We start from the raw sequence: 57,671 nt of genomic DNA, 5'->3' as shown, positions 1-57,671 counted from the left end.
GGGATCAGCCCGGAGAGGGCGTTCAGCAGGGTCGTCTTCCCCGATCCCGTGCCGCCGCTGACGATGACGTTGAAGCGGGCCCTGACGAAGGCCGCCAGCAGCATGAGCATCTGCTCGTCGAGCGAGCCGAGGCCGATCAGCTCCGGGAGGGTGTACGCGCGCGGGAAGCGGCGGATCGTGAGCGTCGGGCCGGTCAGGGCGAGCGGCGGGATGATGACGTTGACGCGCTCGCCGGTGGGGAGGCGGGCGTCGACCATCGGGTTCGACTCGTCGACGCGGCGGTTGACCGTCGAGACGATGCGTTCGATGGTCTGCATGAGCTGCTCGCTCGAAGCGAAACGGAGCGGGAGCTGCTCCACTCGGCCCGCCCGCTCCACGAAGATCGAGTCCGGGCCGTTGACCATGATCTCGGTGATCGACGCGTCGGCGAGGAGCGGTTCGAGGACGCCGAGGCCGAGGGCCTCGTCGACGACCCTGCGGATCAGCTGGGAGCGTTCCGCGGAGGAGAGGACCGGGCCCTCGCGGCTGATGATGTGGCCCAGCACGCGTTCCAGGCGTACGCGGCGTTCGGCCGCCGCGAGGCTGGACATCTCGGCGAGGTCGATCTCTTCGAGAAGCTTCGCGCGGTAGACGGCGACGAGATGGCCGTCCTCACGCGCGGGGCCCGACTCGTCGGGGGTGGCTATGCGGGAACGCAGGCTCATGTGTCTTCGGCTCCTCTCGGTCAGTCGTCGGTGGGCATGGTGGCGTGGCGGGTCACGTCATAGCCGCCGAAGAGGGGGATGACGCCGGGGACATGGACATGAACCGTTGCTGTGGTGAGATCGGCCCCTTTGTCGGACGTGACGTCCGGCTTCAGCCAGCCGCTCACGGCGGCCTGGCCCGCCGCCGTGCCGTCGCCGTCCTGCGAGGCGACTCGCGCCGCCGCGCGCGCCCCGGACCCCGCCTGGTTGATGCCGTACCCGATGAGTCCGAGCTGAATGGCCGCCATCCCGATCACCAGCAGGATGGGGAGAAACCCGGCGAACTCCAGCATGGAGACGCCTCGGTCATCGCGCAGTCCACGTTTCGGGGAGGGCCTCATCCGTCGTCCCCCAGTCCACGTTTCGGGGAGAGCCTCATCCGTCGTCCCCCTCCAGCGCGGCGCCCGCGCTCCCGCTCACATGCCACCCCGCGTCGAACCCCGGGAAGAACAGCGGCACGTCGACCTCGACGGTGGCCTTCATCACCGAGCCCGCCGGCGTGCAGTTGATCTCCGCTCCGCTCCACGCCCCCGGCAGATGCTTGCTCCCCGCCGACGCGCACGCGCCCGCGACATCGCCGTTCACCGCGTACGCCGCTGTCGCCGCTCGTGCCGCCTCGTCCGCCGCGTTCCCGGCCAGCGAGTACGAGTAGCCGTACAGCACGCACTGCCACAGGATGGTCATGACGACCAGGAGCAGCGGGAACATGCCGGCGAATTCGAGCGTCACCGCTCCCCGGTCGCCGCCCCGTCGCCGTAGCGCCAGCGCTCCCCGGTCCGATGCCGCCTTACGACGGCGCCCACCGCCGCCGCCTTCCTGGGCGACCACAAGTCCCAGCTCGCCCGCCAGCCCCCACAGCGCCTGCTTCACCGTCGAGCGGGTGTCCAGGTCCTGGAGCCGGCCGGCGTCGACCACGGACTGGAGTTCCTTGAAGGCGGCGGGGACGGCGGAGCGGGCGACCTTGGTGCCGGTGACGCGTTCGACGAGGGAGAGCTGGATCTCCGTACCCCTCGAGAAACGGTTCACGACCGTCGTCGTCTCCTCCGCCTTGCGGATCTGAAGGCGGTCCCACATGCGGACCATGCGTTTGGCGGCGCGGACGGCGACGACGTCCGGGGTGACGAGGAGCAGCGCCTGGTCGGCCATCTCGACGGCGGCGGCGGTCGCGGCGTTCATCTGGGAGCCGCAGTCGACGACCACCACGTCGTGGCGGGAGCGCAGGGCGGCCAGGACCTGGCGGGCCACCCGATCGGTGACCTCCTCGCCGCGTTCGCCCTCGGCGGGGGCCAGCAGCAGGCCGATGCCGCTGTCGTGGGTGTAGATCGCGTCCTGGAGTACACGTGGGTTGATGTCGCTGATGCCGGCGAGGTCGGCGACCGACCGTCGGAACTGCACGTCCAGGTACGACGCCACGTCCCCGGACTGGAGGTCGAGGTCCACCAGCGCCACGGTGCGGCCCGAGGCCGCTGCCGCCAGGGCGAGTTGGACGGCCGTCAGGGTCGCGCCGACGCCGCCCTTCGCGCCGGTCACCGTGACGACCGTGCCGCCGGGCCCCGCGTACAGCTCGGGCGTCCCGCTGCCGAGGTGGCGGCGCATGCCGGCGGACCACGCGGCGGCCGCCTGGACGCGCTCGGCGAGGGCGTCGTAGCCGAGCGGCAGGCCGATGATGCCGCGGGCGCCGGAGTCCATGGCGGCGGTGAGGACGCCGGTGCTGGCGTCGGCGGTGATGAGGACGACGCCGACCGCCGGGAAGCGCATCACCAGGTCGCGGATGAGGTCCAACGCCGGGACGGGGCCGATCCGTTCGTGGACCAGGACCACTTCCGGCAATTCGTCGAGGGACTCGGCGGCCAGCCTCGCCAGTGTGTCCAGCAGCGCCGTCGAGTCGGGGACGGGCGGGGCCGGTTCGGCGTCGGCGAGCTGACTCAGCAGGGTGGTCAGCGCGCGGGCCGAGTCGATGTCGCCGACGGCGGGCAGAATGCGGATGGTCATCGACGGCACCTTCGACGGCTCTGGCGACGTTCACGCCTCTTGCGACGGGCCCCGGCGGGAGCGGTCGTCATGCGCGGCCTCCTACTTGTCCTCGTCGAGGGTGTACGTACGGTCGCCGGGCGCGACGGCCGCGTCGGAGCCGCCCGCGACCAGAGCCAGCCGGACGTGTTCGGCGAACGATTCGGCGTACGCCACGCGTTGGGCGTCGGCGGTGTCGAGCGCGAAGGTGATGGGGACGGCCTGGGTGGCGCTGTTGCGGCGGTCGGAGCTGGACTGGCCCGGGTCGAGCGCGGTGAGCTTGCCGACGTCGATGACGCGGGCGTTCTCGACGATGACCTTGGACTGGTCGGTTCCCTTGTCGTTCTCGGCCTTGAAGGTGGCGTAGATGTTGACCCGGGAACCGGGGTTGATCTTGCCCGCGACGCCGGTCGCCGCGTCGATCATGATCGCGATCTCCTGCTGCCCTGCGGCCAGTTCGGGCCGGTCCACGACCATGTCGGTCTGCAGCAGGGAGCCCTTCTCCAGCTGGGTGACCGCGATCTTGCCGCGGATCTGGGAGAGGCTGGTGACGGCGGTGGACGACAGCCAGCGCTTGGGCATCGAGATCTTCTGGAACTGGTCGGCCGACAGCTCCTTGTAGGGCGCGATGTCGCCCTTCAGGCGGTACGCCGCCACCTCCGGGCCGACCTTGGAGTTCACGTCACGGATCACCGAGAGCACTCCGGCGAAGGCGCCCAGGGCGCACAGGGCCGAGAGGACCAGCAGGATGACGCCGCGGCGCTGGCGTGAGTTCATGACGCGGACAACCTCGATCTGCGGGGGACGGCGGGGTCGAGCGGTCGTGCCTGTTGTTGTTCAGCTGTACGTAGGTGGCTTACGTGGCGCCCCGGGGCAGGGCGCGTACCGAAGAGGCTGCCCGGACAGCGGTGGCCGGAAGCCCCTGCGAAGGTGAAGGCGTCGGCGGCAGGGGCGCGGCGCAGAACCCGCAACGGTCGCCGATGAGTTCGAGGCCGCACCAGTGGCACTCCTCCCGCCGCACGGACGAGACGAGTTGGTAGAGCACGGAGACGTCGTACAGGCCGGCGGCGAACTCGACGAGCCGCGACGTGCCCCACCAGCGGACCGACTCCTCCGGCAGCGGCACGGTCGCGACGCCCTGCACCCGCCAGGCGGGCGCGAGCTCGGCGGCGACCCAGTCGGAGGGCGGCTGCCCCTCGGCGACGAGCAGCCGGGTGCCGAACTCGGGCCCGGGCAGCTCCTCCTGGCCGACTCTGACGAGCTGCGGTCGCGGATTGGCCAGCACGGCGAACTGGGCGCCCGGCACCCAGGACTTGGCGTGCGACTTCAGGGACACCGGGACCCGGTCGAGCTTGGCGACCGAGCCGAGCAGGGCACCGGCGTAGATGTAGTGGGCGAGCAGCCGGGCGGAGGAGGCGAGCACACCGGGGCTGAAGTCGCAGACCGACAGCTGGCGCAACTGCTGGGCCAGCAGGGCGAGTCCGAGCGGCGGCAGGTCGAGGCCGAGCAGCGCGATGCGGTCGCTCTCCAGGACGGAGCGGACGGTGTGCAGTCGCCGCGTCACGTCACCGGCGACGGAGGACGGGTAGAGCGAGATGACGTACCCGTGCTGCTCGATGAGCGCGTGCATCCCGGTGAGGGAGCTTTCGAGGGTGCCGAGCGGTTGGACGACTGCGGGCGGGGTCTGCCGGTCGTGCGGTGGGAGCACCAGGTCGGGACTGGTGACGGCTATCGCGGTCGGCACGCTGCACACACCCCGTTCGCTGTGGCGGGGTGGTCAACCACCGCCTCAGATCGCCCCTGTTTCGCCATGGACGGTCACAGATGGCCACAGATCGTCACTGTGACGTCCTCTTGTATCAGCACCATATCCACGGCATGCCCCGCTCAACACCGACTTCCCGAGATCAACTCACCGAAGGTGTGGGCATGATCAACGGAGAGTGAGCCGCATATGCCACAACTCGACGCCGAGGCAAGGGCGTTGAGGGCGCCACAGGCCTTGACAACCGAATTGGTCTGGACCAACTTGTACATCCAACGGTGGCCACCGTTCCGTACTTCCCCCCTCCCCTCCCCCTCACCGGAGGTCCCAGTGGACCGCGTATCAGGCATGCCCGGACGCAGACGCACCTGGGCGGGACTCCTCGCCGCCGCACTCGCCGCCTCAGCCCTCACCCTCACCGGCCTCGCCACCGACGCCTCGGCCGCGGACGTCAACAACGCCAAGAACGGCGGCTACGAGTCGGGCCTGAGCAACTGGACCTGTTCCGCGAGCAGCGGTACGACCGTCTCCTCCCCCGTGCACGGCGGCTCGGCCGCGCTGAAGGGCACCCCCGCCGGGCAGGACAACGCCAAGTGCACCCAGACCGTCGCGGTCAAGCCCAACTCGACGTACACGCTGAGCGCCTGGGTGCAGGGCGGCTACACCTACCTCGGCGCGACCGGCACCGGGACGACGGACGTGTCGACGTGGACGCCCGACTCCTCCTCCTGGAAGCAGCTGACGACCACCTTCACGACGGGCGCGTCGACGACCTCGGTGACGGTGTACACGCACGGCTGGTACGGGCAGGCCGCGTACTACGCGGACGACCTGTCGGTGTTCGGGCCCGACGGCGGCGGTGGCGGCGACCCGGCCCCCACGGTCCCCGCGACGCCGGCCGGCCTGGCCGTCTCGTCCACGACCTCCTCCTCCGTGTCCCTGTCCTGGAACACGGTCTCGGGCGCGACCGGCTACAACGTCTACCAGGGCGGCACGAAGGTCCAGTCGGTGACGGGGACGTCGGCGACCGTCTCCGGGCTCGCCGCCTCGACGTCGTACTCCTTCCAGGTCTCTGCGACGAACTCGGCCGGTGAATCGGCGAAGTCGTCGGCGGTCACCGGCACGACGACCGCGTCCTCCGGCGGCGGTGGCGGCACCCTGCCCAAGCACGCCGTCACGGGCTACTGGCAGAACTTCAACAACGGCGCGACGGTCCAGAAGATCTCCGCCGTGCAGTCGCAGTACGACATCATCGCCGTCGCCTTCGCCGACGCCACCGGCACACCCGGCGCGGTGAGCTTCACCCTCGACTCGGCCGGACTCGGCGGCTACACCGTCGACCAGTTCAAGGCCGACATCAAGGCCAAGCAGGCCGCGGGCAAGAAGGTCATCATCTCCATCGGCGGCCAGAACGGCACGGTGTCGGTGAGCGACTCGGCCTCCGCGACGAACTTCGCCAACTCCGTCTACTCCCTCATGCAGACGTACGGCTTCGACGGGGTCGACATCGACCTGGAGAACGGTCTCAACGCGACGTACATGTCGCAGGCCCTGCGGTCCCTGTCGTCGAAGGCCGGATCGTCTCTCGTCATCACGATGGCCCCGCAGACCATCGACATGCAGTCGACGTCGAACGCGTACTTCCAGACGGCCCTGAACATCAAGGACATCCTGACCGTCGTCAACATGCAGTACTACAACAGCGGTTCGATGCTCGGCTGCGACGGCAAGGTGTACTCGCAGGGCTCGGTCGACTTCCTGACCGCGCTCGCCTGCATCCAGCTGGAGGGCGGCCTCGCCCCGTCCCAGGTGGGCCTCGGCCTCCCTGCCTCCACCAGCGGCGCGGGCAGCGGCTATGTCTCGCCCACGATCGTGAACAACGCCCTCGACTGCCTGACCAAGGCCACCAACTGCGGCTCCTTCAAGCCGTCCAGGACCTACCCGGACCTGCGCGGCGCGATGACCTGGTCGACGAACTGGGACGCTTCGGCGGGCAACGCGTGGTCGAACGCGGTGGGACCGCACGTGCACGCACTCGGCTGACCCCTCCCCGTCAGCAGGACGAAGGTCCGGCCCCGGCTGCGAGACAGCCGGGGCCGGACCGCGTCCGGGGACGACGGGCCGGCCGAGCCGCGGCGGCCTCACGAGCGGCGATGCCCCGCCTCACGAGAACCGCTGGGGCAGCTCGCCGGAGTCCCACAGCCTGTCCAGGTTCCGGAAGAAGCCGCCGAAGTCCTTCGCCAAGGCGGCACGTTCCTCCGTCGACAGCTTCTCCAGCGGGTCGGTGAAGTCGAAGGTCCCGAGGTCGGGCCCGGTCCACCCCCTGAAGCGGCGGCAGTGCGCGCACCACATGTAGCTGATCAGCGAGGGGCGCACGCGGATGTGGCTGTGTCACCGCACGACGAGCCCGTCTCCGGCACGCCGGGGACGGGCAGCCTCAGCACCCGGGCGGGCGCGCCCCGCTGTCGCTCCGTGGCTGTGGCCGAGGACCGGGCCGGGCCGGGCCAAGGTCAGAAGAACTCCGACCACGGCTGGTCCCAGATCTGCTTCACGCACAGGATCAGGAACAGGAGTCCGGCGAGAGCCAGCATCGAGTTGCTCAGTGCGCCGTTGCGCCATTCCCCGGGTGTGCGGGAGGAGTTGAGGAGCCAGATCAGGGTGAGGGCGAGGAAGGGGAGGAAGGCCGCGCCCAGGACGCCGTACAGAATGATCAGGCGGAAGGGCTGGCCCTGGAACAGCAGCACGATGGGCGGGAAGGTCAGCCACAGCAGATACGCGCGGAACGGCCACGACCTCTCCCGCCGGCCGGAGGCGACGTCCTCCCCCGTCGTCGCCGTGCGCGTGCGGTAGCGCGCCACGAAGTCCGCGAACATCAGGCTCACGCCGTGCCAGACGCCGATCAGCGAGGTGAAGGAGGTCGCGAAGAAACCGATCAGGAAGAACTTGGCGGTCGCCGTGCCGTACTCCGCCTCCAGGATGTCGGCGAGCTGGATCAGCCCCTTGTCGCCGTTCGCGATGGCCACGTTCGCGGAGTGCAGGAGTTCCGCGCCGACGAAGAGCATCGCGACGACGAAGATGCCGGTGGTGGCGTACGCGACCCGGTTGTCGAGCCGCATCACCTTCATCCAGCCGGTGTTCGTCCAGCCCTTGGCGTTGACCCAATAGCCGTACGCCGCCAGGGTGATGGTGCCGCCGACCCCGCCGATCAGACCGAGCGTGTTGAGGATCGAGTCCTTCTCGTCGGGCAGGACGGGGAGCAGCCCCGCGAAGGCGTCGCCGAGGTTGGGGGTGACGCGGATCGCCAGGTAGACGGTGACCACGAACATCACGCCCACCAGTACGGTCATGACCTTCTCGAAGACCTCGTACTTGTTGAACCAGACGAAGACGAGGCCGATGAGCCCGCAGATGACCGCCCACGGCTTGATCGACCAGTCGGCCGGGAAGACGTCGGGGAACAGCGCCTGCAACGGCAGCGCGCTCGACGACATCGCCGCCGCGCCGTAGACGAAGCCCCAGACGACCGCGTAGACGACGAAGAAGTAGGTCGTCCACCGGCCCAGGCTCGCCCAGCCGTCGAAGAGGGTGCGCCCGGTGGACAGATGCCAGCGTCCGGCCGCCTCGGCCAGCGAGATCTTGACCACGCAGCCGATCACGGCGGCCCAGAGCAGGGTGTAGCCGAAGTTGCTGCCCGCGATGAGTGTCGCGACGAGGTCCCCGGCACCGACGCCGGTCGCGGCGACGACGATGCCGGGGCCGATGTATTTCCAACTGGACTTACGGGGGCCGGAGCCGGCCTCCCCTGACGCCGACGTCCCGGACTTCTCGGGCTTCCCAGTGGTCTCCGTCATGCGATTCAAGAAAGCGTAAAGGGGGCGGCGAGACAAGGGAGCGCGCGGCGATCACCACGCGACGCACACATGGTCAGGCCGATTTTCGGCCGAATCCCGCCATCGACACTTTGTCGCATCTTGACCTGCTCATGCCATGGCCTCACGATGAGCGCCACACCCGCATCAGGCACGTCGCCATGAGCCACCCCCCGCTCCACTCCCCACATTCCGGAGATCCCGGAATTCCTGGAGAAACAAGGAGACTTCATGCGACTTCGCATACGCGGCAGCGGCAGTCCCGACGGCAACGGCAGAAGCGGGCGGCGCACCGCCGCCCTCGCCGTGCTCGCGGCCCTCGCCCTCGCGGCGCCCCTCACCGCCACCGCCACCGACGCCACGGCGAGCGCGACGAAGGCCCCGGCGCCCTCGTCCGACGACATCCGCCAGTACGAGATCCACCAGAGCACCACCCCCGTGACCCGTACGGCGATCCAGCAGGCCGGCGTCAGCGTGGACGAGGCCGACGAGGAGACCGTCGTCGTCTCGGGCCGCGCGGACCAGATCAGGAAACTGCGCGAACTCGGCTACGAGGTCTCGCTGTTGGGCTCGGCGCCGAACCGTTCGAGCGGCGCCGACGACGTACGGATCCTCGACTTCCCTTCGGCGGACTCGAAGTACCACAACTACGCCGAGATGAACACGGAGATCGACCAGCGGCTGGCGGCGTACCCGAGCATCATGAGCAAGAAGGTGATCGGCAAGTCGTACCAGGGCCGGGACATCGTCGCCATCAAGGTCAGCGACAACGTGGCGACCGACGAGAACGAGCCCGAGGTCCTCTTCACCTTCCACCAGCACGCGCGTGAGCACCTGACGGTGGAGATGGCGCTGTACCTGCTGCGCGAGCTCGGCGCTGGATACGGCAGCGACTCCCGTGTCACCAACATGGTGAACAACCGAGAGATCTGGATCGTCCCGGACCTCAACCCAGACGGCGGCGAGTACGACATCGCCACCGGCTCGTACCGCTCGTGGCGCAAGAACCGCCAGCCCAACTCCGGTTCGTCGTACGTCGGCACGGACCTGAACCGCAACTGGAACTACAAGTGGGGCTGCTGCGGCGGCTCTTCGGGGTCGAAGTCCTCCGAGACCTACCGGGGCGCGTCCGCCGAGTCAGCGCCCGAGGTGAAGGTCGTCGCCGACTTCGTACGCGGCCGGATCGTCGGCGGCAAGCAGCAGATCACCGCCGGGATCGACTTCCACACGTACAGCGAGCTGGTGCTGTGGCCGTTCGGCTACACCTACTCGGACACCGCCACCGGCATGACGGCGGACGACTACAACGCCTTCAGGACCGTCGGCCAGAAGATGGCCGCCAGCAACGGCTACACGCCCGAGCAGTCCAGCGACCTGTACATCACGGACGGCTCGATCGACGACTATCTCTGGGGCGCCCAGAAGATCTTCAGCTACACCTTCGAGATGTACCCGTCGTCCGGCGGCGGGGGCTTCTACCCGCCCGACGAGGTCATCGAGCGGGAAACGTCGCGCAACCGGGACGCGGTGCTGCAACTGCTGGAGAACGCGGACTGCATGTACCGGTCCATCGGCAAGGAGGCGCAGTACTGCTCGTGACGAGCGGAGGCCCGTAACGAGCGGAGGCCCGTAACGAGCGGAGGCCCGGGAGGAGCGGAGGCCCGGGACGAGCGAATGGCTCGTGACGAGCGAATGAGGCAGTCGGGGAACTGCGGGCCGGTCGTCGCCGGTCGCGCAGTTCCCCGCGCCTCTTGCAGGGCGCTTTACGGGGCGCTTTCCTCGGCCGGCGCTTCTGCGTCCGGCGCTTCTGCGTCCGGCGCTTCTGCCTCCGCGCCCTCTTCGAAGTACGCGTCCAGCACCTCGTCCAGTGCGGCCTCCCACTCCTTGTGCTGGGACTTCGCTTTCGCCTCGATCTCGACCGGGTACCAGCGGCGGTCCGGAGTGTGCACCGTGACGGTGAACCGCTTGCCGAAGCGCGGCGCCTCCGTCTCGACGGCGCCGATCTCGTCCCAGCGGAACTCGCACTCCTGGTCGTCCAGGCGGAGTCGTATGCCCTTGTGGTCGGCCGTGATCGAGGCGCGCCGGTCGGACGCCTCGAAGACGGGACCGTCGGGGTCGGCTTCCTCGGCTTCGGCTTCCTCGGCTTCGGCTTCCTCGGCTTCGGCTTCCTCGGCTTCGGCTTCCTCGGCTTCGGCTTCCTCCGTCTCCTCCGCTTCCTCTCCGGATGCGGAGTCCGAGGAGTCATCGGCGGAGACCGCCGCGTCGGAGACGGTCTCCTCGGCGGCGGCCTCCTCGGTCTCCTCGACCGCATCGTTCGGCTCCGCCGGCACGGGTGACGTAAGCCCGGGGATGTGTGCCGGGTTCACCGCGGCGGCGTCCAGGGGCTGGCTCTTCGAACCTATGCGCTGCTCCACAGCGGGCAGTATGGTCGAAGATCCTGTGTCGGACACAGCCAGCCCCTACTTAGCTACGCGGCTGTTATACGAAGACGCTCAACACCAACGCGACCGCGAAGCCCGCCACCGACAGCACCGACTCCAGGACGGTCCAGGACTTGAGGGTGTCGCGCTCGGAGATGCCGAAGTACTTGGCGACCATCCAGAAGCCGCCGTCGTTGACGTGGGAGGCGAAGATGGAGCCCGCCGAGATCGCCATAATGACGAGGGCGACGAAGGCCTGGGAGTGGTGGCCCTCGGCGAGCAGCGGCGCCACGATGCCGGCCGTGGTGACGATCGCGACCGTCGCCGAGCCCTGGGCGACTCGCAGGACCACGGAGATCAGGTAGGAGAGGACGATCACCGGGAGGCCGACGTCGTTGAAGGTGTCGGAGAGGGCCTGCGCGACGCCGCTCGCCTTCAGCACGGCGCCGAAGATGCCGCCCGCGCCGACCACGAGCAGGATGTTGCCGACCGGCTTGAGCGATGAAGTCGACACGGTCTCAAGGGACTTGCGTGACCAGCCACGGCGGATGCCCAGCAGGTAGTACGCGAGCAGCAGGGCGATCGTCAGAGCCACGAAGGGGCTGCCGAAGAACTCGATGACCGAGCGGCCGGTGGAGGGATCGAGGGCGATCGAGGAGAAGGTGGCCGCGAGGATCAGCACCAGCGGCGTACCGATGATGCCGAGGACCGTGCCGAGCGGCACCGGCTTCTCGCGCGGCTCGACGCCGGCCGCACGCTGTTCCTCGATGACGGCCAGCTTGGCCTCGGCCGCCGCCTCGACCATGTCCTGCGGTACGGCGACGAAGATCCGCTTGCCGATCCAGGCGGAGTAGACCCAGGCGGCGAGCACAGCGGGGATGCCGCAGACGATGCCCATGAGGATGACCCAGCCGAGCTGGACGTGGAGGAGACCGGCCGCCGCCACCGGACCGGGGTGCGGGGGCAGGAACGCGTGGGTCATCGACAGGCCGGCCAGCAGCGGCATGCAGTAGAGCAGGATCGACTTGCCGGAGCGCTTGGCGGCGGCGTACACGATCGGCGCGAGGACGAAGATGCCGACGTCGAAGAAGACCGGGATACCGAAGATCAGGCCGGTGAGGCCCATCGCCAGCGGCGCCCGCTTCTCGCCGAAGAGGTTGAGCAGCCGGGACGCCAACACCTCGGCGCCGCCGCTGACTTCGAGGATCGCGCCGAGCATGGTGCCGAGACCGATGATGATCGCGACATGGCCGAGAATGCCGCCCATGCCGGACTCGATGACGGAGACGGCCGTGGACCGCTGGACCGTGCCGAAGAGCTCCGTGACCGAGAGTCCGGCCGCGAGGCCGACGGCTATGGAGACGGCGAGCAGGGCGACGAACGGCTGGAGTCTGGCCTTGATGATGAGGATCAGGAGGAGAGCGATGCCGAGGGCGGCGACCGTGAGCAGACCGGCCGTTCCGTCGACGAGGAGGAGCAGGCCGCCGGTGTGGGGTGGGGCCTCGGGGGTGGCTGGGACTGTCGCTGCGAGCGGATACGACAACAACGGGGACGACATGGAGGGCCTCTGTTCCGTAAGTGCATGGGGCTTTCAGGGCAGGGGGGATCGCGGCGCGGCGCCCCGGGATGACGGGCGCCGCACCGTGACGACGTACGGAGTGCGGGAGTTGCGGGAGGAGCGCAGGCTCAGGTGTGAGGACGTTCAGCTCAGGAGTAACGAGCGTCGGCTCACGAGTGACGTCAGCCGAGTACGGCCAGGACGTCGATCTCGATGAGGAGTCCGGCCGGCAGGCCGACGTAGACCGTCGTGCGGGCGGCGGGGGGCGCGGTGAGGCCCTGCTCCTCGAAGTAGGCGTTGTAGATCTGGTTCATCTCGGCGAAGTGGTCGACGTCCGTGAGGTAGACGCGGATCATCATCGCGTCGTCCCAGCTCGCGCCGCCCTCTTCGAGGATCGCCCGGACGTTGGCGAGGGTCTGGAGGGTCTGTTCGCGCAGGGTCGGGCCGGCGGGCGTCGGGGGCTTGCCCTCCTCGGCCGGCAGGAAGCCGACCTGTCCGGCGACCTGGAGGATGTTCCCCTTCTTCACGCCGTGCGAGAACTTGGCGGGTGGGGTGGTGTGGGTCTTGGGGGTGAGGGCGATCTTGTCTGTCATGCGGGGTCCTTAGCTGGGGTCTTCGGGGTCCTTAGCTGGGGTCTTTCGGGGGCTTTCCGGAGTAGTCACGGCTGATGGCGTCAGCGGTACGGCGCACCAGCGGGAGCAGCGTGAGGAGTTCGTCGGCGGTGACGACGACGTTGGGCGCGGAGACGGACATCGCGGCGGCGACGCGTCCGTCGGCGCCGCGGATGGGGGCGGCGACGCAGTTGATGGACTCCTCGTGGCCACCGAGGTCGGTGGCCCAGCCCTGTTCGCGTACGGTCGCCAGCTCCTTGAGGAAGGCGGGGGCGTTGGGGATCGAACGGGCCGTGTACATGGGGTAGTCGAGCTTCTCCGCGAGGACGCGGCGCTCGGCCTCGGGAAGGTCGGCGAGCAGCAGCTTCGCGACGGCGGCGACGGTGATGGCGACGGGCTTGCCGATCCGCGAGTACATGCGCACGGGGTAGCGGCTCTCCACCTTGTCGATGTAGAGGACCTCGTTCTCCTCGTACACCGCGAGGTGGACGGTGTGCCCGCACTGCTCGTTGAGACGTACGAGGTGGGGGTGGGCGATCTCCCGGACGTCCAGGTTCTCGACGGCCTCCTGGGCGAGGGCGAAGAGGCGGGCGCCCAGGCGGTAGCGCTGGTCGGACTGGCGGTAGACCAGACCGTGCTCATGGAGCGTGCGCAGGAGGCGGAGCGCCGTGGACTTGTGGACGCCGAGGCGGTCGGCGACCTGCCCGAGGTCGGCGGGCCCCTCGGCGAGCAGCGGCAGGATGCTCAGCGCTCGGTCGACGGTCTGGCTCATGGGGTACGTACCTCCTCCTCGGCCCGATCGACGGCTTGGTCGACGGCTTCGGTCCAGCCGGGGCCGAGTCGAAGTGTCTCCCACGCACCGTCGTCCAGGGCGGCCAGCCGGTCGGCGTGCTCCCGGCCGGGAGGCGCGGCGAGGTCGCCGGGCACGGTGAGCGCGGCGGCGGCCATGAGGTGGCCGTGCCGCAGCCGGTCCTTGGCCGGGAGTCCTCGCAGCGTGGCGGAGAGGAACCCGGCGGCGAAGGCGTCCCCGGCGCCGACGGGGGCGACGACGTCGACATGGAGGGAGGGGACGAAGGTGACGGTGTCACGGGCGGTGGTCACGCCGCCGGAAGCACGGTCGCGGACGAGCCCCGCATCGGCACGCGCGCGCTCTTCGGCAGCGGACACGTCGTCAGGCGCGCGCTCGGGGACCGGCGCCCCGGCTGCGGCTGCCGTCGCCCACTCGCCGCCCGGAGCGCCGGCCTCGGCCTCGCCCTCACGCTCGAAGAGGGTCGCCCCGCGTACCCCCTGCTTCACGACCAGCACCCGGGGTTGCGGCAGCGCCGCGCGGATCGCGGACGCGCCGCCCGTGACGCCCCACGCGGCCTCGGCCTCGTCCTCGCCCACGAAGACCAGGTCGCTGCCGCGGGCCAGTTCCAGGAGGACGGCGCCCGGGTCCTGGCCGTTCCAGAGGTTCACGCGGTGATTGACGTCGAACGACACGAGGGGGCGGACGGGCCGGGGTGCGGTCAGCTCCCTCACCAGGGCCAGGCAGTCGCCGGACAGGGCGGCGGTGATGCCGGACAGGTGCAGCACGCGGCCCGCGCGGACGGCGTCCAGGTCCACGGTGTCGACGGCCATCGCGGAGGCGGCGGACCCTGCCCGGTAGTACGCCACCTCGTGGGCGTCGGTCGCCCGGTCGCCCGCCGTACGGAAGTAGATGCCGGTCGGGCGCGCGGGGTCCCTCCGTACGGCGGAGGTGTCGACGCCGTACGCGGCGATCTCCTCCACCAGATGGTCGCCGAACCCGTCGGCGCCGACCCGGCCGACCCAGCGCACCGAGTGCCCGGCCGAGGCGAGCACGCACGCCACGTTCGACTCCGCGCCCCCGATCCCCCGCTCGAACGACGGCACGTCGGCGAGGCGTCCCGGTCGAGAGGGCAGGAACGTGACCATGGACTCGCCGAGCGCGACAACATCGACAGGGCCGCCGACGGCATCGGCGTCGGTGTCGGCGTCGGCGTCGTGGGCCGCGGCACCTGCGGGTCCGTTGGGGGGCACGATGACTGGGGCTCCTCGCTCTCGCGGCCAAAGGCGCTCCGTGCGCCGTTGACCCTGCGTTGGCTGGGATGTTAGACAGCAGTAAGCGTCATGCGCAATGACCGTTGCACATAGCGCAATACACCAGCGAGACCCACGCACCGCATCCGCGGCGCACCGCATCTCACCTCGTCAAAGGAGGCCCCATGGGCGCCGACACCGCCGCAGCACAGCTGGCCGCACTCACGGCGGACCGCGTCGACCACCGCTTCAAGGGCCTCCCCCCGGACGCCGCGGGCCTGACCGTCGGGGAGCTGGCCGCCCAGCGCCGCAACCTCTTCACGGACGGCTTCACCACCCCCGTCCTCGCCCTCTCCGCCGAGCGCCTGACGCACAACCTCGAACTCATGGAGACGTACGCGGCCCGCCACGGCCTCGCTTTCGCCCCGCACGGCAAGACCTCGATGGCCCCGCAGCTGTTCTGGAAGCAGATCGAGCACGGCGCCTGGGGCATCACGCTCGCGATGCCGCACCAGGTGCGCGTGGCGAGGGAGTTCGGGATCGACCGGATCTTCCTCGCGAACGAGCTCGTCGACGCGGCGGCGCTGCGCTGGATCGCCGCCGAGCTGGCCGAGGACCCGGACTTCCGCTTCATCTGTTACGTCGACTCCGTACGCGGCGTCGAGCTGATGGACGCGGCGCTGCGCGGGACCCCCCGCCCCCTCGACGTCGTCGTGGAGCTCGCCGCCGGCGAGGGTGCGCGCACCGGCATCCGTACGGAGGCGGAGTGCGCGGAGGTCGCCGACGCGGTGGCCGCGACGGGGACACTCCGCCTGGTCGGCGTGGCGGGCTACGAGGGCGAGGTCCCGCAGGCGGATCCCGAGCGCGTGCACGCCTGGCTGCACCGGCTGACCGCGCTGGCGGCGGACTTCGACAAGGCGGGCCGGTTCGCGGGGCTCGACGAGATCGTCGTCAGCGCGGGCGGCAGTGCCTGGTTCGACGCGGTGGCCGACGTCTTCGCGCGGATCCCCGAACTCTCCCTCCCCATACTGAAGTTGCTGCGCTCCGGCGCCTACGTCTCGCACGACGACGGCCATTACCGCAAGATCACCCCCTTCACCCGCATCCCGCAGGAGGGCGCCCTGCACCCCGCCTTCCGCCTCTGGTCCCAGGTCGTGTCCCGCCCCTCCCCCGAGCAGGCCTTCACCAACGCGGGCAAGCGGGACGCGGCGTACGACCTGGACCTGCCCATCGCCCAGGTCGTACGCCGGGACGGCGCCGAGCGCCCGGCCACCGGCATCGCGGTCACCGGCCTCTCCGACCAGCACAGCTGGCTCCGTACGACCGCGGAGGCGGATCTCCAGGTCGGCGACTGGCTCGGCATGGGCCTCTCCCACCCCTGCACGTCCTTCGACAAGTGGCAGCTGATTCCGCTGGTGGAGGCGGACGGCACGGTCGTCGACTACGTCCGCACGTTCTTCTAGGAGGCCCCTGTGATGGATCTCGTCATCCGCGACGCGGAGGTCGTCGACGGCACCGGTGGCCCCTCGTACCGCGCCGACGTGGGCATCGAGGGCGGCGTGATCACCACCGTGGTCAAGGAGGCCGCGGCGGCGGGCTGTCTGCGCCCGGTCGCCCGCCGCGTCCTGGATGCCGAAGGCCTGGCGCTCGCGCCCGGTTTCATCGACATGCACGCGCACAGCGACCTCGCGCTGCTCCGGGACCCGGACCACAGCGCGAAGGCGGCGCAGGGCGTGACCCTGGAGGTCATCGGCCAGGACGGCCTGTCGTACGCGCCGGTGGACGACCGCACGCTCGCCGAGGTCCGCAGCGCGATCACCGGCTGGAACGGGTACGGCGACGACATCGACTTCGACTGGCGGTCGGTCGGCGAGTATCTGGACCGACTGGATCGGGGGATCGCCGTGAACGCGGCGTACCTCATCCCGCAGGGCACGGTCCGTATGCTCGCCGTCGGCTGGGAGGACCGGGCGGCCACACCCCAGGAGCTGGACCGGATGCGGCAGTTGGTCGCCGAGGGGATGGCACAGGGCGCGGTCGGCATGTCCTCGGGGCTGACGTACACGCCCGGGATGTACGCCGAGGACGCCGAGCTCACCGAGCTGTGCAGGGTGGTCGCCGAGTACGGCGGCTACTACTGCCCGCACCACCGCTCGTACGGGGCGGGCGCCCTGGAGGCGTACGAGGAGATGGTGGCCCTCACCCGTGAAGCCGGCTGTCCGCTCCACCTGGCCCACGCCACCATGAACTTCGGCGTGAACAAGGGGAGGGCACCGGACCTGCTCGCCCTCCTGGACAAGGCGCTGGCACAGGGCGCGGACATCAGCCTGGACACGTACCCCTACACCCCGGGCTGTACGACCCTCGTCGCCATGCTGCCGAGTTGGGCGAGCGAGGGCGGCCCGGAGGCGATCCTCGAGCGTCTGGCCGACGAGGACACCGCCGAACGGATCCGGCACCACATGGAGGTCGTCGGCGCCGACGGCTGCCACGGCGTGCCCATCGAGTGGGACACGATCGAGATCTCGGGAGTGAACGACCCCTCGCTCGCGCCCTACGTCGGCAGGACGGTCCGGCAGTCCGCGGACCAGCGGGGCGAGGCCCCCTGGGTGACCGCCCGCCGTCTGCTCCTCGACGACCGGCTCGGTTCGACGATCCTCCAGCACGTCGGCCACGAGGAGAACGTCCAGTCGATCATGCGCCACCCCGTGCATACGGGCGGCTCCGACGGCATCCTGCGGGGCGACAAGCCGCACCCGCGCGCTTACGGCGCCTTCCCGCAGTATCTCGGGCGGTACGTACGGGAGTTGGGCGTCCTCTCGCTGGAGGAGTGCGTCGCCCATCTCACCGGCCGCCCCGCCGCCCGCCTGCGCCTGCCCGACCGCGGGCTGGTCCGCGAGGGGTACCGCGCCGACCTGGTCCTGTTCGACCCGGCCACGGTCGCGGCGGGCTCGACCTTCGAGGAGCCCCGCACGCTGCCGACGGGCATCCCGCACGTCCTCATCGACGGCCGTTTCGTGATCGAGGACGGGCGCAGGACGGACGTACTGGCGGGGCGGGCGGTCCGCCGTACTCCCCGGTGACCGCCCGCCCCCACCCTCTTGGGGCCTTACGGCCCTACGGCTTGGGCAGCGTGCACCCGGTGCGGCTCAGGTCGAGCTTGTTGTCGAGGCCGAAGCAGGGGACGATCTGATAGGTCTCCTCGGCGTAGTTGATGCCCTCGCGGACGGTGACGTTGCCGTTGGCGTCGACCTCGCAGGGGTTGTTCTCCGTGCAGCGTTCGCCGTTCTCGTTGCCGGTGTTGTTGACGGCGACGACCTTGCCGGTGGCGTTGTCGATGACCGGCGAGCCCGAAGTACCGCCGATGGTCTGGCAGGCGGAGGTGTAGCGGACCGAGTCCTTCCAGGTCCAGTCGCCTTCCTTGAGGCGGTAGACGAAACCGTCGATGTTGCAGGCGTACGTCCGCTTCCAATAGCCGGAGACGACCGTGATCGCGGTACCGGCGACCGGGTGCGTGTCCTGAAGCGTGAGCGCGTTGATGCCGTACGAGCTCTTGATCTGCGCGTAGGTGCGGGTGAGCTGGTAGATCGTGATGTCCGTGTCGGTCATCGTGGAGTACGCGACCTTGCTCGCGCGCAGCGTCGCCACCCTGGTGCCGGCGGAGTTGAGCAGGCCGAACGAGCGGCTGGAGGCCTGGTCGACGATGACCTCACCCGGCGCCGGGAAGCCGGTCTCCAGGCAGTGGCCGTTGGAGAGCACGAGCGCGGGGTCGTCGTCCTCGGAGTTCGGGAAGCGGATGACGGATCCGGAGCAGTTGCTGAGCGAGACGGTGCCGGCGAAGTTGACGGCCTGGATCGCGGGTGCGGCCGTGCTCTTCGTGGTCGCGCCGTCCGTGGTCACGGGCGCCGCGACCGCGGGTGCCACGCCTGCCCCGGCGATCACCAGGGCGAAGAGCGCGGCAACGAGAGGCTTTCTCATGTGGGGGTCCCCTCTTGCGACGTGGGTGACCGAAGGTTTTCCGGTCACCTGTTGATTTGTCATGCGCATTGTGAGGGGAGAGGGGGTGAGGGACAAGGAGTTGTTTTTGGCCTAGGCCGGTGGGGGTGTTTCGCGCCGGGAGGCGAGAGTGGCGTCGATGAACTCGAACAGCTCGGCGCCGGACATGGTGATCGGCGCGCCGAGTTCATGGCAACGGGCCATGCGGTTCGGCGTGATACAGCCCGCGAAGAGCACCACGGGCCCGTCGGCAACCGGCACCTGACGGTTCGTCCGAAAGATCTTCTCCATGAAGGCCGCCCCGGCGGGAGAAGGATCCCGCGGCAGCCCACTCGACCCGGCGCCGACCGGTAGCGCCCTGCCCCCCTCACGGCAGGTCAATCAACCGGCATCGACGGCTACTTGGGCCGCTTCGTGGCTCCTTGGCCGTGGCCGTTGGAGTTGCCCCGGCCGTCCTCGGTCGTGGAGGTGGCCGTGGCGGTCGCGGGAGCCGTGGACGCGGGGGCCGTCGAGGCGCTCGCGGACGGGGAGGCGGAGGCGGCGCCCGCACTCCCGGACACCCCGGGCGACGCGGTGGGCGACGGGCCCACCGAAGAGGTTCCCGCGGTCGTGGCGGAGCCCTGCGTGGGCGCGGCGGCCCCCGTGGGGAGGTGCGGGGGCGAGGCCGGTTTCCCGCCCGTACCGCGCGACCCCTCGGACGCCCCGGAGTCGAACACCCCAGAGATCACGACGGCGAGGAGGACGACGCACGCCACCCCGCCGGCCACGGCCAGCCGGCGCAGCAGCCGGGCCCGGCGTCGGCGCAGCAGACGCTCGCGGCGGCCGGACGGGTCACCCGACGGATCACCGGGCACGGCGTCCTGGACGAGGGTGTCCTCCCCGTCCCCGTCCGCCCCCCGCGCGACGGGGGCACCGTCACCGCCCTCTTCGTACCCCTTCTGCCAGCCGTGCGCCTCGGCCGGGTCCGTGTACGCCTCATAGGCCGGGGTCGCCTCGCCGTCGCTCTGCGGGAGGTACACCGTCGGCGCGGTTTCGGGTTCGCCGGACTGCCAGGACATGGGCGCGCATTCTAGGTGCCGCAAGGGCTTACGGCGTAGCGAGCGGACAAAGATGGCCAAACCGCCACGTCTCACGTGGTGAAAAACACCCCCCGCGGAGCGTTACGCGGCCGTAAGCTCACGGACATGCAGGTGATCCAGTCCACGAAGCTCGCCAACGTCTGCTATGAGATCCGGGGTCCGGTTCTTGAGGAGGCGATGCGGCTTGAAGCTGCCGGTCACCGCATCCTCAAGCTCAACACGGGAAATCCGGCGGCGTTCGGTTTCGAGTGCCCGCCCGAGATCCTGGAGGACATCCTCCGCAACGTCTCGTCGGCCCACGGCTACGGCGACGCGAAGGGCCTGCTCGCGGCGCGCCGAGCGGTGGTCATGCACAACCAGACCCTCGGCATCGAGACGGACGTCGAGCACGTCTTCATCGGCAACGGCGTCTCCGAGCTGATCGTGATGGCGATGCAGGGCCTGCTGGACGACGGCGACGAGGTGCTCGTACCCGCGCCGGACTACCCGCTGTGGACCGCCGCGGTCTCCCTCTCCGGCGGCACGGCCGTGCACTACCACTGCGACGAGCAGTCCGACTGGATGCCCGACCTCGCGGACGTGGAGCGGAAGGTCACCGACCGCACCAAGGCGATCGTGATCATCAACCCGAACAACCCGACGGGTGCGGTGTACGACGAGGCGATGATCCGGGGCCTGACGGACATCGCCCGCCGCCACAACCTCCTCGTCTGCTCCGACGAGATCTACGACAAGATCCTGTACGACGGTGCCACGCACACGGCGACCGCCGCGATCGCCCCGGACCTGCTCACGCTCACCTTCAACGGCATGTCGAAGGCGTACCGGGTGGCGGGTTACCGGGTGGGCTGGATGTCGATCTCGGGCCCGCGCGCGCACGCGGACTCCTACATCGAGGGTCTGACGATCCTCGCGAACATGCGGCTGTGCGCGAACATGCCGGGTCAGCACGGTGTGGTCGCCGCACTGAGCGGACGCCAGACGATCAACGACCTGGTGCTGCCCGGCGGGCGGCTGAAGGAACAGCGGGACGTCGCCCACGAGCTGCTGACGCAGATCCCGGGCGTGAGCTGTGTGAAGCCGAAGGGGGCGCTGTACCTCTTCCCGCGCCTCGACCCGAAGGTCTTCAAGATCAAGGACGACCGGCAGATGGTCCTCGACCTGCTGCGCCGCGAGAAGATCATGGTCGTCCAGGGGACGGGCTTCAACTGGCCCGCGTCGGACCACTTCCGGGTGGTCACGCTGCCGACGGTCGGCGATCTGACCGACGCGGTGACCCGGATCGGCAACTTCCTGGACGGCTACAGCCAGCCGTGACCCTCACGCTGTGTGCGCGGTACGACAAGTTCTGCGACCGGGCTCAACTTTAGACGAAATCTAAGCTAGGATGGCTTCCTGTCAGAGCACAGGAGGCCGTCCCATGTACGAACCGATCCGCACCAAGTCGGTCCACACGATGGCCGGCACCACCCCCTGCGACTTCCCCCACCGGTCGCGCGAGGAGGAGCTGGACATCCAGCTCGCCGGTCACCTCGCGGCGCTGCTCGCGGTGACGGACGAGATCCGCGCCCTCGCACCGTCCGCCGACCTCGACACCGCCGCCGAGCGGCTCGCCGGGCAGGTGGCGCGGCTGCGGGGAGGGTCCACACCCGTACGGTCCACGGTGGCCGCCGCCGTCCATGAACCCGGCGCGGTGGCGCTCCACCAGCGGGCGCACGCGCTTGCCGGGCGCGCCCTCGTCGTCGCCGCGTCCCGCGCCGACACGGCCGCCGCGATCCTGGCGGCCGAGCGCATGGACGCCCACGCATCCGCCGCCGACCCCCGCGAACTCGCGTCCCACTGAGCCCCACGGCTCCCCTCGAACGGCCCCGGTCCGCGCGTACCCGCAGCGACGCGCGGACCGGGTTGCCACGACATCGTCGCGACCCTGCCCGAGAAGCATCCGACGGCCGCGGCGCCTACCACCCGGTGGACCGTGAGGTTCGCCGGGCGCCTTCGACGCCCTGCGGGCCGTGCCCCCTTCAGACGCCTACGAGTTGCTTCGAGCGCAGGTGGCGTCGCGCGAGCTCCAGATTCTGGATCACGCGGTCACGGTGTTCGGCGGGCAACTTGTTGCCGATCAGCAGGCGTTCACAGCATTCCTCCGCTTCCGCGTACTCCCCGACCCAGTAGGCGGACACCGCGAGTTCGTCGAGGGCACGCCAGTCGCACCACTCCGACTGGATGAACATGTGGTCGCCGCTCGGATACGGGAGGCGTGCCGCCTCCCGCGCGAACAGGTGGGCGAGCGGCCACCGCTGCCCGTTGAGGCGGCACCAACTCGCGAGTTCGCCGAGCGCTTCGGCGCGCGTGGGGCGGCTCTCGTGCGCACCGAGAAAGCGGTTCATCACCTCGGCCGGCGGTCGCCCCAGCTGTACGGCGAACTGTGCGGCGAACAGGCGGGAGCAGAAGACCTCCTCGTCCGAGCCGCCCATGCCCGCCCGGCGGTCATAGGTTTCGAGTGCCTTCTCCAACTCACCGGCGTTGCCCCAGCTCTGGGCGAGGTAGAACACATAGCGCCCGTTTTCGGGCTCCTTGATCAGGCCCTGTTGGAGGATCTCGGCGTCTGCCAGGTACTTCTCCCGCGTGCTTTTCCCCTTGCTACGTCCCCCGCCACCCACGACGACGATCGTGGCGCCCTCCAACACCCCGCTGGTGTACTGCGAACCACAGTCGAGGTACTCGTGCAGGACGCCGACGTACCGCCACGGCAACCGGGTCGAAACCAGGGCGCGGCGCCGGTGGACGTCGGGGCCTTCCCGCAGGGTGACGTCGTAGGCGTCCCGAGCCAGTTCCGGCATTCGAGCGCCGCGCGGCACGTCCATCACGTCGTCGGCGTCCATGAAGAGCAGATAGTCCGCCGTGGCGCGGGCGAGTTCGATCGCCTCGCTACGGCTGCCGTCGAACCCCTTCCAGGGTCGTTCGTACAGTTCGCCGGGCAGGTCGCCGTAGACGTCGCGGATGATGTCCTGCGTACCGTCGGTGGAGCCTGTGTCCACGATGACCCATCTGTCGATCAAGGGCCGTACGGATTCGAGACAACGCCGGATCACCGGGGCTTCGTCCTTGACGATCATGTTCAGACAGATCGTTGACTTCACGGGTCCCATCCCACTCAGCAGCGGCACACAAGCGATGCGTGACCGTATCCAGCGACTCAACGCCACGCAAAGAGGCTGGCCCGACGCCGTCCATTTCCGACTCGTGCATTCGGGTGGATTGCATCACCCAAGCGCCTGCCGAGTGGCGGTGTCATCGGGGCGGCGTCGTAACGTCCCTGCTGGCCACCCGAGTTGAGGCACACCCATCCGTGCTCCGCTATTCCACGAGATGTGACAAGGTGAAACACAGGAAATTGCTGGTAGGACTCACCGGCGCAGGTGCTGTTGTCACCGGGGTGACATCGTGGGCGCTTGCGTCCCACTTGGCAGCGGACCCGAACTCCAAGGCGGCGAACCAGGTTCTCCGGGAGGCCGATTCGGTTCTGCTGAAGGGAATTCGGCAGGATAAGAATCACGATTACGAAGGCGCCGCTCGTAGCTACAAGCGGGTTCTGGAACTGGATCCTCACAACGTGTACGCCTGGTACGACCTGGGGGTCATCGCACAGCGGGACGGCAGGACGAACGACGCCCGTACGGCCTACGACAAGGCCCTGAAGAGCGATCCGAAGTTCCCGCAGGCTCTCTTCAACAAGGCGATTCTGCTGAAGTCGAGCGATCCCGATCAGTCCATGCGACTCCTGAGACGCGCCATCGCCGCCAAACCCGGGGCGTCCACGGCCCATCTGCAACTCGCCGGAATCCTGGCACAGAAGAACCGTGTCGACGAGGCCGCGGACGAGTACCGTCGCGCGGTCGCGACCGACCCCTCGCTGCTTTCCCAAGTGCCGTCGCCGTACCGGGAATCTCTCAGCCCCACCCCGACATCGAACCGAGCGGAGGGCGACGGATGATGTCCCTGAGGCCGACCCGAAACAACCGCTTTCAACTCGTACATTCGGGTGGTTTGCGTTCTCCGAGCGCCTGCCGAATGCCGGCGACATAGAGGCGCACCGTAACCTCTGTGCCGATCAACTGAGATGAGCCGCATCTATCCGCCTTCCACTATTCCACGAGATGTGACAAAGTGAAACGTAGAAGTTTGTGGGCAGGGCTCGCGGGAACGGTAGCGATCGGCGCCGGGGTGACTCTCTGGGCGATGCACTCCCCGTCGACCGGCTCCACGGCATCCAAGGCCCTATCGGCCGGCTCCACAAAATCCAAGGATTCGTCGTCGGCGAACCGGGTTCTCCAAGATACCAATCTGCTTATGCAGACCGGGATTCTGCAGGAGAAGCAACACGATTCCGAAGGTGCTGCCCGTACCTACAGGCGAGTTCTGGAACTGGACCCCGGGAACAAGTTCGCCTGGTACAGCCTGGGGGCCATCGCACAACAGAGCGGCCGGACGGCGGATGCCCGTGCGGACTACGAAAAGGCTCTGAAGATCGATCCCTCATTCGTGTCCGCTCTCAACGGCGAGGCGAATCTGCTCGCGGCGAGCGAACCCGACCGGGCCATTGATCTCCTGAACCGCGCCGTCGCCGCCGATCCGAAGGCGGCCACGACGCACCTGCAACTCGGTCTCCTCCTGGCGAAGGAGGACCGCAACGACGAGGCCGAGGCTGCTTTCCGCCGCGCGGTCGCGGCCGACCACCAGACGCTTTCTCAGGTCCCGGAAGAGTTCCGGGATTCCGTAAGCACCCCACCCACCTCTAGCCACGCAGGGAGCAGCAGATGACGTCGACGGCGACACCTAGGTTCTCCGTCTTCACCCCCAGCCACAGGCCCCGCTTCCTCGACGACTGTCTGGCGACCTTGCAGGCGCAGACCTGTTCGGACTGGGAATGGATCGTCCTGCTCAACAACGGCGCCCGATGGCGGCCGGAGCACCCCGACGAGCGGGTCCGGGTGGAGATCGCGGACGATGTCAAAGGCGTCGGAGCGGCGAAGCGCAGGGCCTGTGAACTTGCCCGCGGCGAGATCCTCGTGGAACTCGACCACGACGACCTGCTGGCGAAGGCCTGCCTGGCGGAGGTCGGCAAGGCGTTCGACGCGAATCCCGAGGTCGTCCTCGCCTACAGCAACACCGCGCAGATCACCGAGGACGGAAAGCGGGACGACACCCGTTTCAACGAGGCGCACGGTTGGCAGTACAGCGAGGCGCGCGTCGACGGCCGCAGGCTGCTCCAGGCGCAGTCCATGGCTCCGACGCCGCACAATGTCGCCTACATCTGGTACGCGCCCAACCATGTCCGGGCGTTCCGCAAGGAGAGCTACGAAAAGGCCGGCGGATACGACGCCGAACTCACGGTCCTGGACGACCAGGACCTGATGTGCCGCCTCTTCCACATCGGCGACTTCCACCACATCAACCGCTGCCTGTACCTCCAGCGGGTTCACGCCGGGAACACCCAGAGCGACCCGGAGATCAACGCGCACATCCAGCGCCAGACGGTCACCCTGTACAACAAGTACATCGAGGCCAACGCCCTCGCCTGGACCCATCGGCGCGGACTGCTCGCGGTGGACCTCGGCGCGGGGCACCGGAAGCCACCCGGCTACGTGGGCGTGGACCAGTACCCCGGTAAGGGCGTCGACATCGTCGCGACCCTGCCCGGGAAGCTCGACCTGCCGGACGACTCGGTCGGTCTGATGCGGGCGGTGGACTTCCTCGAGCACGTGCCGGCCAAGGTGCCGCTGATCAACGAGCTGTACCGGCTGCTGGCACCCGGCGGCATGCTCCTCAGCATGACGCCCAGCTCCGACGGCCGCGGCGCCTACCAGGACCCGACGCATGTCGCGTACTACAACGAGAACTCGTTCTGGTACTACACGGACAACCAGTACCGCGCCTTCGTGCCGCAGATCGAGGCGAAGTTCCAGAGCTCGCGACTGGTCACCTACTACCCGTCCGAGTGGCACTCCCGGAACGACATCTCGTACGTGATCGCGAACCTCATCGCGATGAAGGAAGGCGCCGAGCGGTGCGGCGGTCCGCTGCTGGTCTAGGCGGGTAACGCGAGAGGCGCCCTGCGGGACCGTCGGGTCCCGCAGGGCGCCTCCTGCGTTCAGGGCCGCTGTGTCGTCCGCGCCGCGTGGGCCAGGTCGGCGAAGGCGGGTGCCTTCAGAGCCGAGGCCAGCTGGTCCTCCCACTGCGGGAGCGGGCCGAGCCCGGCCCGCAGCCAGCTGCCGTGACCGAGTACACCGAACGCCGGGCGCGGTGCCGGACGCGGGAACTTGTCCGAGCCGACCGGACGGATCCGCTCGGGATCGAGGCCGCTGAGCCGGAAGGTCTCCCGCGCCAGACCGCACCAAGTGGTCCGCCCGGCCGCCGTGCCGTGATAGATGCCGGCCGGTGCCCCTCCGGTCAGCGCGGCGCGGCCGAGGGCGGCCAGCTGCCGGGCCAGCGCCCGGGACCAGGTCGGCTGGCCGTGCTGGTCGGCCACCACGTCCAAGGTCTCGTGCCGAGACGCGAGTTCGAGCATGGTGGCCACGAAGTTCGTTCCGTGCGCGCCGTAGAGCCAGGCGGTGCGCACGATGTAGCCGGTGTGCGGGAGGAGTTCGACAACCGCCCGCTCCCCCGCCAGCTTGCTTCGCCCGTACGCGTTCACGGGCCCCGTCGGCGCGTCTTCGGGGTACGGCCGACGGGCGTCGCCGGGGAGCACGTAGTCCGTGGAGATGTGCAGCAGGATGGCGTCACTGTCCGCGCAGGCGTGTGCGAGGTGGCGTACTCCCGTGCCGTTCACGGCTGTTGCCGCGGTCTCGGCCCGCTCGGCGCCGTCGACGTCCGTCCAGGCCGCGCAGTTGACGACCACCCGGTGCCCGGTGACGGCCGTGCGGACGACCGCCGGGTCGGTGATGTCCAGCTGCTGACGGCTCAGTCCCGTCACAACGGCATCGGGATCGGCGGCGAGTTCGGCCAGCACGTCCTGGCCGAGCATCCCGCCCGCACCGGTCACCAGCCAGTTCGTGGTCATCGCAGTGCCACCCGTGCTTTCAGCGGCTCCCACCAGGTGCGGTGCGCGCGGTACCAGGCGACCGTGGCGGCCAGGCCGTCCGTGAAGGACACCTGCGGGGCGTAGCCGAGCTGCTCGCGGATCTTGCCGTCGTCCAGCGAGTAGCGCAGGTCGTGGCCCTTGCGGTCGGCCACGTACTCGACCCGGTCCCAGCCCGCGCCCACCGCGTCCAGCAGCAGCCCGGTGAGCTTGTGGTTGGTCAGCTCGGTTCCGCCGCCGATGTTGTAGACCTCGCCGGCCCGGCCGCCGTGCAGGACCAGGTCGATGCCCCGGCAGTGGTCGGAGACGTGCAGCCAGTCGCGCATGTTGCGGCCGTCTCCGTACAGGGGGACCGGCTTCCCGTCGAGCAGGTTGGTGATGAAGAGCGGGACGACCTTCTCGGGGAACTGGTACGGCCCGTAGTTGTTGGTGCACCGGGTGACCACGACGTCCAGGCCATGGGTGCGGTGGTAGGCGAGAGCAAGCAGGTCGGCGCCGGCCTTCGAGGCGGAGTACGGGGAGTTCGGCGCCAGCGGCCATGCCTCGGTCCAGGAGCCCTCGCTGATCGAGCCGTAGACCTCGTCGGTGGACACATGGACGAAGCGGCCGACGCCGTGCCGGCGGGCCGCGTCGAGAAGCACCTGAGTGCCCGTCACATTGGTGCTTACGAAGGGACCGGCCCCGTCGATCGACCGGTCCACGTGCGACTCGGCGGCGAAGTGCACCACCGCGTCCTGGCCCGCCGTTACCTGGTCAACCACGTCCGGGTCGCAGATGTCTCCCTGGACGAAGGTGTATCCGGGGTGCTTCGCCACCGGCGCCAGATTCGCCTCGACTCCCGAATAGGTGAGTTTGTCGAGGACGGTGATCCGCGTCGCCGGATCCGATTCCAGCCGTCGGCGGACGTATTCCGAGCCGATGAATCCGGCGCCACCGGTTACGAGGATGCGCATGGCTCTCCGAGCTTTCTGCCTGATCAAGGGGAAAATGAGGACGGTGCCCACGAGGCCGAGGCCTCGGGGGCACCTGTCACTCGCTGACACTCACATGGGAGTTACGGCGTGAGGTCTGCGCAGACCACGTAGACGGTGATGTTGGTCGAGCCGCTTGCCTGCCCTTGCCACCCAGTGGGCGGGGTAGTCCCGAACGGCCTGGTGTTCCTGATTGCGTTGTCGTTGCTTTCGCCCTGCCCGCTTTGGACTCCACCGCCGGTGGCGCTGTCACCGGTGTCGCACGTGACAGTCCGCGGGCCGGATCCGGTCACGGACTTGACGTAAAGGGTGACCGGACCCGCGACACCCTGGAAGCCCTGGTTGCCCTGGTTGCCCTGGTTGCCCTGGTTCCCCTGGTTGCCCTGGTTGCCCTGAGCGCCCGTAAGACCCTGGTCCCCCTTGTCTCCCTTGCCACCCTGGAAGCCCTGGTTGCCCTGGTTCCCCTGGTTCCCCTGGTTGCCCTGGCTGCCCGTAAGACCCTGGTCGCCCTTGTCTCCCTGCTTGCCCTGCTCTCCCTGGTTGCCCTGGTTGCCCTGGTTGCCTTGGTTGCCTTGGTTGCCCTGAGCGCCCGTAAGACCCTGGTCTCCCTTGTCTCCCTTGTCGCCCTGGAAGCCCTGGAAGCCCTGGTTGCCCTGGGTGCCGGCACCGCCGGCGTCACCCTTGTCGCCCTTGTCGCCCTGGTTGCCCTGGTTCCCCTGGTTGCCCTGGTTGCCCTGAGCGCCCGTAAGACCCTGGTCTCCCTTGTCTCCCTTGCCACCCTGGAAGCCCTGGAAGCCCTGGTTGCCCTGGGCGCCCTGGTCTCCCTTGTCGCCCTTGTCACCCTGGTAACCCTGGTTGCCCTGGTTACCCTGGGCGCCCTGGTCTCCCTTGTCGCCCTTGTCACCCTGGTTGCCCTGGTTGCCCTGGTTACCCTGAGCGCCCTGGTCTCCCTTGTCGCCCTTGTCACCCTGGTTGCCCTGGTTGCCCTGGTTACCCTGGGCGCCCTGGTCTCCCTTGTCGCCCTTGTCACCCTGGTTGCCCTGGTTCCCCTGGTTGCCCTGGTTACCTTGAGCGCCCTGGTCTCCCTTGTCGCCCTTGTCACCCTGGTTGCCCTGGTTACCCTGGTTACCCTGAGCGCCCTTGTCACCCTGGAAACCCTGGAAACCCTGCGGGCCCCGGTCACCCGTGTCGCCCTTTTTACCCTGGTTGCCCTGGAAACCCTGCGCGCCCTGGAAACCCTGCGCGCCCTTCTTACCGGGCTTGCCCTCGTGGCCCTGGTGACCCTGAGGGCCGCGGTCGCCCTTGCCACCGTAAGGATCGTTGTCGACACCGTGCAGGCCGGGGGCCGTGTACGGAACAGCGCTGACGGTGCTGGACCTGTGGATCGCGTCGGCGATGGCCACCGCGCTCGGCGCGACGTTGAGCGCCAATGCGAGAGCACCCGTGGTCACCAGCGCGGCGGACCTCAGGTTTGCACTTCGAATCTTTCTGCGGCTCAAGAGAACCTTCCTCACGAACTGGGAGGGAGTCAAACCGCGAGCGCGCGCACTCAGTGCGCTTTCTACGCGTGCGGATCGCGTCGCCTTTGGCGGCGGACAAAGCCATTCTTAAACGGTCGGTAATTGGATGGTCACGGCTCGCGCGATGCCGCAGACGAGGATCACCCGAGCGGCCTCAACGCATCGCACGCAACGATTCGGCGCCACCGGAGAGCAGAATGGACGACTTTCCCACGTCTTCCTTGCAGATTCCCCCGGTGCGGACTTCGACATGGCCGCTAGGAATGGTGCACGGCGTTGCTCACGAGATCTCCGCGATACGCGGCGCAGTCCTCGATGGAAGGCAGCAGACCTTGCCGCTGGGCTTCCGCCAGAGTGGGCGCAGCAGCGTCCTTCTCGGAAAGACGCGGCGCGAGATGGTCGGGCCAGTCGATGGCCAGCGTCGGGTCGAGCGGGTTGATTCCGTGCTCGCGCTGCGGCGCGTACCCCTGGGAGCACAGATAGACGACGGTGGAATCGTCCTCCAACGCCATGAAGGCGTGGCCCAGCCCTTCCGAGAGGTAGACACAGCGGTGCGTCGTGTCGTCGAGCCGTACCGCCTCCCATTTCCCGAAGGTCGGGGAGCCGGTGCGGATGTCGACCACCACGTCGAGGACGGCGCCGCTCACGCACGTGACGTGCTTGGCCTGGCCCGGCGGGACGGACGCGTAGTGGATGCCGCGGAGAGTTCCGCGGACGGAGCGGGAACAGTTGGCCTGCGCGAGCCGGAGCCCCTGGCCGGTGGAATCGTGGAAGGCGGAGCCCTTGAACCACTCGTGGAATCGGCCTCTGTCGTCCGTGAACACCCGGGGCGTGTCCACCCACGCCCCTTCGATGTCAAGCGCTCTCACGTGCTTGCTCTCCTAGGATCGGATTCTCTGGGGCATGACGAGCTGCCGGGTGTCCTCCAGCAGCCCGAGCAGATAGTGGCCGTATCCGCTCTTGAGCAGCGGCTGGGCCAGTTCCCGGAGCCGGTCGTCGTCGATCAGGCCGGCCCGCCAGGCCGCCTCCTCGACGCAGCCGATCTTGAAGCCCTGCCGCTCCTCGATCACCCGCACGAACTCCGAGGCCTGGACCATGGAGGCGAAGGTTCCGGTGTCGAGCCACGCGGTGCCCCGGTCGAGCCGGGTGACGTGCAGCGCCCCGGCCTCCAGATAGACACGATTGAGGTCGGTGATCTCCAGCTCGCCCCTGGCGCTGGGCCGCAGTCCGCGGGCGATGTCCACGGCACGGTTGTCGTAGAAGTACAGTCCGGGCACGGCGTACCGGGATCTCGGCCGGGCCGGCTTCTCCTCGAGGGACAGGGCCCGGCCCTGGTCGTCGAACTCCACCACGCCGTACGCCGAAGGGTTGGCGACCTGGTAGGCGAACACCCTGCCGCCGATCAGCTCGTCATGGCGGGCCAGCCGGGTGCCGAGGCCGCTCCCGTGGAAGATGTTGTCGCCCAGAATCAGGGCGACCGACTCGTCGCCGATGAAGTCGGCACCCAGTACGAAAGCATGAGCAATACCCTCGGGTCGCTCCTGTGCCAGATATTCGAAACGCAGGCCGAGTTGACCGCCATCGCCCAGCAACCGGCGAAAGTGGCACTGGTCTTCAGGAGTGGTGATGACCAGGATCTCCCGGACGCCGGCCATCACAAGTGTGGAAAGCGGGTAATAGACCATGGGCTTGTCGAAGACCGGCAGCAATTGCTTCGACACCGAGCGGGTCAGCGGCCACAGTCGCGAGCCGGTGCCCCCGGCCAGGAGAATTCCGCGCATGGCATCACCATAGGCGAATTCCCCCCGAATGCCGGTTTATTGTGCACCCAGGGACTGCCCTCGATTCGCCGGCGTACCCCGTGGCGTTCACCGGAGGAGTCGGCAGTGGTCCGGACATACGGTTCGGCGAGTCGGCCGGAGTACCGGATTGGCGCTGCGAGACGCTCCCCGAAGCGGGGGCACTGAACAGCCTCGCGGCCCCGCGTAGTGACACCCCCGGTTCCGGTTGCGTACCGGGACCCGGTGGTCACCGTGTGTTCACCCCCCGAGACGGGGAATGTTGGATTCCGAGGTGCACGCTCCAGGCGTGAGACGTATCGCAGGGATCGTCCTGGCGGTACTGCTGATCGGCGGAGTGGTAGCAGCCGTCGTCGCGGGCCGCAATGGTCAGGACAAGGGCACGGCAACGAAGACCGTGCAGGGAGTGATCGGTTCGGAGAAGGCGGAGTTCTTCGCCGATCCCGACGTGGTGAAGGCCCTCGCTGCCAAGGGCTACACCGTGAAGACGGAGACCTCCGGGTCCTGGGCCATGGAGGGCCTCGACCTCAAGGGGTACGACTTCGCCTTCCCCTCCAGCCAGGCGCCGGCCGACGAGCTCGCCGACAAGTACCACGTACGGCAGCCCCTCCCCCGGCCCTTCTACTCGCCCCTTGTCGTGGTGGCCCATCGCAGCGCGGCCCAAGTACTCGCCGCGGGCGGACTCGCCACCCTCGACAAGAACACCGGCACCCTCAAGATGGGCGCCTACCTCGACGCGGCCCGGCACGACCGGACGTGGCAGCAGCTCAAGGGGGCCACGGCGCACGGGGAGTTGACCGGCACGCTCTATGTCGCCACCACCGACCCCGACACCTCCAACTCCGGCGCCCTCTACCTCGCTGCCGCCTCGTACGTCGCCGACGGCGGACGCGTGGCCGCCGACACCGCCGCCGTCGAGCGCACCGCGCCCCTGATGCACAAGCTGATCAGCGTCCAGGGCGCCCAACAGTCCAGCACGGACGCGGCGTTCAGGGATTTCATCAGCGGCGCGGGCAACCCGCTGGTCCTCGTGTACGAGTCGCAGGTCGCCTCGCTGCTCGCCGAGGGCCAGGACGTCGGCGACCTCACCGTCCTCTACCCGGACACCACGGCGAACAGCGACCACACCGTCGTACCGCTCACTCCGCAGGGCCGCGCGCTGGGTGAACTCCTCAGCAGCGACCCGACGCTGCGCAAGCTCGCCGTCCGGCACGGGTTCCGGCCGCAGGGCACGACCGCCGAGTTCACGGCGGCGACCGCGAGCCACACCGCGTATCTCAACCAGAAGCTGACCGGCGTCCGGCAGGCGCCCGTGCCCGCCTCCAAGGTGCTGCACGCGATGGCGCGCCGGGCCGGGAACTAGGGGGAATCGACACATGACAACCGAACAGAACGAGTTGACCCTCACACCGCCCGAGGCCGTCGCGCCCGTGCCCCGTGAGAAGGCCGGCGGGCTCGTCCCCGTCGACCCGTCCGTGCGGGACGAGATGGCGCGGCGCGCCGCCGAGTACGTCGGCGGGCTCGCCTCGCTCGACGCCCGCTCACCCGAATTCGCCGGCAAGGTCGGGGAGATCGCGGGCCTGGGCGCCGGCGAGATGCGGGGCGCGGCCGCACAGTCCAACCGGATGCTGGAGCGCACCCTGCGCAGTCTGCCGGGCAAGGGCGAGGACGCCCAGTCCCATGTCGCGGGCTCGCTCGTCGAGCTCCGCCGCGTGGTCGAGGACCTGGACCCGCGCGACCTGCCCGCGAGCAAGGGGCGGAAGTTCCTCTCCAAGCTGCCCGGCGGCAACAAGCTGCGCGACCACGTCGCCAAGTACGCCTCCGCGCAGGGCACGTTGAACAAGATCGTGGGATCCCTGCGCGGCGGCCAGGACGAGCTGCGCCGTGACAACGCGGCGCTGCAGACCGAGCGCGTCCGGCTCTGGGAGACGATGGGCAAGCTCCAGGAGTACGTCGTCCTCACCCAGGCCCTGGACACGGCGGTCGAGGAACACATCGCCGGTGTGGAGACCCAGGACCCGACGCAGGCCGACACCCTCCGTTCCGACGTCCTCTTCCCCGTCCGCCAGAAGCACCAGGACCTGCTCACCCAGCTCGCCGTCTGCGCCCAGGGCTACCTGGCCATGGACGTGGTCCGGCGCAACAACGACGAGCTCATCAAGGGCGTCGACCGCGCGGCCACCACCACCGTCTCGGCCCTGCGCATCTCCGTGATGCTGGCCTCCGCCCTCGACAACCAGCGCAAGGTCGTCGATCAGGTCAACGCCCTGCGCGGCACCACGGAGGACCTCATCCGCGGCAACGCCGAGATGCTCGCCACCCAGAGCGGCGAGATCCAGCGCATCGCCGCCGACCCGGCGGTCGGCGCGGAGACCCTTCGCATCGCCTTCCAGCAGATCTACCGCACCCTCGACGCGATCGACACGTACAAGGTCCAGGCGACCGAGGCGATGGCGACGACGGTGGAGTCCCTGACATCGGAACTCCAGCACGCGAGCGCCTACTTGGAGCGCAGCCGCTCGCAGGGTGCGCTGGAGGGAGGGCTCGCGTGAGAGTAGGGAACGCGTCACCCCCGGAGCGTGGGGGCAGCCGTACAGCAGGGCGGAGAAGGGCACACGCGACCCATGGCGCGGCGGCCGCCGTCGCACTCGCACTGGTGACGGCGGGATGCACCTCGGCCGCGGAAGACCCGGCCCGGGCCGACAAGCCCGAACCCGGGACTCTCCGTGTCCTCGCCTCCAGCGAGCTCAGCGACATGACCCCGATCCTCGACCGGATCCGCAAGGACACGGGCATCACGGTCAAGCCCACCTACATGGGTACCCTCGCCGCCGTGGACCTGCTCGCGCAGGGCAAGGCGGACAGCTCGTACGACGCGCTGTGGCTGTCCTCCAACGACTACCTGCACCTTCGTCCGGACGCGGCGAAGAAGGTCGTCTCGGAGACCCCGGTCATGTCGAGCCCCGTGGCCATCGGCGTCAAGCCGGCGACCGTGAACGCGCTCGGCTGGAAGCCGGACGACGTCACCTGGTCCCAGGTGGAGAAGGCGGTGGCGGACGGGAAGCTGACGTACGGCATGACCGACCCCGCCCGGTCCAACTCCGGTTTCTCCACGCTGATTTCGGTCGCCTCGGGTCTCTCCGGCGCCCAGTCGGCGCTGACGGACGCGGACGTGGACAAGGCGACCCCGAAACTGCGGGAGTTCTTCAAGGGGCAGAAGCTGACCTCGGGTTCCTCGGGCTGGCTGGCGACGGCGTACGAGCGTCGCGGCACGGTGGACGCGCTGCTCAACTACGAGTCGGTCCTCAAGGGCATGAAGGGTCTGACGGTCATCCGGCCGCGCGACGGAGTGGTGACCGCCGACTACCCCCTCTCCTCCCTGGCCGCGTCCGGCAAGGACACCCGCGAGACCGTCCGCCGCCTCACCGAGGCCCTGCGGACGCCCGAGGTACAGGGCGAGATCACCCGGGACACGCACCGCCGTCCGGTCGTCGCCTCCGTGCCTCCGGCGGCGGGCCTCGACACGGGAAGGCGCCGCGAACTGCCCTTCCCCGGCAGCCGATCCGTCGCCGACCGGCTTCTCGACTCGTACGAGAACAAGCTCCGCCGGCCGTCCAGGACCGTATACGTTCTCGACACCTCGGGCTCGATGGGCGGCGACCGGCTCGCCCGGCTGAAGAAGGCGCTCACCGATCTGACGGGCGACTTCCGCGACCGCGAGGAGGTGACGCTCATGCCGTTCGGGTCGAAGGTCAAGAGCGTCCACACACATGTGGTGCGGCCCGAGGACCCGAAGGCCGGGCTCGACGGGATCCGCAGGGACACCCGCGCGCTCAGCGCCGAGGGCGACACCGCGATCTATACGTCGCTGGAGAAGGCGTACGAGCATCTCGGCGCCGACGACGACACGTTCACGTCGATCGTGCTGATGACGGACGGCGAGAACACGACGGGCGCGAGCCCCGGCCACTTCGACGACTTCTATGCCCACCTGCCGGGCGGGCAGCGGGAGATACCCGTCTTCCCGATCCTGTTCGGCGACTCCGACCGCGGCGAGCTCCAGCACATCGCCGACCTGACCGGCGGCCGTCTCTTCGACGCCCGGAAGGGCTCGCTCGACGGCGCCTTCGAGGAGATCCGTGGCTACCAATAAGCTGATCGGCTTCCTTGAGTCCCGCAAGAACCTCACCGGCAGCGCCTGCGGGCTCGTCGGCCTGGCGCTGACCTTCACCGGGGTCGCGGGCCCGTACTGGCCCGTCGTCGTCGCCGGTCTGTACGGCGCGGGCGCCCTGATGGCCCCGCCGGAGCGCCCGCCCCTCCCCGACTTCCCGGACCCGTCGGCCCAACTCGACGAGCTGCGCGGCGACTTCGGCAAGCTGCGGGAGTATCTGACCGGGGTCGAGCTGCCACCCGCCGCGGCCGGTCGGCTCACCGAGCTGACGGAACTCCTGGCCGCACTCCTGGACCCCGGCTGGGTCGCCGAGGTTCTCGCCCAGGACCCGGAGGGTGTGCACACGCTGTCCCGTGCCGTGCGGCAGGACATTCCCGAGGCCGTCGACACCTTCGTACGGACCAGGTGGTGGACCCGGCTGACGCCCGGCAGCGAACCGCCGGAGCGCCATCTGGAGCGCCAGCTCACGCTGTTGCACGAGGAGTCGGACCGGCTGGCGGCCTCGCTGCGGGAGACGGAGGCGCGGCGGCAGGAGTCGCACACGCGCTATCTGGAGGACCGGGGGCGCTCGTAGTAACGGCTCATTTCGCGTGCGTGGCGATGACGATCAGGATCACCACCACCACGATCAGCAAGGCGACCTTCAGCGCCTTCGCCCAGGCGGCCGCGCCCGTCTGCTCCTGCTGCCCCGGTGCGTCCGGCACGGGAACCGGCACCGGCCCGTTGAACACGTCGTGCCCCGTCACCGCCACCCGCGTGCACCAGGGGCAGGACGTCAGATGGGAACCGTATGTGTGCAGCGGGCGGTTCTGACAGACCCGTACGAGAGAGCGCTCCTTGTCCAGGGCGCGCAGCCAGGCCTCCGCCGGGGGGCGCGCGGCGGGGGCGTGCACGCCGGGACCGAAGGCGGCGCGGGCCAGCGTGAGGAGTTCGGGGGGCAGCACGGAGGGGTCGATGGTGCCGCGCGGGATGACGACCAGCTCGGGGCGTACGACGTAGGAGCAGCTGGCGGCGATGTTGTCCTTGACGGTCGACTCGGATGCGCTGTCGTGCGGGACGCCGCCGAAGGGGTGGTTGCCGGCGGTCAGCAGCTGGTAGACGAGGACCGCGAGGGCGAAGTCGTCGGTGGCGCGGGTGGCGGGGCCGCCGGCCTGGCGCTCGGGAGACGAATAGTCGGTGGTGTGCATCAGACAGGGGAAGAGTTCCCCGCTCACCGGGTCGTTGAAGGCGATGGAGTCGCAGTCGAGGAAGGTGACGAAGCCGTTGGCGTCGACCACCACGTTGCTGCTGGAGAAGTCGCCGATGACGAGGTTGTCGTAGTGCATGCGGGCGGTCATGAACGCGAGGTTCCAGGCGACGCCGAGCAGAAAACGCCAGTCGGCCCGGTCGGGGAAGAGCTTGAGCCGCTGGGCTCGGGTGAACAGGCCGATCAGCTGGACGTGGCGGGGCTCGCCGAAGCGGCGCATGGCGTAGCCGAGGAACTCGCCCTGGGGGCCACGGGCCAGGGCGGTGGGCCAGGCCAGTTCGGGCGGCTGGGACACGTCGGTGGGGCGGGCGGCGAGCGGGGACATGGTCAGCATCCGCATCAGCCGGCGCTCCTGGTCCAGGCCCGGCGGTTCGCGGTAGAGCTTGACGACGATCCCGGCGTCGCCGACGACCGGGAAGACGGCCGCCTGGCCGCCGCCCTTGAGCGGCAGCTCCGCGAGGGTGACGGGCTTTCCGTCCAGGAACACCGTGAGGCCGCTCATGGCCGCGCCCTGAGCACGGCCCGCAGCAGGGTCTTGTCGTCGGCGTTCAGAGCGGTGAGCCGGTCCGACCTCAGCAGGGTCGCGAGACCCTCGTGGGTGTTGTCGGTCACGGTGTCGAGGGAGCGGAACACGGCGTCGACGAAGGACGTGTTCGGGGACAGCGCCCCGCCGCCGGAGCGGTTGAGCGCGGCCTGCACAAGGCCGTCGGTGGACAGCAGCACCCCGTCGATGCCGTCGTCGGACACGCAGTCGGTGTGCACCCAGCGGGCCGCGTCCGGCGAGGTGAGGAAGACCGTCTCGTTGCTGTACTCGCTGGCCGCCATCGCCTGCGGCAGCAGATGGAACTGCCGCTCCCCGTCCTCCGCACCCGCGCGCAGGACGACGAAGCCGTCGCCCACGGTGAGATGGCCCAGCCAGCCGGGCGCGAGCACCACGACGGTGAGCGTGGTCGCGAAGTCCGGGGCGTCGGCGCCGGTGGCGTCCAGGAACATCTTGCTGACGTCGTGGAAGGCGTCTTCGAGCAACTCGTGCACGGCCTCGCCGGGATGGCACTCCGCCGCCGCGGCCGACCGGCGCGCGAACTGCTCCGCGGCCAGCTCGACGGCGAGCCGCGACCCCTCCTCGGAGCGCGGCCTGCTGCCTGCGCCGTCCGCGACCGCGAGCACCGCCACGGACGCCGACACCGTGTACGCGCACGCGTCCTGGCAGGGCAGTCCCTGACGGCGGTGGCGGTAGCCCTCGACACTCATGCCGTGGATCCGCCACGGCGACTCACGCTCGTCGACTCCGGTCATCGGTCAGGATTCCCATCCGGTTGTGAGCCGGGACACGTGTCCGGCCATGGGTCAGGATTCCCAAGCCGGGCGCTGCGTCTTGAACTGGCTGAAGATCTTCTCGAAGACCTCGTCGCCCGCGCCCTTCTGCTCGGCGTTGGCGCTCGCGGACATCATCTGGAGCAGCTCGCGGAACGGGAATCCCTGCAGGCGGGCGTTGAACTTCGGCGCGAACGCCTGGAGGACCTGCTCGCCCATGTCGGTGATGCCGCCGACCCCTATCGCGTACAGCCGGAAGCGGCGGGCGCGCTGCTCCTCTGCCAGGACCGGGATCAACCGGTGCCAGGAGTCGGTGAGATGACCCGTCCCGTCGGTCGGCAGTCCGTCGGTGACCAGGCAGATCTGCGGCCGGTAGTACTGAAGTCCTGAGGCGCGCAGCTCGGCCTTGCGGGCCGCGACGATGTGCATCGACAGCTCCAGCGCCTCCGTCATCAGGGTCACCCCGGCCGCGGCGAGCTGCGGCGGCCGGAAGGTGTGCGCGGGCACGAAGGGGCTCACCGGGGCGCGCGGGGCGAGGAGTTGGGGACCGCGCCAGGCGGCGACGCCCTGACCGCCGAAGGTGACCACGGCGACCTCGACGCTGTAGCTGAGGCTGACGTCGTCGTGCAGCTCCCGGGTCCACTCCATGAGCGCGTTGTTGAGCGTCTGGATCGGCTGTCCCGCCATGGAGCTCGATGTGTCGAGACAGAGCACCAGCGGCAGGCGCTGCGCGTTGTTCTCGAACTCGATATCGGCGTACTCCGCCGGCAGCGTGGGCGGGTATTCGCTGTGCATCTCTGTTTCTCCTGGTCTCAGGTCCGGGTGCCGTTGTTCTCAGGTCCGGGTGCCTTTGGCGTGCCGTCCGGTGGTCGGCGGGAACGCGTACAGGACGTCGGAGTCCCGCTCCCGCGCGTCGGTGACGTCGACGAGTCCGCCGGGAGCGGGTGGCGGCCGCCCGGGCTCGGCCCACACCGCCCGGTACAGCACGCGGTCCAGCTCGACATAGCCCTGCGGATGCAGTTCGGTGCGGACGACGGCGGACCTCGCGGGGCCCGGCACGTTCGCGACCCGCCGTCCGTACTGGGGCGTCGGCGTGACCCGGAGGCGGGTGGTGGTCTCGTCGGGGGTACGGGTGTGCGCCGCGGCCGCCGGCACGGCGCCGACCCCGGGCGAGGCGAGCGCACGCCGCGGCAGCGACCCGACGGCGCTGGAGGACCGCCGGATGAGGAACAGCAGCGCGGCGAGGAGAAGGACGAGTACGGCGCAGAGACCGGCGAGGATCTTGGTGGTGGTGTCCCACCCGGAGCCCGCCTCGGTGACCGCGTCGGTGCCCGAGCCCGCGTGGGAGGTGTTCTTGCCGTCGGCATGGCCGGCGGAGGTGGACTCGTCCGAGGGAGTCACGGTGGCGGTCGGCGGGCCGACGGGGGTGGCGATGGCGTACGTGTGCCTGGAGAGGTCGGTTCCTTGGTGCTGGGCGATCAGATCACGGCCGGCGAGCGGGCCCTTGGCGAGCTTCGCGCACAGATCCTTGGGGTTGTCGGGACGGCAGGCCTGGACGGTCTCCAGCTCGGTCAGGGCCTCGGGCGGCAGTTTGTCGATCGTGGCGTCCTGCGCGACGAGACGGGCGCTCGGCTTCGCCAGCAGGAGGAGCGCCGTTCCGCCCTGACCCGTGTGTCCGCCCTTGGGCACCTCGACCACGAGGTTGTCGCGCTTCTGCCAGAGGGTCTGCTCGACGTCCTTGCGCTCCCGCGCACTGCCGTCGTACGGCACCGCGTCGTCCAGGGTGACCCGGACGGTCCCCTCGCCGATCCAGCGCGACCAGCACTGGAGGCGTTCCTTGAAGTTCTTGCCGCACGGCTCGTCGGCCGCAGCCGCGGCACCGGCCGGGGCGAGCGCGACCGCCATTCCGAAAAGCACCGTGAAACACAGTGAACGCCGCATCGGCAACCCCCCGTGGCCTGAAAGACACACCCCCGTGGCCTTGAAAGGCACTCGCCCATAGTGGGGCAACCGGCGTGCGCCCGGAAGGGGTTTGGGGCACACGACGGCTTTCACTTCTACAACTTGAAAACCTGATGGCAGCGGGTGAACATCTGCCGCGCCCGTTCCACCCAATCACTGGCCAAAGCATCGAAATCCGCTTGTGTCATCCGGCAGGTCAACGGGAGATCGCAGACCCCGGCGAGACAGGGCCGTGGCCCCCGTACGTCCCACACGGACAGCATGGGATTCAACTGTTCGGTATTCCATGCGTTCGACGCCGCAGCTGCGACGGCCAGTTGATCCTGGCGCAGATAATGACCGTCGGTCGCAAAGGCGACAAGGAGCCGTTTGGTGGTCATGAATCTCACCGTGACCATGCGCCCCGTTTCCTTGAGATCGAATTGCATCGACACGGAAACGGTGTCGGTCACGGTGTGATAGTTCCGCCGCCCTACCCAGTTCTGCACCAACTGCCGCCAGTGCGTGCCTATTTCGAGGATCTCGTGGCCACGACCGGGAACGGACTCAGGCGTCGCCACGGCCCACCGCCTCGGCGACCATCGCGTCGGTCAGTCCGGCGTCCAGCAGCGTCTGGGCGTGCAACAGCAGACAGGACGGCACGGACACACTCGTGCCCTGCTTGCGGCGGCCGGCCAGATCACGGGTGCGCGCCTTGATGCTGTGGGCCACCGCGGGCGGCGGCCAGGACGCGGACTTCGGCGTCTGCTCCAGCAACTCGGCCAGCAGCTCGTCGAGTTGGGGTCGGTCCTCGGGCCGCTTGGCCAGACAGTGCGCGATCAGTTCACGCATGGACGCGGGTACGCCGTCGAGCTCGGGCTCGGCGAGGACGACCCGGTAGCGCACCGCCTCCCCGCTGCCGTGCGGCGGGCGGCCCGTCAGGGCGTAGACCAGCACCCCGCCGAGGGAGAAGACATCGCTCGGCGGGCCCACCGGCGCGCCCTTGATCTGCTCGGGCGACATGAAGGGCGGGGTGCCGACGACGACGCCCACCTGGGTGAGTCCGGGGGCGCCGTCGACGCGGGAGATCCCGAAGTCGATGACGCGGGGCCCGTCGGAGGCGAGGAGCACATTCGCCGGTTTCAGGTCCCGGTGCACCACGCGGGCGGCGTGGATGGCCTGAAGCGCCTCGACCAGGCCCGCGCCGAGCGGCCGTACCTGCGGCTCGGGCAGCGGTCCGTCCGTGCGGACGGCCTCGGCCAGCGAGGGTCCCGGCACGTACATCGTGGCCAGCCACGGCAGTTCGGCCTCGGTGTCGGCGTCGATCACGGCCGCGGTGTACGCGCCGCTCACCACCCGCGCGGCGGCGACCTCGCGCGCGAAGCGCTCTCTGAACTCGCCCTCCGCCGCGAGCTCGGGCCGCACCACCTTCACGGCGACCTCGCGTCCGGCCGGCGAACGGCCGAGATACACCCATCCCATTCCGCCGGAGCCCAGCCGGCCCACGATGCGGTACGGCCCGATCTTCATGGGGTCGCTGACCGGTGTGCGCACCCCGCTCACCTCATTTCGGGGTTCGTTGCAGGATGTCCCGAGTGTCCCGCGAAATGCCGTGCGCGGCAGAGGTGATGACGGAAGTGGGGGGCGGGATTACGTTCGAGGCGCGCGGCGGCGGGCCGGAGGTTTTTCGCCCCCTCCGCCCCTGCCCGTCCCGTACCTGGGGGCTGCGCCCCCAGACCCCCGCCAAAAGATCGCGCAGTTCCCCGCGCCCCTGAAAAGGGGCACGGGGAACTGCGCGACAAGCCACCCCCGGGTAGAAGCGGAGGGGGCGAAAAACCTCCCGGCGTCGGCGTCACCGCGGCCGGTCGTGACGACATCGCAGGTCAGGGCAAGCCGGACCGGCCGCGGAGCTCGACGGTGGGCGTCAGCCCAGGCGCTGCACCAGCGCGCGGTACTCGTCCCACAGCTCCTTCGGCGTGTGCTCGCCGAAGGTGTTGAGGTGCTCGGGAACCAGCGCGGCCTCCTCGCGCCACACGTCCTTGTCGACGGTGAGCAGGAAGTCGAGGTCGGACTCCGAGAGGTCGAGACCGCCTGTGTCCAGGGCACCCTTGGCCGGCAGGATGCCGATGGGCGTCTCGACACCCTCGGCCTTGCCGTCGAGGCGCTCGACGATCCATTTCAGGACACGGCTGTTCTCACCGAAGCCCGGCCACACGAACTTGCCCGCGTCGTTCTTGCGGAACCAGTTCACGTAGTAGATCTTCGGGAGCTTCGTCTGGTCCTTGTCCTTGGCGACGTCGACCCAGTGGCCCATGTAGTCGCCCATGTTGTAGCCGCAGAACGGCAGCATGGCGAACGGGTCGCGGCGCAGCTCGCCGACCTTGCCCTCGGCCGCGGCGGTCTTCTCGGAGGCGACATTCGCACCGAGGAAGACGCCGTGGTTCCAGTCGAAGGACTCCGTCACCAGCGGAACCGCGCTGGCGCGGCGGCCTCCGAAGAGGATCGCCGAGATCGGCACGCCCTTGGGGTCCTCCCACTCGGGCGCGATGATCGGGCACTGCGAGGCGGGAACGGTGAAGCGGGCATTGGGGTGCGCGGCGGGCGTACCGGACTCGGGGGTCCAGTCGTTGCCCTTCCAGTCGGTGAGGTGCGCCGGAGTCTCCTCCGTCATGCCCTCCCACCAGATGTCGTTGTCGTCGGTCAGCGCGACGTTCGTGAAGACGGAGTTGCCCCACAGCGTCTTCATCGCGTTGGCGTTGGTGTGCTCACCGGTGCCGGGCGCGACGCCGAAGAAACCGGCCTCGGGATTGATCGCGTACAGCTGGCCGTCCTCGCCGAACCGCATCCACGCGATGTCGTCACCGATCGTCTCGACCGTCCAGCCCGAGATCGTGGGCTCCAGCATGGCGAGGTTCGTCTTGCCGCAGGCGCTCGGGAAGGCGGCGGCAACGTACTTGGACTCGCCCTGCGGCGGCGTCAGCTTCAGGATGAGCATGTGCTCGGCCAGCCAGCCCTCGTCGCGCGCCATGACGGAGGCGATGCGCAGGGCGTAGCACTTCTTGCCGAGCAGCGCGTTGCCGCCGTAGCCCGAGCCGTACGACCAGATCTCGCGGGTCTCGGGGAAGTGCGAGATGTACTTCGTGGAGTTGCAGGGCCACGGCACGTCCGCCTCGCCCTCGGCCAGCGGCGCTCCGAGCGTGTGCACAGCACGCACGAAGAAGCCGTCGGTGCCGAGTTCGTCGAGGACCGGCTGTCCCATGCGCGTCATCGTGCGCATGGACACGGCGACGTAGGCGGAGTCGGTGATCTCGACGCCTATCGCGGAGAGGTCCGAGCCGAGCGGGCCCATGCAGAACGGGACGACGTACATCGTCCGGCCCTTCATCGAGCCGCGGAAGACGCCCTTCTCACCGGCGAAGATCTCCCGCATCTCGGCGGGGGCCTTCCAGTGGTTGGTCGGGCCCGCGTCCTCCTCCTTCTCGGAGCAGATGAACGTCCGGTCCTCGACCCGCGCGACATCGGTCGGGTCGGAAGCGGCGTAGTACGAGTTGGGGCGCTTGATCGGGTCGAGCTTCTTGAAGGTGCCCTTGCGGACGAGCTCCTCGCTCAGTCGCTCGTATTCGGCCTCGGATCCGTCACACCAGACCACGCTGTCCGGCTGAGTCAGTTCGGCGATCTCGTTGACCCACGAGATCAGTTCCTGGTGATGGGTGGGGACGACCGTAGTGGGAGCCGCGATGTCGCGCGCCACGATTGCTCCTAAATGAGGGGTTTTGTTGTTGTGCCCCGTGGGGGCTGCGACCCGGATGCTTCACGGTGGTGGATCTCTGGCGCTCATCCGGTGCCGACCGCACTCATTTGATCATCCGACTGAACCGCGCATATGTCCAGAGGAGGTCACACGTGAGCGGCGTGAGCATCGCCACTCGCCGGAAGGTTTCCCTCCACACACCCCGGGTTCATCCCGGGTACCCCTGGGAAGTCCGGCCACCCGCGTGAGACCATGGCCACTATTGGCGGTTCATTACGCCGGACCGATACGTAACTTACGGTTCCGTAGGTACGATTCGGCGCATGACAGCGCCCGTCCCCGACGCGCCCACGGACTCGCCGGCCGCCGGCCACGGTCCCGCGCTCCCGCTCCCGCATCCGGTCAAGCCCAAGCTCCGCGGCTGGCTGCATCTCGGTATGTTTCCGGCCGTACTCATTTCCGGCCTGATACTCACCGCCCTCGCGGACTCGGCGCGCGGCCGTATCGCCTGCGGGATCTACGTGCTCACGGCCTGCCTGCTGTTCGGAGTGAGCGCGCTCTACCACCGCGGCAACTGGGGCCCGCGCATGGACGGCGTGCTGCGCAGGCTCGACCACGCGAACATCTTCCTGATCATCGCGGGCACCTACACGCCCCTGACGATGCTGCTGCTGCCGGACGCCAAGGGACAGTGGCTCCTGTGGGGCATCTGGGGCGCGGCGGCGGCCGGCATCATCTTCCGCGTGTTCTGGGTCGGCGCCCCGCGCTGGCTCTACACCCCCTGTTACATCGCGATGGGCTGGGCGGCCGTCTTCTTCCTCCCGGACTTCATGCGCACCGGCGGGATCGCCGTCCTCGTGCTGGTGATCGTCGGCGGTCTGCTCTACAGCGCGGGCGGCGTGATCTACGGGATCAAGCGTCCCAACCCGTCACCGCGCTGGTTCGGCTTCCACGAGGTCTTCCACTCCTTCACCCTCGCGGCGTTCGTCGTGCACTACGTCGGAATCTCGCTGGTGGCCTATCAGCACGGGTGACCTGCGACCCGGTTCCCCGCCGGGTCTTTCCGACCGACTCCTCTTCAGTGGCCGTGGCTTGGAAGCCGCGGCCACTTCGCATGTCAGGACGGCGACGCCGACCAGCACCAGGCCGACGACGGCCGGCGTCCCCCAGGCGATGAATCCGGCCACGCACAGCACCGCCGCGAGCAGCGCCACCACCCTCGTCACCAGGACGTTCACCTCACCCTCCCCTCCAGTGATCACATTCCGTACCTCGCCCCGATCTCAGAGTGACACGCGGCACTGACAATGAACCCGACCGAATAGATTGACAGGCACCATCTTTTGAGAGTTACTCTCATTTCATGGTGACTCTCACTCAGGATGGCGCCGAGCGGCGCGACCCTCGCCGCTGGTGGGCCCTCGGGGCCTTGGTCGCGAGCATGCTCGTGCTCGGTTTCGACATGACGATCCTCAATGTGGCGCTGCCGACGATGGCCCGTGACCTGGGCGCGTCCACGGGCCGGCAGCAGTGGATGGCGGACGCGTACGTTGTCGTCTTCGCCTCGCTGATGCTTCCGGCAGGCCTGCTCGGCGACCGCTTCGGGCGGCGCCGGATGCTCATCACCGGCCTCGGCATCTTCCTGGCCGGCTCCCTGGTCGGCGCCCTCGTCGACGACGTCACCCCAGTGATCGTCGCCCGCGCCCTGATGGGTGTCGGCGGCGCGCTCGTGATGCCGCTCGCGATGGCCGTGCTGCCCTCGCTGTTCGGACCCGAGGAGCGCACCAAGGCCGTGGGCGCGGTCTCGGCCGCCTCCGCCCTCGGCCTGCCGCTCGGCCCGATCGTCGGCGGCTGGCTGCTCGACCACTTCTGGTGGGGCTCGGTCTTCCTGGTCAACGTGCCGATGGCCGCCATCGGCATCGCCGCCTGCGTTTTCCTGCTCCCCGAGACCCTCCCCCACTCTCGGCTGCGCTCGAGCGGGGGGACCCCCATCCCGGCCTCGCCCAAGGTCGACGCCGTCTCCACCGGACTCACCGCGGCCGGCCTCAGCACTCTGATCTACGCGATCATCGAGGCCCCGCACCGCGGCTGGGGCGACCCGCTGATCCTCGGCTTCTTGGCGGCCGCGATCGTCCTGGTCGCACTGCTCGTCGTACGCGAACGCCGCAGCGCACGCCCGATGCTGGACCTCTCCCTCCTCGCCCAGCGCGGCTTCCTGCTCAACACGCTCGCCGCGACCCTCGTCATGTTCGTGCTGTCCGGGCTGATGTTCGTGCTGCCGCAGTATCTGCAGGCGGTGCTCGGGCACGACGCGTTGGCGACCGGGGTGCGGATGCTGCCGATGATGGGCGGACTGCTGCTCGCCTCCAGGGGTGCCGGGCCACTGCTGACGAAGTTCGGACCGCGCGCGGTGATCAGCGCCGGACTCGTCGCCCTCGCCTTCGCCGCGATACTCGGCAGCCGTACGTCGGTCGACGACGGCTACGGCTTCACCGCCCTGTGGCTGTCCATCGCCGGGATCGGCTTCGGCTTCGCCGTGGTCCCGGCGATGTCCGCCGCCCTCGGCGCCCTGCCCCGCGACCGCGCCGGCAGCGGCTCCGGGCTCCTCATGACGGTGCGCCAGGTGGGCGGCGCGATCGGCATCGCCCTGCTCGGCTCGCTCCTCGCGAGCGCGTACAGCGACCGGCTGGACACCTCCGGCCTGCCGCACGCGGTCGCGGACACCGCCTCCGACTCGGTGGTCGGCGCCCATGTGGTCGCCGCGCGGCTCGGGGACCGCGCGCTCGCCGCCTCCGCGGACGCCTCGTACATCCACGGCATGGACCTGGTCCTGCTGGTCAGCGGGATCGCGGCGCTCATCACCGCGCTGCTGGCCGCCGCGCTGCTGCCCCACCCCAAGCCGGCTCCCGACGCCGCCCCCACCTCCGCCCGCGCGGAGGGCACCGACATGGCCCCGTCCCCAGCGGATGCCGGACAATGAGCACCATGGCCGCCACCGCACACAGCTCCGCTTCCGCCGCGGCGCCCCAGCCGGGGCTCCGCGAGCGGAAGAAGATGAAGACCCGGATCGCGATCCGCGACGCGACGTACCGACTGATCCAGGAGCAGGGGTACGACGCGACGACCATCGAGCAGATCGCGGAGGCGGCCGAGGTCTCCCCGTCCACGGTGTTCCGCTACTTCCCGACCAAGGAGGACATCGTCCTCACGGACGAGTACGACCCGGTCCTTGAGCAGGAGCTGCGGGCGCGCCCCGCGGACGAGCCGTGGTTCGACTCCCTGCGGTACGTGCTGCGGAAGGCCATCGGCCTCGGGAACACCGAGGAGCCCGAGGTGACACGGCTGCGGACGCGGCTGATGGTCGAGGTCCCCGCGGTGCGCTCCCGGATGATGGAGAGCATGTCGGTCACCGGCCGCCTGCTGTGCCGGGCCATCGGGGAGCGCGTCGGCCGGGACCCCGAGAGTCTCGAAGTACGCGTCTTCGCGATGTCGCTGATCGGCGGCCTGATGGAGACCTCCCTGTACTGGGCCGAGGGCGGCCACCAGGAGGACTTCGCCGACGTGGTGGACCGCGCGGTGGACGTCCTGGAACACGGTCTGCCCCCCGCGGCCCGGACCGTGCCCGCAGCCGGAAATCCGGAGGCCACAGGCACACCCCGCATGACATCCTGACCATGTGAACGGACCGGAGATCCACGTCGAATTCGCCCCCGAACTGGGGCTGTTCGTCCCGCACGGGCGACGCGTCGGTGCCACGCAGGTCGGCACCGACGGCTCCTCCACGCTCGGCCATGTCATCGAGTCGCTGGGCGTCCCGCTGACGGAGGTCGGCGCCCTGGTCGTGGACGGCCGGGAGATGCCGTTCGCGCACATCCCGGCGGCCGGAGAGACCGTGGAAGTCCGTGCGGTCGAGCGCCCGCAGCAGGTCCCCGGGGCCCCGCTCCGCTTCCTCCTCGACGTCCACCTCGGCACGCTCGCCCGCCGCCTGCGCCTGCTCGGCGTGGACACGGCGTACGAGTCCACCGACATCGGCGACCCGGCCCTCGCGACCCGTTCGGCGGCCGAGCGGCGCGTGATGCTCAGCCGCGACCGCGGACTGCTGCGCCGCCGCGAGCTGTGGGCCGGCGCTTTCGTCTACAGCACCCGGCCCGACGACCAACTCCGTGACGTACTGGCCCGGTTCGCGCCCGAGCTGAAGCCCTGGACGCGCTGCACGGCGTGCAACGGCCTGCTCAAGGAGGCCACCAAGCAGCAGGTCGACGACCAGCTGGAAGGCGGCACGCGGCGGTCGTACGAAGTCTTCGCGCAGTGCGAGGAGTGCGGGCGCGCCTACTGGAAGGGCGCGCACCACGACCGACTGGAGGCCATCGTGGAGCGCGCCCTCGCGGAGTTCGGGAGCTGACGAGAAGAGCTGGTGCCCCAACAGGCAACGTTCGCCCCGCTCCTTGACGGGCAAACGTCGCCTGCCGGGCACTAGCGGCGCTTCAGATCAGCCTTTCCGCAGGCCAGTCCGTCTTTGTTGGGATCGAGCCCCAGCGGATCGTCCTTGCCGTTGATCTTCAGCCGCCCGTAGTCGTTCTTCTTCAGCCAGGCGCAGCGGGAAGCCGTGGTCTTCTTCACGCCGTCCGGGAAGGCCGTCGGTACGCAGACGTTGATCGTGCCGTAGTGGCGGTCGCAGCCGGAGATCGTGGTGCTCACCTTCTGCGAGCTCCGCTTCTTGCCCGCCTTCGCCACCGCCCCCTCGAGGGAGTCGGCGAAGGAGTGGACGTGTGCCGAGGCGGTGTCCGTGGCCAGCGCGGACGGGCCCTGGAGGTGCACCCACTGGGCGACCGACGGGACGCCGTTGGCGTCGACCGCGAAGAGCATGTACCAGCCGGGCGGCGCCAGGTCGGGATTGCTCGTCACGTTCAGATCGACGTTGTTGCCGTCGACGGACAGCGGCAGGTCCACGAACCGCTGGTTCGGGTCCGAGGAGTGCGTCACCGCGGCCGGGCGGATCAGCTCGGCCTTGACGATGGGCCGGTCGACGGTGATGCGCTGGGTGTCGCCGTACACCCACTCGTTGTCGATCACCGAGGTGATCGTCGGACGAGTGCCCTTGAGCAGGTAGGGCGGGGTGTAGATGGACACGTTGTGGTTCCAGGTGCCGTTGCCGGGGTTGTCGCCGGTGGCCATCACGCGGCCGTCGGGCAGCAGGAACGCGGAGGAGTGGTAGCCGCGAGCCTCCGGGTCGGCGGCCACCGGGTCGAAGGTCGTGGTGGCCGGGTCGAAGATCGAGGCCTCGTAGACGGGGTTGGCGCGGTTGTGCAGGCCGCCGCCCGTCTCCAGGACCTTGCCGTCGGGCAGGAGTACGGCGGAGACGTACATCTTGCCCTGGTTGCCGGTCTCGGCCACCGGGCCGTTGCCCAGGTCCACCGTGCCCTGCGGGATCTGCGGGCCGACGGTGTACGCCGGGTTGGCGGCCTTGAGGTCGATGATGTCGGTCAGCCGGTTGGCGTCCGGGTTGGAGTCGATGTTGCCGCCGCCGATCGTCAGGACCTTCTGGTCCTGGGCCGGGGGCAGCAGCACGCTGGCGGACTGGTCGCGTTCGTCCTTGTTCTGGAGCCCGGAGACCGCGGTCGTCGTGTTGGCGTCGTAGTCGTAGATCGCCGAACCGGTGCCCGGGGTGCCGTTGCCGAAGACATGGCTGCCCGAGTAGAACAGCCGCCCATCCTGCATCAGGATCATCGACGGGTACAAGCCCCAGAACGACCAGGTCTGGTTGACCTGCCACAGCGGCAGCCACTTCTGCTCCGCGTTCGACCAGCGCTCGGCGGTCACCGAGCCGGACGAGTCCTCGCGCAGACCGCCGAAGGAGATGATGTCGCCGTTGCCGAGTTCGGTGGCCGACGGATACCAGTGACCGTCGTTCAGGTCGTTGGTCTTGCTGTACGTCTCGGTGACCGGGTCGAAGATGTACGAGTCCTTGTACCCCTCGTACCCGTGCCCGCCCGCGACCGGGAACGCCTTGTTGCCGCTCATCACCAGAACGCGGCCGTCGGCGAGCTGGACGTGCCCCGCGCAGAACATGTCCTTGGGCGTGGGGATCGTCTTGTACGTGCCGTTCGCCGGGTCGTAGACCGCGCTGGTGAACGTGCCCGCGTTGAACTGCTCCTCGCTGTTGCCGGAGCCCGCGATCAGCAGCACCTTGCCGTTGTTGAGGACGACGGAGTGCATGGAACGGACCGGGTTCTGCGTGGGCAGCACCGTCCACTTGCCGTTGGCGCACTCCTCGGCGGTGCCGGTGCAGGAGGCCGGCGGGATCGGGTCGGAGACCTGTTCCATCGTGTAGTCGTCGGTGGTCGCGGAGCCGGTGCCGTAGACCGAGACGCCCCAGGTGATGCGGTCCGTGCCCGCCGGGACGGCAGGGGTCCGGACGGTCGCCTGGGTATAGCTGCCCGCCATGTCCAGCGTCTTGAGGTCGGTCCAGTACTGCCAGCCCGCCGTCGTGTCGTGCCGGAAGAGCGTGATGGCGGCGTCGGGAGTCGTCGTCTTGTACCAGAGCCCGAGGTCGTACTGCTTGCCCGCGGTGACCACCGGGGCGCAGGTGGTGTCCTCGGTGATCAGCGCCTTGCGGTCGCCGTCGGCCCGGCGGGTCAGCGTGACCTTCATGGCCTTGGAGCCGGAGTGGGAGTCGGCGACGGTGGAGAAGGTGAAGTCGTTGTCGCCCCAGCCGGACTTCTCCCAGCAGTACGGCATGCCGTCCGTACCGTCGGTCTCGAAGCCCGGGTTCTTGACGAGGTTGGCGGCGGACGCGGGCTGCGGCGAGACCAGCAGCATCCCCGCGGCGAGGCCCGCCACGGCCAGGAGTGAGGTTCTCCGCCGTGGTCGTGGCACGTATTGCATACGTTTCATGCGGCTCTCCTTGCTGTGCGGCTCCCGCCCGCGGACTTGCTGCTGCGGCGCGGCAGATAGACCAGCGCTTCGGTCCCTACGAAGCGCAGGACGAAGGTCGTCACCAGGGCCAGTGCGGTGGCGGAGAGTGCGCCCATCCCGAAGCGGTCGACGAAGAGCGCGATCAACGGGATGCGCAGCACCAGATCGGCGTTGGCGAGCAGCGCGAACCGGCCGACGCGGTCCCACCAGTGCCGGTGCTTTCGGCGCTCACGGAAGAGAAGGTGCTCGATGAGCAGGAAGTTCCAGGCGACCCCGAGCTGATTGGCGAGGATCTCGGCCGGTACGTAGTGCAGTCCGGCGGCGGTCAGCGCGTACAGGCCGAGCAGGTTCGGTACGAAGCCGGTGGCGCCGATCAGTCCGAAGATCACCATGCGGGCGACCGGCGAGATAGTGCGCAGCCCGACGAGGTGGCGCAGGAACCGGAAGCCCTCCTGCGCGGTCGACTTGGACTCGCCCGCGAACCGGTCCTGGAAGACGAAGGGCACCTCGGTGACCTGGCGGGGGCGGCTGCGCACCGCAAGTTCGAGGAGAATCTTGTAGCCGAGCGGCTGGAGGACCTCCGCGGTGACCGCGCTGCGGCGGATCGCGAAGAACCCGCTCATCGGGTCGCTGATGCCGTACAGCTTGCGCGGGAAGAGCGTCTTGGTCAGCCAGGTCGCGCCGCGTGAGACGGCGATGCGGTAACCGCCCGCGAGCCCGGCGCGGCTGCCGCCCTTGATGTAGCGGCTGGCGACGACGAGCCCGGCGTTCGCCCGCTCACCGGTGGCGACCAACTCCGGTACCAGCGAGGGGGGATGCTGGCAGTCGCCGTCCATGACGACGATCCAGTCGGACCCGGCCGCCTTCATCCCCTCGACGACCGCGCCGCCGAGTCCGCCGACCGGCTCCTCCCGGTGCAGGACGGTGACCGGGAAGGGGCAGTCCTTCGCCGCTTCGTGGATGACCTCGGGCGTGTCGTCCGTGGAGTCGTCGACGAAAACGACCTCGCAGGGCAGTCGCGCGGGCACCGACTCGGTGATCTGCTGCAGCAACTCCCGTACGTTCGCGGACTCGTTGAACGTCGGTACGACGATGGTGACGGCGCCCGGCTCGGGCACTGCATTTTCGGGCTCGGTTCGCCTCCGGGGCGCTCCAGCCGGTGTCGAGAGGGCGATCGTGCTCAACCCTTCGGGCCTCCGCGCTCCCCCACTCTCGGCTGCGCTCGAGCGGGGGGACCCCCATGCCCTCTCGACACCGGCGCGCCCCCTCGGCTCACTCGCGGTGGCAGCGCGTACGGCCGGGTCGCCCAGCTCCTCGGGAACAGTGGACTCGTAACTCATCGGGAGCCTCCCACGGTCTCGATGCGGCGGATCTCGATGCGGTCCTCGCCCTTGCCGAAGGTGGCCACCGGCGTCGAGTGCTCGATCGCCGCCTTGACGTTGGGCAGGTCGACCGCGTCGCGGCGTACCGTCGGGGAGGCCACGACGTAGTCGAGGTCCTTCCAGCCGCGCGGCATCGTCTTGGTCACGGCGGGGTCGAGGTCGGCCTTGTAGAACCAGATGACGCCGAGCCCGGGCCGGTAGCCGTCGTGGACGAGGTCGAGCCAGAGGGCGTCGTCGACGAGGACCCGGGTGTCCTTCGGGTCCTTCACCTCGGTCTTCAGCCACGAAGAGGCCGCCCGGTAGGAGGCGTTGGCGTCGGCGGTCACGGCGGTGCGGTCACCGTCGTACCAGCGCGGCACGACATAGGCGCCGGCGGCCACCACGAGCACGGCCGCAAGCCCCCGGCGCCCCCAGGTGACGTACGTCCTCTCCTCGTCGCGGCGCCACCTGCGCAGCACCGCGTGGGCCACGCTCGCGGTGCCCCCGGCGAGGACGAGCGCGAGGAACGGCAGCGCCTGGATGACGTACATCGCGGGCAGGTAGCCGCTCGGGCGCAGCGCCACCAGGGCGAGGATCGCCACGGTGAGCGCGGGTCCGGCCAGGGCGCGCGCGGTCACCGACCAGCGCCAGGTGACCAGGAGGAGCAGGGCGCCCGCGAGGCCGCCGAGCGGCAGTACGCGGTCGTAGTACAGCCAGGACTGCAGGACGCCGTAGGAGCCGGTGCCCCGGTCGAGGATGAAGCCGGAGCCGGGGCGGCTCATCTGGTACGTGATGCCGTCCCAGAGCGAGACGTGCCCCGAGCCGGGGAGCAACTCGCCCTTGAGCAGGGCGAAGAGCGGGTACGCCAGGCCGATCAGCACGCAGGCGGTGACGGCGCCGGTGAGCGCGAACTTGCGGGTGTCGCGGTGGCTGTGCCGCCACATGGTGACCATCAGCGCGGGCAGGATGACGAGCATCGTCTCCTTGGTGAGCACGGCGGCCGCGGCCGCGATGCCCGCCCCGAAGTGGTGCCAGAGATGCCGGCTGGGGGACGCGGCCAGGCAGAACGCCAGGAGCGTCCACATCACCGCAATGTTGTCGAGGAAGATCTCACGCTGCAGCACGACCGACAGCGGCGAGAGTCCGAAGAGCAGCATCGCGAGCCCGGCGGCCCACTGCGGCAGCGAGAGGCGGCGCGCGAGGATGTACACCAGGACCGCGCTGATGGCGCTGATCAGCAGCATCGCGACGCGCATCGAGCCGACGGTCATCAGTGAGGGGCTGAAATGAGCGGGGATCCAGGTCAGTACGGCTATCTGGATCCAGCCGAGCGGCGGGTGGTCGTACCAGTACGTGTAGTGAGCCAGGCCCTTGCCCTGCTGGACGGCCCAGGCCTGGGCGAGGTAGGTGCCCTCGTCGTCGCTGAGCGTCGGATAGGCGGCGATGTTCCAGCCCTGGACGACGAGGATCGCCGCGAGGAGTACCGCGCACAGGATCAGATCGGAGCGCGAGCTGCGAAAACGCAGGACCGGGTGGGCGTTGGGGACGATTTTGGGCGCACGAGGCCGCTGCGCGGGGACCGTGGGTGTGGTCGCCGCGGGAAGAGTGGAGGTCACGCGGGAACGTCCTCTCGGATCACTTCGGTGAGATGCGCGCCGACATGACTGGTCAACTCCCAGTCATTGCGGCCCCGTTGCTCGCGCCATACGGCACGCACGGCGGCGCCCGCCAGCAGCACCTGGTAGAAGGGACCGCCGACAATGAGCTTCAGGTAGTGGATGAAGCGGACTCGAAGCCCGTACTGCTTGCCGAAGTCGTGCAGTCCGACCAGCTCGAAGACGAAGGTGACCAGAGCGGTCACGGCCGGCAGGAACGTGATGAAGGCGACGCCGACCGGCACGTCGAGGAAGAGCGCGATGGCCACGTTGAGCGGGATGACCACACCGGAGACGGCCTGCAGGTACGGCGTCATGAGCGTGTAGCGGGCGAGCAACCGCTGCCCGAAGCTCGGGAGTTGCTTCCAGTCCTTCTTCCGGTAGACCTGCAGAAAGCCCTGGTTCCACCGGGTGCGCTGCTTCATCAGCGACATCAGGCTGCCCGGGGTCTCCTCGCGGGTCACCATGTCGGAGTCGTACGCGACGACGACCTTCTTGCCGACGCTGGAGAGCCGCACACCCAGGTCGCAGTCCTCGGCGAGGCAGTTGGGGTCCCATCCGTCGGCTTCCCGCAGGACCTTCGTCCGTACGAAGACGGTGTTGCCGCCGAGCGGGATGAAGCCCTTCTGCGCGTGCAGATGGAGCCGGGAGCGGAACCAGAAGAAGTACTCCAGGCAGTTGCGCAGGCTGTACCAGCTGGAGTGGAAGTTGATGAGCTGGACGCCACCTTGGACGACGTCCGCGTCCGTCGTACGGAACGCGTGGTCGACGTGGGCGAGCAGCTCCGGATGGACCTGGTCCTCGGCGTCGAAGACTCCGACGACGTCGCCGCGACAGTGCGGCAGCGCCGTGTTCATGGCCTTCGGCTTGTTCTTCTTCTCGTGGTGGTCGACGACGACACGGACGCGCGGGTCGCGCTCCTCGGCGGCCCGGGCGACCGCGGTCGTCTCCGGGTCGTCGTGGCCGACGATCACGATGATCTCGAAGTCGGTGTGGCTGGACTCCAGCAGTCGCTGGATCGTGTGGTCGAGCACGGCCTGCTCGTGCCGCGCGGGCAGCAGCAGCGAGAAGGACAGGCTCTCACCGCCGTCCGGACTGCTGAACCGGGTGGAGGCCAGCACTTCGGGCGTACGCCACGCGTGCATCTGCCACCACAGGGTGAAGGCCGCCATCCAGAAGAGCGCAAGCGAAACGGCAGCGATGAAAACAGACGTGAGCAACAGATCCCCCCAGATCCCCAAACCCCCTGTCGCGACAGCGAGTCACATCTGCCGCGCACCGTGGAGAGACTAAGTGGGAACTGTGAAGCCTGTGGGCTTTTCAAATAAATAGAATGTTTCGGAATCCTCAGTCGAAGAAGGGGATGTATCCGGCTACGTCGGAGGTTTCCGGTCCACGGGTGACTGTTTCAGACGGCGCTTACGCTGCCGAGCGCGTCCTTCAGTCGCTGGACATCCGATGTCGGAGCGTCACAGGTGAAGTTGCGGCAGACATACGCGGCCGGCTTTCCGTCAACCAGCGGGCGACCGGCGAGCAGGGGCAGCTCGTCGCTCTCCGGCGCTCCTACGGCGACCACGGCGCCCGGGGCGGTGCCCAGAAGGGCCGTACGGTGCAGGGCCTTGGTGGCCGGATCGTCGGCCGGCCCCACGATCGCGACCTCGCGCGGCCCGTCGAGGAGCGCCTCGGCGACCGCCAGACCCCAGCCGATGAAGCGGGGCGCGCGCGGGCCGAGCGCCTTCACCACACCCAACGCCCGCTCGGCGGCGGCGCGATGGGGTTCGGCGCCGGTCTGGGCGGCATAGCTCAGCAGCGCCCCGGCCGCCGCGCTCCAGCCGGAGGGCGTGGCGTTGTCGGTGGGATCCTGCGGCCGGCGGATCAACTGCTCGGCGTCGGCCGCCGTGTCGTAGAGCGCGCCCGACTCGGAGTCGATGAACTGCTCGATCACGTGGTCGAGCAGGAACCCGGCGAATTCCAGCCAGACACCTTCCCCGGTGACGGACGCGAGCGCGAGGAAGCCCTCGGCGACATCCGCGTAGTCCTCCAGCACTCCCGTGTTCGCGCCGACTTGACCGTCCTTGCTGGTACGGGCGAGGCGCGCGCGATCGTCCATGTGCAGCCGTACGAGCAGGTCGGCGGCGCCGATCGCGGCGTCCACGAGGTCGGGGCGCCCGAAGTAGGCGCCGGTCTCCGCGAGGGCGGCGACGGCGAGCCCGTTCCAGGCGGCGACCACCTTGTCGTCGCGGCCGGGGGCGGGCCGCTCGGCACGCGCGGCGAGCAGCCGCTCGTGAATCGAGGCGATCACCGCCGCATCGAACACGCCTTCGTGCTGCGGGAGTTGGAGGACGGACGCACCCTCCTCGAAGGTTCCCTCCTCGGTCACCCCGAAGTAGTGGGCGGCGAGTTCGGCGTCGTCGCCGAGGACTTCACGCAGCTGCTCGGTCGTCCATACGTAGTACGCGCCCTCGACATGCCTGCCGGTCCCGTCGTCACTGTCGGCGTCGAGTGCGGAGGCGAACCCACCCTCGCTGGTGCGTAGTTCGCGCACCATGAAGTCGGCGGTTTCGAGGGCGACGCGGCGCGCGAGCTCGGAGCCGGTGGTACGCCAGAGATGTGCGTAGACACGGCACAGCAGGGCGTTGTCGTACAGCATCTTCTCGAAGTGGGGCACGATCCAGTCGCGGTCGACGGAGTAGCGGGCGAAACCGCCGCCGAGCTGGTCGTAGATGCCGCCGCGGGCCATCCGCTCGCAGGTGTCCTGCGCCATCTGCAGGGCACCCTCGGAGCCGGTCCGCGCGTGGTGCCGCAGCAGGAACTCGATCACCATGGACGGCGGGAACTTGGGCGCCCCGCCGAAACCGCCGCGCGCGGCGTCGTACTCCCGGGTGAGCCCGAGGAGCGCACCGGCGAGCTCCTCCTCGCCGGGCACCCGGTCGTCGCCGAAGCTCATCTCCCGCCCGGCGAGATCCCGCACGATCTTGCCCGCGACCTCGGCGACCTCGTCCCGCCGGTCGGTCCAGGCGCTGTGCACGCCCTCCAGGACCTGCCGGAAGGCGGGCATCCCGTGACGGGGCGCGGGCGGGAAGTAGGTACCGAAGTAGAAGGGCGCCGCGTCCGGCGTGAGGAACACGGTCATGGGCCAGCCACCCTGCCCGGTCGCCGCCTGCACGGCCTCCATGTAGACGGCGTCGACGTCCGGCCGCTCCTCGCGGTCGACCTTGACGCTCACGAAGTGCTCGTTCAGATACGCGGCGGTCGCCTCGTCCTCGAAGGACTCGTGCGCCATGACGTGGCACCAGTGACAGCTGCTGTATCCGACGCTGAGCAGGACCGGTTTGTTGCTCTTGCGGGCCTCGTCGAAGGCCTCGGCCGACCAGGGCCACCAGTCGACGGGGTTGTCGGCGTGCTGGAGGAGGTACGGGGACGTCTCATGGGCCAGTCGGTTCGGCATGGGTTCCATCCTGCCGCAGTACCCCGCACGCCGGGCGTCAGGCGTCTACCAGACGGTGACCTCGAGTTTCGCCGGCCCGGCGGACGGGGCGGTGAGGACCTTGAGGTAGACCGTGCGGCCCTGGTCGGTCGCCAGGCAGAACCCGCCGCCGCGTGTCGCCGGCAGCGTGTAGGTGCCGTTGCGGTCCACGCTCTGGGCGCACTCCTCGGCCGTCGGGGCGGCGCCCGAGCCCGGCAGCGGGGCCAGCGTCATGTGGGAGTCCGGCACGAACAGGTCCGGAGCACCACCGGTCGACGCGCTGATGATGAGGTCCGCGCCCTTGAGCATGGAGTTCGCCACCACGACCGGTTCGGACGCGTCGAACTCGATGTACGAGCCCGAGTTGGTCGTGTCGGCCTCGATGACCTTCG

51 protein-coding genes (2 of these 51 only partly in view) are annotated in these 57,671 nt (G+C 69.3%); 17 read left to right on the top strand and 34 right to left on the bottom strand.

All coding sequences use genetic code 11. The annotated features are described in order from the left end of the window. From IEY95_RS34130 to IEY95_RS34110, 5 genes are all read right to left on the bottom strand, one after another. Positions 1-704: the 5' portion of a TadA family conjugal transfer-associated ATPase gene (locus IEY95_RS34130; RefSeq protein WP_189190055.1), read on the bottom strand. The gene continues 637 nt to the left of window position 1, outside the view; only the first 704 of its 1,341 coding nucleotides appear in the window; it begins with the start codon at positions 702-704; the stop codon falls past the left edge of the window. Positions 705-724: 20 nt separating this feature from the next. Continuing rightward, positions 725-1,036, bottom strand: a complete 312-nt coding sequence (locus IEY95_RS34125; protein WP_189190054.1) for a TadE/TadG family type IV pilus assembly protein — start codon at positions 1,034-1,036, stop codon at positions 725-727. Between the two features lie 82 nt (positions 1,037-1,118). Next, entirely contained in the window at positions 1,119-2,735 is a 1,617-nt protein-coding gene (locus IEY95_RS34120; protein ID WP_189190053.1) for a CpaE/TadZ family protein, read from the bottom strand. Positions 2,736-2,816: 81 nt separating this feature from the next. Further along, complete coding sequence (cpaB, locus tag IEY95_RS34115) at positions 2,817-3,530, bottom strand: Flp pilus assembly protein CpaB (RefSeq protein WP_189190052.1); 714 nt, start codon at positions 3,528-3,530, stop codon at positions 2,817-2,819. A gap of 79 nt (positions 3,531-3,609) precedes the next feature. Continuing rightward, positions 3,610-4,497, bottom strand: a complete 888-nt coding sequence (locus IEY95_RS34110) for a hypothetical protein (RefSeq protein ID WP_189190051.1) — start codon at positions 4,495-4,497, stop codon at positions 3,610-3,612. Positions 4,498-4,866: 369 nt separating this feature from the next. Here IEY95_RS34110 and IEY95_RS34105 point away from each other — a divergent pair, with 369 nt between their 5' ends. Further along, on the top strand, positions 4,867-6,561 hold the full coding sequence (locus IEY95_RS34105) for a chitinase (RefSeq protein ID WP_229703555.1): 1,695 nt from the start codon (positions 4,867-4,869) through the stop codon (positions 6,559-6,561). Positions 6,562-6,681: 120 nt separating this feature from the next. On the opposite strand, the gene IEY95_RS34100 is transcribed toward IEY95_RS34105, so the two are convergent. Then, a complete protein-coding gene (locus IEY95_RS34100; RefSeq protein WP_189190049.1) occupies positions 6,682-6,894 on the bottom strand; it encodes a hypothetical protein in 213 nt (70 codons plus the stop codon). 134 nt (positions 6,895-7,028) lie between these two features. After that, on the bottom strand, positions 7,029-8,369 hold the full coding sequence (locus IEY95_RS34095; RefSeq protein WP_189190048.1) for an Nramp family divalent metal transporter: 1,341 nt from the start codon (positions 8,367-8,369) through the stop codon (positions 7,029-7,031). A gap of 249 nt (positions 8,370-8,618) precedes the next feature. Between IEY95_RS34095 and IEY95_RS34090 the strand changes: the two genes are divergently transcribed. Further along, positions 8,619-9,986, top strand: coding sequence for a M14 family metallopeptidase (locus IEY95_RS34090; RefSeq protein ID WP_189190047.1), 1,368 nt, complete (start codon positions 8,619-8,621; stop codon positions 9,984-9,986). A gap of 164 nt (positions 9,987-10,150) precedes the next feature. On the opposite strand, the gene IEY95_RS34085 is transcribed toward IEY95_RS34090, so the two are convergent. The 5 genes from IEY95_RS34085 to IEY95_RS34065 all read right to left on the bottom strand — a co-directional run bounded on the left by IEY95_RS34085 (position 10,151) and on the right by IEY95_RS34065 (position 15,016). After that, a complete protein-coding gene (locus IEY95_RS34085; RefSeq protein ID WP_189190046.1) occupies positions 10,151-10,801 on the bottom strand; it encodes a hypothetical protein in 651 nt (216 codons plus the stop codon). A gap of 64 nt (positions 10,802-10,865) precedes the next feature. Continuing rightward, positions 10,866-12,350: a GntP family permease gene (locus IEY95_RS34080; RefSeq protein WP_189190188.1), complete on the bottom strand. Its 1,485-nt coding sequence runs from the start codon at positions 12,348-12,350 to the stop codon at positions 10,866-10,868. A 197-nt stretch (positions 12,351-12,547) separates the two neighbouring features. Beyond that, entirely contained in the window at positions 12,548-12,958 is a 411-nt protein-coding gene (locus IEY95_RS34075) for a RidA family protein (RefSeq protein WP_189190045.1), read from the bottom strand. Positions 12,959-12,989: 31 nt separating this feature from the next. Further along, positions 12,990-13,748 (bottom strand): IclR family transcriptional regulator, encoded by a 759-nt coding sequence (locus IEY95_RS34070; protein ID WP_189190044.1) that lies wholly within the window; start codon positions 13,746-13,748, stop codon positions 12,990-12,992. Further along, the gene (locus tag IEY95_RS34065) at positions 13,745-15,016 is read right to left on the bottom strand and encodes a sugar kinase (RefSeq protein ID WP_268240535.1); all 1,272 of its coding nucleotides are present in this window, start codon (positions 15,014-15,016) and stop codon (positions 13,745-13,747) included. Before IEY95_RS34065 ends, IEY95_RS34070 begins: the two co-directional genes overlap by 4 nt. Positions 15,017-15,201: 185 nt before the next feature. Between IEY95_RS34065 and IEY95_RS34060 the strand changes: the two genes are divergently transcribed. Continuing rightward, entirely contained in the window at positions 15,202-16,479 is a 1,278-nt protein-coding gene (locus IEY95_RS34060) for an amino acid deaminase (RefSeq protein WP_189190043.1), read from the top strand. A 12-nt stretch (positions 16,480-16,491) separates the two neighbouring features. Then, positions 16,492-18,099 (top strand): N-acyl-D-amino-acid deacylase family protein, encoded by a 1,608-nt coding sequence (locus IEY95_RS34055; protein WP_373294603.1) that lies wholly within the window; start codon positions 16,492-16,494, stop codon positions 18,097-18,099. Positions 18,100-18,133: 34 nt separating this feature from the next. Here IEY95_RS34055 and IEY95_RS34050 read toward each other — a convergent pair whose 3' ends face one another. From IEY95_RS34050 to IEY95_RS34040, 3 genes are all read right to left on the bottom strand, one after another. Next, a complete protein-coding gene (locus IEY95_RS34050; RefSeq protein WP_189190041.1) occupies positions 18,134-18,994 on the bottom strand; it encodes a S1 family peptidase in 861 nt (286 codons plus the stop codon). Between the two features lie 111 nt (positions 18,995-19,105). Next, positions 19,106-19,303: a hypothetical protein gene (locus IEY95_RS34045; RefSeq protein WP_189190040.1), complete on the bottom strand. Its 198-nt coding sequence runs from the start codon at positions 19,301-19,303 to the stop codon at positions 19,106-19,108. 107 nt (positions 19,304-19,410) lie between these two features. Beyond that, positions 19,411-20,070 (bottom strand): hypothetical protein, encoded by a 660-nt coding sequence (locus tag IEY95_RS34040; protein WP_189190039.1) that lies wholly within the window; start codon positions 20,068-20,070, stop codon positions 19,411-19,413. A gap of 126 nt (positions 20,071-20,196) precedes the next feature. Here IEY95_RS34040 and IEY95_RS34035 point away from each other — a divergent pair, with 126 nt between their 5' ends. Together IEY95_RS34035 and IEY95_RS34030 are read left to right on the top strand one after the other, a co-directional pair. Beyond that, positions 20,197-21,408: a pyridoxal phosphate-dependent aminotransferase gene (locus IEY95_RS34035; RefSeq protein WP_189190038.1), complete on the top strand. Its 1,212-nt coding sequence runs from the start codon at positions 20,197-20,199 to the stop codon at positions 21,406-21,408. Positions 21,409-21,511: 103 nt separating this feature from the next. Continuing rightward, positions 21,512-21,934, top strand: coding sequence for an SCO4983 family protein (locus IEY95_RS34030; protein ID WP_189190037.1), 423 nt, complete (start codon positions 21,512-21,514; stop codon positions 21,932-21,934). A 178-nt stretch (positions 21,935-22,112) separates the two neighbouring features. Here the strand turns inward: IEY95_RS34030 and IEY95_RS34025 are convergent, their stop codons facing one another. After that, on the bottom strand, positions 22,113-23,231 hold the full coding sequence (locus tag IEY95_RS34025; RefSeq protein WP_189190036.1) for a glycosyltransferase: 1,119 nt from the start codon (positions 23,229-23,231) through the stop codon (positions 22,113-22,115). Between the two features lie 239 nt (positions 23,232-23,470). On the opposite strand from IEY95_RS34025, the gene IEY95_RS34020 reads away from it, so the two are divergent. The 3 genes from IEY95_RS34020 (at position 23,471) to IEY95_RS34010 (ending at position 26,183) form a co-directional block, all read left to right on the top strand. Next, positions 23,471-24,085, top strand: a complete 615-nt coding sequence (locus tag IEY95_RS34020; RefSeq protein WP_229703554.1) for a tetratricopeptide repeat protein — start codon at positions 23,471-23,473, stop codon at positions 24,083-24,085. A gap of 245 nt (positions 24,086-24,330) precedes the next feature. After that, positions 24,331-24,912 (top strand): tetratricopeptide repeat protein, encoded by a 582-nt coding sequence (locus IEY95_RS34015; protein ID WP_189190034.1) that lies wholly within the window; start codon positions 24,331-24,333, stop codon positions 24,910-24,912. After that, a complete protein-coding gene (locus IEY95_RS34010) occupies positions 24,909-26,183 on the top strand; it encodes a glycosyltransferase (protein ID WP_189190033.1) in 1,275 nt (424 codons plus the stop codon). The genes IEY95_RS34015 and IEY95_RS34010 overlap by 4 nt, the downstream gene beginning before the upstream one ends. A gap of 59 nt (positions 26,184-26,242) precedes the next feature. Here IEY95_RS34010 and rfbD read toward each other — a convergent pair whose 3' ends face one another. The 5 genes from rfbD to rfbA form a co-directional block, all read right to left on the bottom strand. Then, the gene (gene rfbD, locus IEY95_RS34005) at positions 26,243-27,151 is read right to left on the bottom strand and encodes a dTDP-4-dehydrorhamnose reductase (protein ID WP_189190032.1); all 909 of its coding nucleotides are present in this window, start codon (positions 27,149-27,151) and stop codon (positions 26,243-26,245) included. Next, positions 27,148-28,122, bottom strand: a complete 975-nt coding sequence (gene rfbB / locus IEY95_RS34000) for a dTDP-glucose 4,6-dehydratase (RefSeq protein ID WP_189190031.1) — start codon at positions 28,120-28,122, stop codon at positions 27,148-27,150. Before rfbB ends, rfbD begins: the two co-directional genes overlap by 4 nt. Before the next feature lie 101 nt (positions 28,123-28,223). After that, the gene (locus IEY95_RS49545) at positions 28,224-29,591 is read right to left on the bottom strand and encodes a collagen-like domain-containing protein (RefSeq protein WP_229703553.1); all 1,368 of its coding nucleotides are present in this window, start codon (positions 29,589-29,591) and stop codon (positions 28,224-28,226) included. 326 nt (positions 29,592-29,917) lie between these two features. Beyond that, a complete protein-coding gene (gene rfbC, locus IEY95_RS33985; protein WP_189190030.1) occupies positions 29,918-30,529 on the bottom strand; it encodes a dTDP-4-dehydrorhamnose 3,5-epimerase in 612 nt (203 codons plus the stop codon). 12 nt (positions 30,530-30,541) lie between these two features. Then, entirely contained in the window at positions 30,542-31,441 is a 900-nt protein-coding gene (rfbA, locus tag IEY95_RS33980; protein ID WP_189190029.1) for a glucose-1-phosphate thymidylyltransferase RfbA, read from the bottom strand. 307 nt (positions 31,442-31,748) lie between these two features. On the opposite strand from rfbA, the gene IEY95_RS33975 reads away from it, so the two are divergent. From IEY95_RS33975 to IEY95_RS33960, 4 genes are all read left to right on the top strand, one after another. After that, the gene (locus tag IEY95_RS33975; RefSeq protein ID WP_189190028.1) at positions 31,749-32,822 is read left to right on the top strand and encodes a substrate-binding domain-containing protein; all 1,074 of its coding nucleotides are present in this window, start codon (positions 31,749-31,751) and stop codon (positions 32,820-32,822) included. Positions 32,823-32,835: 13 nt separating this feature from the next. Next, a complete protein-coding gene (locus tag IEY95_RS33970; protein ID WP_189190027.1) occupies positions 32,836-34,011 on the top strand; it encodes a toxic anion resistance protein in 1,176 nt (391 codons plus the stop codon). Positions 34,012-34,112: 101 nt separating this feature from the next. Then, a complete protein-coding gene (locus tag IEY95_RS33965) occupies positions 34,113-35,612 on the top strand; it encodes a substrate-binding and vWA domain-containing protein (RefSeq protein WP_373294609.1) in 1,500 nt (499 codons plus the stop codon). After that, positions 35,599-36,204, top strand: a complete 606-nt coding sequence (locus IEY95_RS33960; RefSeq protein WP_229703552.1) for a hypothetical protein — start codon at positions 35,599-35,601, stop codon at positions 36,202-36,204. Before IEY95_RS33965 ends, IEY95_RS33960 begins: the two co-directional genes overlap by 14 nt. A 7-nt stretch (positions 36,205-36,211) precedes the next feature. On the opposite strand, the gene IEY95_RS33955 is transcribed toward IEY95_RS33960, so the two are convergent. The 7 genes from IEY95_RS33955 to IEY95_RS33925 form a co-directional block, all read right to left on the bottom strand. After that, a complete protein-coding gene (locus IEY95_RS33955; RefSeq protein ID WP_189190025.1) occupies positions 36,212-37,378 on the bottom strand; it encodes a hypothetical protein in 1,167 nt (388 codons plus the stop codon). Continuing rightward, positions 37,375-38,172 (bottom strand): PP2C family serine/threonine-protein phosphatase, encoded by a 798-nt coding sequence (locus tag IEY95_RS33950; RefSeq protein WP_189190024.1) that lies wholly within the window; start codon positions 38,170-38,172, stop codon positions 37,375-37,377. The genes IEY95_RS33955 and IEY95_RS33950 overlap by 4 nt, the downstream gene beginning before the upstream one ends. 51 nt (positions 38,173-38,223) lie before the next feature. Beyond that, entirely contained in the window at positions 38,224-38,985 is a 762-nt protein-coding gene (locus IEY95_RS33945; protein WP_189190023.1) for a vWA domain-containing protein, read from the bottom strand. Between the two features lie 39 nt (positions 38,986-39,024). Continuing rightward, complete coding sequence (locus IEY95_RS33940) at positions 39,025-40,095, bottom strand: hypothetical protein (RefSeq protein ID WP_229703551.1); 1,071 nt, start codon at positions 40,093-40,095, stop codon at positions 39,025-39,027. A gap of 152 nt (positions 40,096-40,247) precedes the next feature. Beyond that, positions 40,248-40,604, bottom strand: coding sequence for a hypothetical protein (locus tag IEY95_RS33935; protein ID WP_229703550.1), 357 nt, complete (start codon positions 40,602-40,604; stop codon positions 40,248-40,250). Positions 40,605-40,698: 94 nt separating this feature from the next. Further along, the gene (locus tag IEY95_RS33930) at positions 40,699-41,685 is read right to left on the bottom strand and encodes a serine/threonine-protein kinase (protein ID WP_189190020.1); all 987 of its coding nucleotides are present in this window, start codon (positions 41,683-41,685) and stop codon (positions 40,699-40,701) included. 370 nt (positions 41,686-42,055) lie between these two features. After that, complete coding sequence (locus tag IEY95_RS33925) at positions 42,056-43,882, bottom strand: phosphoenolpyruvate carboxykinase (GTP) (RefSeq protein WP_189190019.1); 1,827 nt, start codon at positions 43,880-43,882, stop codon at positions 42,056-42,058. A 323-nt stretch (positions 43,883-44,205) separates the two neighbouring features. Between IEY95_RS33925 and trhA the strand changes: the two genes are divergently transcribed. The 4 genes from trhA (at position 44,206) to IEY95_RS33905 (ending at position 48,284) form a co-directional block, all read left to right on the top strand. Continuing rightward, on the top strand, positions 44,206-44,916 hold the full coding sequence (gene trhA, locus IEY95_RS33920; RefSeq protein ID WP_189190018.1) for a PAQR family membrane homeostasis protein TrhA: 711 nt from the start codon (positions 44,206-44,208) through the stop codon (positions 44,914-44,916). Between the two features lie 329 nt (positions 44,917-45,245). Beyond that, a complete protein-coding gene (locus IEY95_RS33915) occupies positions 45,246-46,862 on the top strand; it encodes an MFS transporter (protein ID WP_189190017.1) in 1,617 nt (538 codons plus the stop codon). Next, positions 46,859-47,554, top strand: coding sequence for a TetR/AcrR family transcriptional regulator (locus tag IEY95_RS33910; protein ID WP_373294601.1), 696 nt, complete (start codon positions 46,859-46,861; stop codon positions 47,552-47,554). Before IEY95_RS33915 ends, IEY95_RS33910 begins: the two co-directional genes overlap by 4 nt. Positions 47,555-47,558: 4 nt before the next feature. Then, the gene (locus tag IEY95_RS33905; protein ID WP_189190015.1) at positions 47,559-48,284 is read left to right on the top strand and encodes a Mut7-C RNAse domain-containing protein; all 726 of its coding nucleotides are present in this window, start codon (positions 47,559-47,561) and stop codon (positions 48,282-48,284) included. A gap of 71 nt (positions 48,285-48,355) precedes the next feature. Here the strand turns inward: IEY95_RS33905 and IEY95_RS33900 are convergent, their stop codons facing one another. The 6 genes from IEY95_RS33900 to IEY95_RS33875 form a co-directional block, all read right to left on the bottom strand. After that, a complete protein-coding gene (locus IEY95_RS33900) occupies positions 48,356-50,776 on the bottom strand; it encodes a galactose oxidase early set domain-containing protein (protein WP_373294600.1) in 2,421 nt (806 codons plus the stop codon). Further along, a complete protein-coding gene (locus IEY95_RS33895; protein WP_189190014.1) occupies positions 50,773-51,915 on the bottom strand; it encodes a glycosyltransferase in 1,143 nt (380 codons plus the stop codon). Before IEY95_RS33895 ends, IEY95_RS33900 begins: the two co-directional genes overlap by 4 nt. 218 nt (positions 51,916-52,133) lie before the next feature. Then, positions 52,134-53,774 (bottom strand): ArnT family glycosyltransferase, encoded by a 1,641-nt coding sequence (locus tag IEY95_RS33890; RefSeq protein ID WP_189190013.1) that lies wholly within the window; start codon positions 53,772-53,774, stop codon positions 52,134-52,136. Further along, complete coding sequence (locus tag IEY95_RS33885; RefSeq protein WP_189190012.1) at positions 53,771-55,033, bottom strand: glycosyltransferase; 1,263 nt, start codon at positions 55,031-55,033, stop codon at positions 53,771-53,773. The genes IEY95_RS33890 and IEY95_RS33885 overlap by 4 nt, the downstream gene beginning before the upstream one ends. Before the next feature lie 188 nt (positions 55,034-55,221). After that, positions 55,222-57,261 carry a thioredoxin domain-containing protein gene (locus IEY95_RS33880; protein WP_189190011.1) on the bottom strand — a complete coding sequence of 680 codons (2,040 nt, stop codon included), beginning with the start codon at positions 57,259-57,261 and terminating at the stop codon, positions 55,222-55,224. A 45-nt stretch (positions 57,262-57,306) separates the two neighbouring features. Beyond that, positions 57,307-57,671 carry the 3' portion of a hypothetical protein gene (locus IEY95_RS33875; protein WP_189190010.1) on the bottom strand. Its footprint extends 280 nt past the window's final position, so 365 of the gene's 645 nt are visible here — the last part of the coding sequence; its start codon lies off the right edge, out of view; it ends in the stop codon at positions 57,307-57,309.

Source organism: Streptomyces albiflavescens, from assembly GCF_014645835.1.
Classification (GTDB): domain Bacteria; phylum Actinomycetota; class Actinomycetes; order Streptomycetales; family Streptomycetaceae; genus Streptomyces; species Streptomyces albiflavescens.
This window is presented reverse-complemented; position numbering and strand designations above follow the sequence as displayed.

Excerpts from the sequence above, each read along its gene's own strand:
- IEY95_RS34125 (WP_189190054.1), bottom strand. The coding sequence starts at position 1,036 with ATGCTGGAGTTCGCCGGGTTTCTCCCCATCCTGCTGGTGATCGGGATG.
- IEY95_RS34120 (WP_189190053.1), bottom strand. The coding sequence starts at position 2,735 with ATGACCATCCGCATTCTGCCCGCCGTCGGCGACATCGACTCGGCCCGC.
- cpaB (WP_189190052.1), bottom strand. The coding sequence starts at position 3,530 with ATGAACTCACGCCAGCGCCGCGGCGTCATCCTGCTGGTCCTCTCGGCC.
- IEY95_RS34105 (WP_229703555.1), top strand. The coding sequence starts at position 4,867 with ATGCCCGGACGCAGACGCACCTGGGCGGGACTCCTCGCCGCCGCACTC.
- IEY95_RS34095 (WP_189190048.1), bottom strand. The coding sequence starts at position 8,369 with ATGACGGAGACCACTGGGAAGCCCGAGAAGTCCGGGACGTCGGCGTCA.
- IEY95_RS34090 (WP_189190047.1), top strand. The coding sequence starts at position 8,619 with ATGCGACTTCGCATACGCGGCAGCGGCAGTCCCGACGGCAACGGCAGA.
- IEY95_RS34075 (WP_189190045.1), bottom strand. The coding sequence starts at position 12,958 with ATGACAGACAAGATCGCCCTCACCCCCAAGACCCACACCACCCCACCC.
- IEY95_RS34070 (WP_189190044.1), bottom strand. The coding sequence starts at position 13,748 with ATGAGCCAGACCGTCGACCGAGCGCTGAGCATCCTGCCGCTGCTCGCC.
- IEY95_RS34060 (WP_189190043.1), top strand. The coding sequence starts at position 15,202 with ATGGGCGCCGACACCGCCGCAGCACAGCTGGCCGCACTCACGGCGGAC.
- IEY95_RS34055 (WP_373294603.1), top strand. The coding sequence starts at position 16,492 with ATGGATCTCGTCATCCGCGACGCGGAGGTCGTCGACGGCACCGGTGGC.
- IEY95_RS34050 (WP_189190041.1), bottom strand. The coding sequence starts at position 18,994 with ATGAGAAAGCCTCTCGTTGCCGCGCTCTTCGCCCTGGTGATCGCCGGG.
- IEY95_RS34045 (WP_189190040.1), bottom strand. The coding sequence starts at position 19,303 with ATGGAGAAGATCTTTCGGACGAACCGTCAGGTGCCGGTTGCCGACGGG.
- IEY95_RS34040 (WP_189190039.1), bottom strand. The coding sequence starts at position 20,070 with ATGTCCTGGCAGTCCGGCGAACCCGAAACCGCGCCGACGGTGTACCTC.
- IEY95_RS34035 (WP_189190038.1), top strand. The coding sequence starts at position 20,197 with ATGCAGGTGATCCAGTCCACGAAGCTCGCCAACGTCTGCTATGAGATC.
- IEY95_RS34030 (WP_189190037.1), top strand. The coding sequence starts at position 21,512 with ATGTACGAACCGATCCGCACCAAGTCGGTCCACACGATGGCCGGCACC.
- IEY95_RS34015 (WP_189190034.1), top strand. The coding sequence starts at position 24,331 with ATGCACTCCCCGTCGACCGGCTCCACGGCATCCAAGGCCCTATCGGCC.
- IEY95_RS34010 (WP_189190033.1), top strand. The coding sequence starts at position 24,909 with ATGACGTCGACGGCGACACCTAGGTTCTCCGTCTTCACCCCCAGCCAC.
- rfbD (WP_189190032.1), bottom strand. The coding sequence starts at position 27,151 with ATGACCACGAACTGGCTGGTGACCGGTGCGGGCGGGATGCTCGGCCAG.
- rfbB (WP_189190031.1), bottom strand. The coding sequence starts at position 28,122 with ATGCGCATCCTCGTAACCGGTGGCGCCGGATTCATCGGCTCGGAATAC.
- rfbA (WP_189190029.1), bottom strand. The coding sequence starts at position 31,441 with ATGCGCGGAATTCTCCTGGCCGGGGGCACCGGCTCGCGACTGTGGCCG.
- IEY95_RS33970 (WP_189190027.1), top strand. The coding sequence starts at position 32,836 with ATGACAACCGAACAGAACGAGTTGACCCTCACACCGCCCGAGGCCGTC.
- IEY95_RS33955 (WP_189190025.1), bottom strand. The coding sequence starts at position 37,378 with ATGAGCGGCCTCACGGTGTTCCTGGACGGAAAGCCCGTCACCCTCGCG.
- IEY95_RS33950 (WP_189190024.1), bottom strand. The coding sequence starts at position 38,172 with ATGACCGGAGTCGACGAGCGTGAGTCGCCGTGGCGGATCCACGGCATG.
- IEY95_RS33945 (WP_189190023.1), bottom strand. The coding sequence starts at position 38,985 with ATGCACAGCGAATACCCGCCCACGCTGCCGGCGGAGTACGCCGATATC.
- IEY95_RS33940 (WP_229703551.1), bottom strand. The coding sequence starts at position 40,095 with ATGGCGGTCGCGCTCGCCCCGGCCGGTGCCGCGGCTGCGGCCGACGAG.
- trhA (WP_189190018.1), top strand. The coding sequence starts at position 44,206 with ATGACAGCGCCCGTCCCCGACGCGCCCACGGACTCGCCGGCCGCCGGC.
- IEY95_RS33915 (WP_189190017.1), top strand. The coding sequence starts at position 45,246 with ATGGTGACTCTCACTCAGGATGGCGCCGAGCGGCGCGACCCTCGCCGC.
- IEY95_RS33910 (WP_373294601.1), top strand. The coding sequence starts at position 46,859 with ATGAGCACCATGGCCGCCACCGCACACAGCTCCGCTTCCGCCGCGGCG.
- IEY95_RS33900 (WP_373294600.1), bottom strand. The coding sequence starts at position 50,776 with ATGAAACGTATGCAATACGTGCCACGACCACGGCGGAGAACCTCACTC.
- IEY95_RS33880 (WP_189190011.1), bottom strand. The coding sequence starts at position 57,261 with ATGCCGAACCGACTGGCCCATGAGACGTCCCCGTACCTCCTCCAGCAC.